The organism is Rhodococcus sp. DMU2021, assembly GCF_019641445.1.
GTDB lineage: Bacteria > Actinomycetota > Actinomycetes > Mycobacteriales > Mycobacteriaceae > Rhodococcus > Rhodococcus pyridinivorans.
The window spans coordinates 1-56,102 of sequence record NZ_JAIFKB010000015.1 but is presented as its reverse complement, the minus strand read 5'-3'; the positions used below and the strand labels follow the sequence as shown (position 1 = coordinate 56,102).

General features: G+C 68.6%; 56 protein-coding genes, 2 pseudogenes and 1 riboswitch (1 of these 59 running past the window's edge). Of the genes and pseudogenes, 27 read left to right on the top strand and 31 right to left on the bottom strand.

Annotation, left to right across the window (positions count from 1 at the left end; all coding sequences use genetic code 11):
- A protein-coding gene (locus K3M35_RS18980) for a glycosyltransferase (RefSeq protein ID WP_220666873.1) crosses the window boundary here: on the bottom strand, nucleotides 1-831 show its 5' portion. It extends 384 nt beyond the left edge of the window; only the first 831 of its 1,215 coding nucleotides appear in the window; its start codon is at nucleotides 829-831; the stop codon falls past the left edge of the window.
- 120 nt (nucleotides 832-951) lie between these two features.
- Between K3M35_RS18980 and K3M35_RS18975 the strand changes: the two genes are divergently transcribed.
- From K3M35_RS18975 to K3M35_RS18965, 3 genes are read left to right on the top strand one after another with little or no spacing between them, the layout of a single operon-like run.
- A complete protein-coding gene (locus tag K3M35_RS18975; protein ID WP_217579609.1) occupies nucleotides 952-2,427 on the top strand; it encodes a wax ester/triacylglycerol synthase domain-containing protein in 1,476 nt (491 codons plus the stop codon).
- A gap of 5 nt (nucleotides 2,428-2,432) precedes the next feature.
- On the top strand, nucleotides 2,433-3,287 hold the full coding sequence (locus K3M35_RS18970; protein WP_006550113.1) for a bifunctional methylenetetrahydrofolate dehydrogenase/methenyltetrahydrofolate cyclohydrolase: 855 nt from the start codon (nucleotides 2,433-2,435) through the stop codon (nucleotides 3,285-3,287).
- A 26-nt stretch (nucleotides 3,288-3,313) separates the two neighbouring features.
- A complete protein-coding gene (locus tag K3M35_RS18965) occupies nucleotides 3,314-3,598 on the top strand; it encodes a DUF3017 domain-containing protein (protein ID WP_024101562.1) in 285 nt (94 codons plus the stop codon).
- On the opposite strand, the gene K3M35_RS18960 is transcribed toward K3M35_RS18965, so the two are convergent.
- Nucleotides 3,595-4,722: a homoserine O-acetyltransferase gene (locus K3M35_RS18960; protein ID WP_024101561.1), complete on the bottom strand. Its 1,128-nt coding sequence runs from the start codon at nucleotides 4,720-4,722 to the stop codon at nucleotides 3,595-3,597. The two genes, K3M35_RS18965 and K3M35_RS18960, sit on opposite strands and share 4 nt — an antisense overlap.
- Nucleotides 4,723-4,856: 134 nt before the next feature.
- A riboswitch (SAM riboswitch) is annotated at nucleotides 4,857-4,968 on the bottom strand.
- Between the two features lie 270 nt (nucleotides 4,969-5,238).
- On the opposite strand from K3M35_RS18960, the gene K3M35_RS18955 reads away from it, so the two are divergent.
- Both K3M35_RS18955 and K3M35_RS18950 read left to right on the top strand, forming a co-directional pair.
- Nucleotides 5,239-6,456, top strand: a complete 1,218-nt coding sequence (locus tag K3M35_RS18955; protein WP_088897648.1) for an NADP-dependent isocitrate dehydrogenase — start codon at nucleotides 5,239-5,241, stop codon at nucleotides 6,454-6,456.
- 144 nt (nucleotides 6,457-6,600) lie between these two features.
- Complete coding sequence (locus K3M35_RS18950; RefSeq protein WP_006550118.1) at nucleotides 6,601-7,815, top strand: hypothetical protein; 1,215 nt, start codon at nucleotides 6,601-6,603, stop codon at nucleotides 7,813-7,815.
- A gap of 46 nt (nucleotides 7,816-7,861) precedes the next feature.
- Here the strand turns inward: K3M35_RS18950 and K3M35_RS26710 are convergent, their stop codons facing one another.
- Together K3M35_RS26710 and K3M35_RS26705 are read right to left on the bottom strand one after the other, a co-directional pair.
- Nucleotides 7,862-8,008, bottom strand: coding sequence for a hypothetical protein (locus tag K3M35_RS26710; protein WP_174556231.1), 147 nt, complete (start codon nucleotides 8,006-8,008; stop codon nucleotides 7,862-7,864).
- Nucleotides 8,009-8,121: 113 nt separating this feature from the next.
- A pseudogene (locus K3M35_RS26705) lies at nucleotides 8,122-8,223 on the bottom strand (IclR family transcriptional regulator); the annotation flags it as partial.
- A gap of 217 nt (nucleotides 8,224-8,440) precedes the next feature.
- Here K3M35_RS26705 and K3M35_RS18935 point away from each other — a divergent pair.
- The 4 genes from K3M35_RS18935 (at nucleotide 8,441) to K3M35_RS26700 (ending at nucleotide 11,704) form a co-directional block, all read left to right on the top strand.
- Nucleotides 8,441-9,244 (top strand): exodeoxyribonuclease III, encoded by an 804-nt coding sequence (locus K3M35_RS18935; protein WP_019288552.1) that lies wholly within the window; start codon nucleotides 8,441-8,443, stop codon nucleotides 9,242-9,244.
- A 75-nt stretch (nucleotides 9,245-9,319) separates the two neighbouring features.
- A complete protein-coding gene (gene trpS / locus K3M35_RS18930; protein WP_006550121.1) occupies nucleotides 9,320-10,360 on the top strand; it encodes a tryptophan--tRNA ligase in 1,041 nt (346 codons plus the stop codon).
- Between the two features lie 16 nt (nucleotides 10,361-10,376).
- The gene (locus tag K3M35_RS18925; RefSeq protein WP_006550122.1) at nucleotides 10,377-11,405 is read left to right on the top strand and encodes a YhjD/YihY/BrkB family envelope integrity protein; all 1,029 of its coding nucleotides are present in this window, start codon (nucleotides 10,377-10,379) and stop codon (nucleotides 11,403-11,405) included.
- Between the two features lie 68 nt (nucleotides 11,406-11,473).
- Entirely contained in the window at nucleotides 11,474-11,704 is a 231-nt protein-coding gene (locus K3M35_RS26700; RefSeq protein WP_230811348.1) for a LapA family protein, read from the top strand.
- Nucleotides 11,705-11,818: 114 nt separating this feature from the next.
- On the opposite strand, the gene K3M35_RS18915 is transcribed toward K3M35_RS26700, so the two are convergent.
- From K3M35_RS18915 to sdhC, 4 genes are read right to left on the bottom strand one after another with little or no spacing between them, the layout of a single operon-like run.
- On the bottom strand, nucleotides 11,819-12,595 hold the full coding sequence (locus K3M35_RS18915; RefSeq protein WP_006550125.1) for a succinate dehydrogenase iron-sulfur subunit: 777 nt from the start codon (nucleotides 12,593-12,595) through the stop codon (nucleotides 11,819-11,821).
- Nucleotides 12,595-14,346 (bottom strand): succinate dehydrogenase flavoprotein subunit, encoded by a 1,752-nt coding sequence (gene sdhA / locus K3M35_RS18910; protein WP_006550126.1) that lies wholly within the window; start codon nucleotides 14,344-14,346, stop codon nucleotides 12,595-12,597. The genes K3M35_RS18915 and sdhA overlap by 1 nt, the downstream gene beginning before the upstream one ends.
- Nucleotides 14,347-14,361: 15 nt before the next feature.
- Nucleotides 14,362-14,802 (bottom strand): succinate dehydrogenase hydrophobic membrane anchor subunit, encoded by a 441-nt coding sequence (locus tag K3M35_RS18905; protein WP_006550127.1) that lies wholly within the window; start codon nucleotides 14,800-14,802, stop codon nucleotides 14,362-14,364.
- Between the two features lies 1 nt (nucleotide 14,803).
- On the bottom strand, nucleotides 14,804-15,211 hold the full coding sequence (sdhC, locus tag K3M35_RS18900; RefSeq protein WP_071935442.1) for a succinate dehydrogenase, cytochrome b556 subunit: 408 nt from the start codon (nucleotides 15,209-15,211) through the stop codon (nucleotides 14,804-14,806).
- Between the two features lie 253 nt (nucleotides 15,212-15,464).
- On the opposite strand from sdhC, the gene K3M35_RS18895 reads away from it, so the two are divergent.
- From K3M35_RS18895 to K3M35_RS18885, 3 genes are read left to right on the top strand one after another with little or no spacing between them, the layout of a single operon-like run.
- Nucleotides 15,465-15,884, top strand: a complete 420-nt coding sequence (locus tag K3M35_RS18895; RefSeq protein WP_006550129.1) for a cytidine deaminase — start codon at nucleotides 15,465-15,467, stop codon at nucleotides 15,882-15,884.
- Nucleotides 15,877-17,160: a thymidine phosphorylase gene (locus K3M35_RS18890; protein ID WP_220666872.1), complete on the top strand. Its 1,284-nt coding sequence runs from the start codon at nucleotides 15,877-15,879 to the stop codon at nucleotides 17,158-17,160. Before K3M35_RS18895 ends, K3M35_RS18890 begins: the two co-directional genes overlap by 8 nt.
- Before the next feature lie 56 nt (nucleotides 17,161-17,216).
- Entirely contained in the window at nucleotides 17,217-18,302 is a 1,086-nt protein-coding gene (locus K3M35_RS18885) for an adenosine deaminase (RefSeq protein WP_006550131.1), read from the top strand.
- Nucleotides 18,303-18,419: 117 nt separating this feature from the next.
- Here K3M35_RS18885 and K3M35_RS18880 read toward each other — a convergent pair whose 3' ends face one another.
- The 5 genes from K3M35_RS18880 to K3M35_RS18860 are packed head-to-tail and all read right to left on the bottom strand — an operon-like array spanning nucleotide 18,420 to nucleotide 21,786.
- Complete coding sequence (locus K3M35_RS18880; RefSeq protein ID WP_033097070.1) at nucleotides 18,420-19,658, bottom strand: hypothetical protein; 1,239 nt, start codon at nucleotides 19,656-19,658, stop codon at nucleotides 18,420-18,422.
- 60 nt (nucleotides 19,659-19,718) lie between these two features.
- The gene (locus tag K3M35_RS18875; RefSeq protein WP_006550133.1) at nucleotides 19,719-20,087 is read right to left on the bottom strand and encodes a YbaB/EbfC family nucleoid-associated protein; all 369 of its coding nucleotides are present in this window, start codon (nucleotides 20,085-20,087) and stop codon (nucleotides 19,719-19,721) included.
- Nucleotides 20,084-20,398: a hypothetical protein gene (locus K3M35_RS18870; RefSeq protein ID WP_006550134.1), complete on the bottom strand. Its 315-nt coding sequence runs from the start codon at nucleotides 20,396-20,398 to the stop codon at nucleotides 20,084-20,086. Before K3M35_RS18870 ends, K3M35_RS18875 begins: the two co-directional genes overlap by 4 nt.
- 60 nt (nucleotides 20,399-20,458) lie before the next feature.
- Entirely contained in the window at nucleotides 20,459-21,454 is a 996-nt protein-coding gene (locus K3M35_RS18865; RefSeq protein WP_033097071.1) for a C40 family peptidase, read from the bottom strand.
- Nucleotides 21,451-21,786, bottom strand: coding sequence for a type VII secretion target (locus K3M35_RS18860; RefSeq protein WP_006550137.1), 336 nt, complete (start codon nucleotides 21,784-21,786; stop codon nucleotides 21,451-21,453). The genes K3M35_RS18865 and K3M35_RS18860 overlap by 4 nt, the downstream gene beginning before the upstream one ends.
- Nucleotides 21,787-21,898: 112 nt before the next feature.
- Between K3M35_RS18860 and upp the strand changes: the two genes are divergently transcribed.
- On the top strand, nucleotides 21,899-22,522 hold the full coding sequence (gene upp, locus K3M35_RS18855) for a uracil phosphoribosyltransferase (protein WP_006550138.1): 624 nt from the start codon (nucleotides 21,899-21,901) through the stop codon (nucleotides 22,520-22,522).
- A 165-nt stretch (nucleotides 22,523-22,687) separates the two neighbouring features.
- Nucleotides 22,688-23,389 (top strand): MspA family porin, encoded by a 702-nt coding sequence (locus K3M35_RS18850; RefSeq protein ID WP_051121491.1) that lies wholly within the window; start codon nucleotides 22,688-22,690, stop codon nucleotides 23,387-23,389.
- A gap of 54 nt (nucleotides 23,390-23,443) precedes the next feature.
- Here the strand turns inward: K3M35_RS18850 and K3M35_RS18845 are convergent, their stop codons facing one another.
- A complete protein-coding gene (locus tag K3M35_RS18845) occupies nucleotides 23,444-24,943 on the bottom strand; it encodes a phospho-sugar mutase (RefSeq protein WP_052227243.1) in 1,500 nt (499 codons plus the stop codon).
- Nucleotides 24,940-25,752, bottom strand: a complete 813-nt coding sequence (locus tag K3M35_RS18840) for a purine-nucleoside phosphorylase (protein WP_006550143.1) — start codon at nucleotides 25,750-25,752, stop codon at nucleotides 24,940-24,942. The genes K3M35_RS18845 and K3M35_RS18840 overlap by 4 nt, the downstream gene beginning before the upstream one ends.
- 66 nt (nucleotides 25,753-25,818) lie before the next feature.
- Between K3M35_RS18840 and K3M35_RS18835 the strand changes: the two genes are divergently transcribed.
- From K3M35_RS18835 to K3M35_RS18810, 6 genes are all read left to right on the top strand, one after another.
- Entirely contained in the window at nucleotides 25,819-26,517 is a 699-nt protein-coding gene (locus K3M35_RS18835; protein ID WP_220666871.1) for an enoyl-CoA hydratase/isomerase family protein, read from the top strand.
- 78 nt (nucleotides 26,518-26,595) lie between these two features.
- The gene (locus K3M35_RS18830; protein WP_006550146.1) at nucleotides 26,596-27,756 is read left to right on the top strand and encodes a M20 family metallopeptidase; all 1,161 of its coding nucleotides are present in this window, start codon (nucleotides 26,596-26,598) and stop codon (nucleotides 27,754-27,756) included.
- Nucleotides 27,753-28,910, top strand: coding sequence for a M20 family metallopeptidase (locus K3M35_RS18825; protein WP_006550147.1), 1,158 nt, complete (start codon nucleotides 27,753-27,755; stop codon nucleotides 28,908-28,910). The genes K3M35_RS18830 and K3M35_RS18825 overlap by 4 nt, the downstream gene beginning before the upstream one ends.
- A 71-nt stretch (nucleotides 28,911-28,981) precedes the next feature.
- Nucleotides 28,982-30,025, top strand: a complete 1,044-nt coding sequence (locus K3M35_RS18820) for an iron ABC transporter substrate-binding protein (RefSeq protein WP_033097072.1) — start codon at nucleotides 28,982-28,984, stop codon at nucleotides 30,023-30,025.
- 107 nt (nucleotides 30,026-30,132) lie between these two features.
- Nucleotides 30,133-31,587, top strand: a complete 1,455-nt coding sequence (locus K3M35_RS18815; RefSeq protein ID WP_197481797.1) for an iron ABC transporter permease — start codon at nucleotides 30,133-30,135, stop codon at nucleotides 31,585-31,587.
- Nucleotides 31,584-32,630: an ABC transporter ATP-binding protein gene (locus K3M35_RS18810; protein WP_006550150.1), complete on the top strand. Its 1,047-nt coding sequence runs from the start codon at nucleotides 31,584-31,586 to the stop codon at nucleotides 32,628-32,630. Before K3M35_RS18815 ends, K3M35_RS18810 begins: the two co-directional genes overlap by 4 nt.
- 12 nt (nucleotides 32,631-32,642) lie before the next feature.
- Here K3M35_RS18810 and K3M35_RS18805 read toward each other — a convergent pair whose 3' ends face one another.
- Nucleotides 32,643-33,113, bottom strand: a complete 471-nt coding sequence (locus K3M35_RS18805; protein ID WP_006550151.1) for a gamma-glutamylcyclotransferase — start codon at nucleotides 33,111-33,113, stop codon at nucleotides 32,643-32,645.
- Nucleotides 33,114-33,324: 211 nt separating this feature from the next.
- Between K3M35_RS18805 and K3M35_RS18800 the strand changes: the two genes are divergently transcribed.
- Nucleotides 33,325-34,722, top strand: coding sequence for an NAD(P)H-quinone dehydrogenase (locus K3M35_RS18800; protein WP_024101543.1), 1,398 nt, complete (start codon nucleotides 33,325-33,327; stop codon nucleotides 34,720-34,722).
- Between the two features lie 39 nt (nucleotides 34,723-34,761).
- On the opposite strand, the gene glpK is transcribed toward K3M35_RS18800, so the two are convergent.
- Complete coding sequence (gene glpK, locus K3M35_RS18795) at nucleotides 34,762-36,276, bottom strand: glycerol kinase GlpK (RefSeq protein ID WP_220666870.1); 1,515 nt, start codon at nucleotides 36,274-36,276, stop codon at nucleotides 34,762-34,764.
- A gap of 116 nt (nucleotides 36,277-36,392) precedes the next feature.
- Between glpK and glpD the strand changes: the two genes are divergently transcribed.
- Nucleotides 36,393-38,123: a glycerol-3-phosphate dehydrogenase gene (gene glpD, locus K3M35_RS18790; protein ID WP_019288535.1), complete on the top strand. Its 1,731-nt coding sequence runs from the start codon at nucleotides 36,393-36,395 to the stop codon at nucleotides 38,121-38,123.
- Nucleotides 38,124-38,203: 80 nt separating this feature from the next.
- Here glpD and K3M35_RS18785 read toward each other — a convergent pair whose 3' ends face one another.
- A complete protein-coding gene (locus K3M35_RS18785; RefSeq protein WP_006550155.1) occupies nucleotides 38,204-38,725 on the bottom strand; it encodes a hypothetical protein in 522 nt (173 codons plus the stop codon).
- Between the two features lie 103 nt (nucleotides 38,726-38,828).
- Between K3M35_RS18785 and K3M35_RS18780 the strand changes: the two are divergent.
- Nucleotides 38,829-39,371: pseudogene (locus tag K3M35_RS18780) on the top strand (TetR/AcrR family transcriptional regulator); the annotation flags it as partial.
- Here K3M35_RS18780 and K3M35_RS18775 read toward each other — a convergent pair.
- The 4 genes from K3M35_RS18775 to K3M35_RS18760 all read right to left on the bottom strand — a co-directional run bounded on the left by K3M35_RS18775 (nucleotide 39,341) and on the right by K3M35_RS18760 (nucleotide 46,748).
- On the bottom strand, nucleotides 39,341-40,141 hold the full coding sequence (locus K3M35_RS18775) for a DNA-formamidopyrimidine glycosylase family protein (protein WP_220666869.1): 801 nt from the start codon (nucleotides 40,139-40,141) through the stop codon (nucleotides 39,341-39,343). The pseudogene K3M35_RS18780 and the gene K3M35_RS18775 overlap by 31 nt on opposite strands.
- A gap of 1 nt (nucleotide 40,142) precedes the next feature.
- Nucleotides 40,143-44,705, bottom strand: coding sequence for an ATP-dependent helicase (locus K3M35_RS18770; protein ID WP_220666868.1), 4,563 nt, complete (start codon nucleotides 44,703-44,705; stop codon nucleotides 40,143-40,145).
- Nucleotides 44,706-44,779: 74 nt separating this feature from the next.
- Nucleotides 44,780-45,340: a hypothetical protein gene (locus K3M35_RS18765; RefSeq protein WP_006550159.1), complete on the bottom strand. Its 561-nt coding sequence runs from the start codon at nucleotides 45,338-45,340 to the stop codon at nucleotides 44,780-44,782.
- Between the two features lie 37 nt (nucleotides 45,341-45,377).
- The gene (locus K3M35_RS18760) at nucleotides 45,378-46,748 is read right to left on the bottom strand and encodes an FAD-binding oxidoreductase (RefSeq protein WP_006550161.1); all 1,371 of its coding nucleotides are present in this window, start codon (nucleotides 46,746-46,748) and stop codon (nucleotides 45,378-45,380) included.
- A gap of 100 nt (nucleotides 46,749-46,848) precedes the next feature.
- Here K3M35_RS18760 and K3M35_RS18755 point away from each other — a divergent pair, with 100 nt between their 5' ends.
- The gene (locus K3M35_RS18755) at nucleotides 46,849-47,106 is read left to right on the top strand and encodes a Rho termination factor N-terminal domain-containing protein (RefSeq protein ID WP_006550162.1); all 258 of its coding nucleotides are present in this window, start codon (nucleotides 46,849-46,851) and stop codon (nucleotides 47,104-47,106) included.
- A gap of 45 nt (nucleotides 47,107-47,151) precedes the next feature.
- Here K3M35_RS18755 and K3M35_RS18750 read toward each other — a convergent pair whose 3' ends face one another.
- A complete protein-coding gene (locus K3M35_RS18750) occupies nucleotides 47,152-48,672 on the bottom strand; it encodes an aldehyde dehydrogenase family protein (RefSeq protein WP_220666867.1) in 1,521 nt (506 codons plus the stop codon).
- Nucleotides 48,673-48,708: 36 nt separating this feature from the next.
- Between K3M35_RS18750 and K3M35_RS18745 the strand changes: the two genes are divergently transcribed.
- The 3 genes from K3M35_RS18745 to K3M35_RS18735 all read left to right on the top strand — a co-directional run bounded on the left by K3M35_RS18745 (nucleotide 48,709) and on the right by K3M35_RS18735 (nucleotide 51,454).
- Nucleotides 48,709-49,173 carry an Lrp/AsnC family transcriptional regulator gene (locus K3M35_RS18745; protein ID WP_064060920.1) on the top strand — a complete coding sequence of 155 codons (465 nt, stop codon included), beginning with the start codon at nucleotides 48,709-48,711 and terminating at the stop codon, nucleotides 49,171-49,173.
- Between the two features lie 67 nt (nucleotides 49,174-49,240).
- Nucleotides 49,241-50,575 carry an L-lysine 6-transaminase gene (lat, locus tag K3M35_RS18740; RefSeq protein WP_121208959.1) on the top strand — a complete coding sequence of 445 codons (1,335 nt, stop codon included), beginning with the start codon at nucleotides 49,241-49,243 and terminating at the stop codon, nucleotides 50,573-50,575.
- Nucleotides 50,576-50,623: 48 nt separating this feature from the next.
- Nucleotides 50,624-51,454, top strand: a complete 831-nt coding sequence (locus K3M35_RS18735; protein ID WP_121208960.1) for a tyrosine-protein phosphatase — start codon at nucleotides 50,624-50,626, stop codon at nucleotides 51,452-51,454.
- 3 nt (nucleotides 51,455-51,457) lie between these two features.
- Here the strand turns inward: K3M35_RS18735 and K3M35_RS18730 are convergent, their stop codons facing one another.
- From K3M35_RS18730 to K3M35_RS18695, 8 genes are all read right to left on the bottom strand, one after another.
- Nucleotides 51,458-52,393 carry a hypothetical protein gene (locus K3M35_RS18730; protein WP_121208961.1) on the bottom strand — a complete coding sequence of 312 codons (936 nt, stop codon included), beginning with the start codon at nucleotides 52,391-52,393 and terminating at the stop codon, nucleotides 51,458-51,460.
- Nucleotides 52,380-53,525 (bottom strand): hypothetical protein, encoded by a 1,146-nt coding sequence (locus K3M35_RS18725; protein ID WP_308257091.1) that lies wholly within the window; start codon nucleotides 53,523-53,525, stop codon nucleotides 52,380-52,382. The genes K3M35_RS18730 and K3M35_RS18725 overlap by 14 nt, the downstream gene beginning before the upstream one ends.
- 2 nt (nucleotides 53,526-53,527) lie before the next feature.
- Entirely contained in the window at nucleotides 53,528-53,809 is a 282-nt protein-coding gene (locus K3M35_RS18720) for a hypothetical protein (protein WP_064060878.1), read from the bottom strand.
- Nucleotides 53,806-54,123 carry an SAV_915 family protein gene (locus tag K3M35_RS18715; protein WP_121208962.1) on the bottom strand — a complete coding sequence of 106 codons (318 nt, stop codon included), beginning with the start codon at nucleotides 54,121-54,123 and terminating at the stop codon, nucleotides 53,806-53,808. The genes K3M35_RS18720 and K3M35_RS18715 overlap by 4 nt, the downstream gene beginning before the upstream one ends.
- 97 nt (nucleotides 54,124-54,220) lie before the next feature.
- Entirely contained in the window at nucleotides 54,221-54,583 is a 363-nt protein-coding gene (locus tag K3M35_RS18710; protein ID WP_094980226.1) for a VanZ family protein, read from the bottom strand.
- A gap of 12 nt (nucleotides 54,584-54,595) precedes the next feature.
- Entirely contained in the window at nucleotides 54,596-55,024 is a 429-nt protein-coding gene (locus K3M35_RS18705; protein WP_094981040.1) for a DUF1707 domain-containing protein, read from the bottom strand.
- Nucleotides 55,025-55,143: 119 nt separating this feature from the next.
- Complete coding sequence (locus K3M35_RS18700; protein WP_006550174.1) at nucleotides 55,144-55,521, bottom strand: DUF1707 domain-containing protein; 378 nt, start codon at nucleotides 55,519-55,521, stop codon at nucleotides 55,144-55,146.
- 128 nt (nucleotides 55,522-55,649) lie between these two features.
- The coding region (locus K3M35_RS18695; protein ID WP_220666865.1) for a biotin/lipoyl-containing protein at nucleotides 55,650-56,102 on the bottom strand (453 nt) is incomplete at its 5' end.

Sequence of the window (56,102 nt, the reverse complement as noted above, 5' to 3'; positions counted from 1 at the left end):
GGTGGCCGGGTCGATGTCCCGGCCGACGGTGACGAGCACGCGCGCAGGTAGTCGGTGCAGCCCCCGGAGGAGACGGACGATGAGATCACCGGACTCGGTGTTGAAGACGGTACCCAGCGTGACGTACACGCGGTGGGGCTTCTCGCCGCTACGAAGCCAGTCGATCGCAGGGTGTTCGCGGGATGCGAGCGACGGGCCCGGCCCTGTCGAGACGGCTGTGGGAGGCAACGGGACATCAGGATCACGGAACGACGGTGGGAACGGTGAGATGACCAAATCCTGTGTCAGGAAAGAGCACTCGTGATCGGAAGGGAGGTCGTGGGCGGCCCGTAGTCGTCCCAGTGGCTCACGGATGCGGTCGATCCGGGTGAGTGCTCCGGACGCGATGACGGCGACCACCACGCGGGGAACGGCGGCGTGCTCGGCCGCCGTCATCGCACCGAAGTCCATCTCGTCGCAGATCACCAGATCCGGATGCCAGCGGTCGATGACATCGCGGACCAGGTCGAATCGTCGCGATGCGAGCACATCGGCGAAGTGGGTGCCGATCACCGAGTACTCGTGGTCGAGATCCGGAGGAGCGAGCGTGCCTATGGACCGGCCGGAAGCGGATGTCGTGTCTCCCTCGGGGAAGTACGCGTCGAAACCTTGGGTGCCGGCGAGGACGTCCGCGTCCCCACACACGCCGATGCGATGGCCGGCTCCGCGCAGGACGTCGGCGATCGGGAGCATCGGTGCGAGATGGCCGAGGCCGCCTGCGAACGCGAACAGGACGCGACGCGCGGCCCGGCCTCGTGTGCTGCCGGTCGTCGATCCGACTCGGTGTGCCATGGCCGAATTACACCGCGTGAGGCTCGTGTTCGCGAATCGCCGATCGGGTGTGGCCCCGAGCGGTACCTGGTTCAATCGACAGGGCATCAGCAGCGGGCGACCCGGGAGAGAACCATCACGATGACACGCCGACGCGGAATCCGACTGGCCGCGCGGGACGCACTCCACGTCTTCGTGGAGGACACGGACCCCGAGGCTCCGCCGTCGACCATGGTGAGTGTCTACGTGTTCGACGCCCGAGCGGGCGACGCTCCCATCCGCACCCGTGAGGACGCCGTCACCTGGATCGGACAGCGCCTGCACCGCACACCGGCGCTCACCCGCCGTCTGCACCGGGTGCCGGCGAACCTCGACTTTCCGTACTGGGTCGAGACCGGCGTCGATCCGGACCGTCACGTCCGGTACGAGACGATCGGCCCGACCTCACGCAGCGAGGTGCATCGGCTGCTCGCCTCGATGAAGGAACGCCGTCTCGATCTGTCCGCACCCCCGTGGGAAGTGCACGTCCTGGCCGACATCCGTGGTGTCGACGACCTCCCCGACGGCGCCACCATCGTCGCGTTGCTCCTGCACCACTCGGTGACCGACGGGCTCGGAGCCGTCGAGATCGCTCGTGCACTGCTCGACGATCCGGCTGCCGCCCCTTCGACGGGAGGACGCGTCGTCGCCGTGCCGGGACCGGTCCGCGCGGCGGTCTCGCTGCCCTTCCGGTACGCGAGGATGCTCCCGGCTCTGGTCGCAGCACGTCGCGCTCGACGAGCACTGGGTGGTCTCACCGCATCGGGGGAGATCACCGCCCCCCGGCCGCAGCGTCCCCGCACCCGCTTCGACACCGACGCCGGCAGCGCCTGGCAGCTCGGCGTCGTCCGTATGCCGTTGCCGGAGGTGCGTGCCGTCGCGCGCGCCACGGATACCTCGGTGAACGACGTGATCCTGACGGTCGTCTCGGGCGGACTACGCGCCTACCTCGCGTCCTACGAGGAAATTCCCACCGATTCACCGGCGGCGATCGTTCCGGGATCCCTCCGAGACGGAGCGGGAGCGGAGTCGGAGAACAAGGTCACGCTCATGTATGTCGACCTGCACCTCGATCGGGCTGATCCGCGCGAGCGACTCCGCCGAGTCCACGAGTCGGCTGCTCTCGAGAAACAGCGCATCCGGCGTCCGGAGTCGGCTGCCTCCGTTGCGGCGGTGGATGCATCGCCCGCGTTCGACCTGGCGATGACGATCCGGAGAGCGCACCGCGGGCGGGTGGGGCCCACGGGAGACGTGGTGCCGCTGGCCAACACCACCGTGACGAATGTGCCGCGCGGGCCGGTCGAGGGCCTCCGATTCGGTGGCAGTCCCGCCGTCGAGGCGATCGGTACTCCGATGCTCAACCGGAACTACGGTCTCGTCCACTCCGTGACCTCGCTCGGCGAGGTTCTCACCTTGTCCTTTCTGGCCTCGGACTCTTGCATTCCCGACCCCGAGCAGTACGAGCGGCACCTCGCCGAAGCCTTCGCGGAACTATCCCGGGACTGCCTGCCTCCCGGCGCGCGGACGGTTTCCGGTACCGGCCGCGATTCGACGCCGGACGGGCGCCTGGAAGAATGAACGACGTGACTGCGACGATCCTGGACGGCAAAGCAACCCGCGACGAAATCTTCGAGGACCTGAAGGTCCGCGTGGATGCGCTGAAGGCCAAGGGCGTCACGCCCGGTCTCGGCACGATCCTCGTCGGCGACGATCCGGGATCCGCGGCCTATGTGCGCGGTAAGCACAACGACTGCGCGAAGGTCGGCATCACGTCGATCCGCAAGGATCTGCCCGCCGACATCACCCAGGAACAGCTGTTCGAGGCGATCGACGAGCTCAACGCCGACCCTGCCTGCACCGGCTACATAGTCCAGCTCCCGCTGCCGAAGCATCTCGACGAGAACGCGGCGCTCGAGCGCATGGATCCGGGCAAGGACGCCGACGGATTGCACCCGGTCAACCTCGGCCGGCTCGTGCTCGGCAAGGAGGCTCCGCTGCCCTGCACGCCGCGCGGCATCATCCACCTGCTGCGCCGCTACGACGTGGAGATCGCCGGCGCGCACGTGGTGGTGGTCGGTCGTGGCGTCACCGTCGGCCGCCCGATCGGTCTGCTGCTGACCCGCCGTTCGGAGAACGCGACGGTCACCCTCTGCCACACCGGCACTCGTGATCTCGCTGCAGAGGTGCGTCGCGCCGACATCATCGTCGCCGCCGCAGGTGTTCCCGGGCTGGTGACGGCGGACATGGTCAAGCCCGGAGCCGCTGTGCTGGACGTGGGTGTCTCCCGCACCGAGGACGGACTGCGCGGCGACGTCGCCGCGGACGTGCGCGAGGTCGCGGGCTTCGTGTCCCCGAACCCCGGTGGCGTCGGACCGCTCACCCGCGCCTTCCTGCTGACCAACGTCGTGGAGCGGGCCGAGCTGCTCGCGACCCGATAAGCGGGTCGACGACCCCGGGAGACGAGATGGCTCGGGCTATGCGATTCACGCGTCTGAACCTGCCGCTGCTCGCGGTCACCCTGGTGATCGCGGCAGCGGTGATCTTGGTGATCGCCGATCGGTGGCGACGCGGAGCGTTCGTCTTCGGCGGCGCCACCATCCTCGCCGGCCTGTTCCGCTGGGCTCTCGACGAGGACAAGGTCGGTGTCCTCGCGGTACGCGGCAAGGCGTTCGACGTCGCCTCGATGATGGTCGTCGGCGGAATCGTGGTGGCGCTCGCCGCGTCGATCGACCCGCTGGGAACCGACTAGCCCTCGGCGAGCTTCATCAGTTCGACGAGGAGCTTCGCGACCTCGTCGGCCTCGGTGAGGAATCCGTCGTGTCCGTCGCGGGAGACGAGCACACGCAGGTCGCCCGATCCCGGGAGCAGATCGGCGATCTCCTGCTGCAGGCGCAGCGGGTACAGGCGGTCGGAGTCGACGCCGGCGACGATCGTCGGGACCGGGGTGGACGCGAGTGCGGCCTCGACGCCGCCGCGTCCGCGCCCGACGTCGTGCCGGTTCATCACGTCGGACAACACCACGTAGGTACCGGGATCGAAACGCGCGACGAGCTTGCGCGCCTGGTGCTCGAGATAGCTCTGCACGGCGTACCGGCCGCCGCGCCACGGGTCCTCGTCGTCCTGGGGTAGATTCCCGAAGCGCGTGTCGAGTTCGAGTTCGGTCCGGTAGGTGAGGTGCGCGATGGTCCGGGCGATGGCGAGTCCGGCTTCGGGACGCCGCCCCGTGCCGTAGTAGTCGCCGCCCTGCCAGTCGGGGTCGGCCGTGATGGCAGCCATCTGCGCGGTCTGGGTGCCGATCTGGTCGGCGGTCGCGCGGGCACCGGTGGCGAGGACGAGCGACGCTCGCACCCGCTCCGGGTACGCGATGATCCACTCGAGGGTGCGCATGCCACCCATCGATCCGCCGGTCACGGCGGCGAGGACGTCGATGCCGAGCCTGTCGAGCAGCGCCACCTCGGCCGCCACCTGGTCGCGCACGGTGATCAGCGGGAAGCGGGATCCCCAGGCCTTGCCGTCGGGTGCGGTGCTGCCGGGGCCGGTGGTGCCGCGGCACCCGCCGAGAATGTTCGTCGAAACCACGCACCAGCGGTCGGTGTCGATCGGAGCACCGGGGCCGACCATGCCCGACCACCAGCCGGGGGACGGATGGTCCGGTCCGGCGGGGCCGGTGACGTGCGAGTCGCCGGTGAGGGCGTGTTCGACGAGCACCACGTTGTCGCGGGCGGGGGACAGTTCGCCCCACCTCTGCACGGCGACGGTGACGTTCGGCAGCGTCTCGCCGCTCTCGAGCGCGAGATCGCCGATGTCGATGGTGTCGAGGCGTCCGTCTGCCGGGGGCAGTTCGACGCGACGCCGCTCGGTGCCCGCCGTCAAGAGATGACCGCCTCGAGGCTCGCGGTGGGCTGGCAGCGCCGGCTGCGGATGTCGGTCATCGTGTCCTTCCGGCGGTGATGGGAGGTGTGATCGTGGCTTGGGTGCGACAGCACATCATCATCTCAGTCCTCCCGACAACAGGCTTGTCGGTGGGGTTCCACCGACCGTGTCATCACCCGGAGCACCCCACCCCGGTCGGAGGGTTGCCGGCCAGCAAGCCGGGGCTTGACGCTGGCACTCATGACTTTCCCGGCAGTCTAGCGACTCTCCGTTGCAGGGTCTTTATGCACCCTCTGAACATCCCTGACCAGCAGGAAAGTTACCGGTCGGTAGGGCGTGAGGGTGGAACGAGGCGCTTTGCGGTCGTCGGTAATAGCAGTACGCTTGTCATGTTTGGCCGCGGTTCAGGACGTGGACACGGCCATGCTCGCTGCTCGCGAGCCGACGGCGACCGCACCCACAAAGTGCGGTCGATTGGGGACCTACAGAAACGTCCTAGGAGGACACGAAACGCATATGTCCAAGATCAAGGTTGAAGGTAAGGTCGTCGAACTCGACGGCGACGAGATGACCCGCATCATCTGGCAGTTCATCAAGGACAAGCTGATCCACCCGTACCTGGACGTGGATCTCGAGTACTACGACCTCGGCGTGGAGAACCGCGACGCCACCGACGACCAGGTGACGGTCGATGCGGCGAACGCCATCAAGAAGCACAACGTCGGCGTCAAGTGCGCCACCATCACCCCCGACGAAGCGCGTGTCGAGGAGTTCGGCCTGAAGAAGATGTGGCGGTCGCCCAACGGCACCATCCGTAACATCCTCGGCGGCACCATCTTCCGCGCGCCCATCATCATCTCGAACGTGCCGCGTCTGGTTCCAGGCTGGACCAAGCCCGTCATCGTCGGCCGCCACGCGTTCGGCGACCAGTACCGCGCCACCGACTTCAAGGTCGACCGCCCGGGCACCGTCACCATCACCTTCACGCCCGAGGACGGCAGCGAGCCGATCCAGCACGAGGTCTGCCGGATCCCCGAGGACGGCGGCGTCGTCATGGGTATGTACAACTACAAGAAGTCCATCCAGGACTTCGCGCGCGCCTCGCTCTCGTACGGCCTGCAGCGCAACTACCCGGTCTACCTGTCGACCAAGAACACGATCCTGAAGGCCTACGACGGCATGTTCAAGGACGAGTTCCAGCGGATCTACGAGGAAGAGTTCAAGGCGGAGTTCGACGCCGCCGGTCTCACCTACGAGCACCGCCTCATCGACGACATGGTCGCATCGTCCCTCAAGTGGGAGGGCGGCTACGTCTGGGCCTGCAAGAACTACGACGGCGACGTCCAGTCCGACACCGTCGCGCAGGGCTACGGCTCGCTGGGGCTGATGACCTCCGTCCTGATGACCCCGGATGGCAAGACCGTCGAGGCGGAGGCCGCACACGGCACCGTCACCCGGCACTACCGTCAGCACCAGCAGGGCAAGCCGACGTCGACCAACCCGATCGCGTCGATCTTCGCCTGGACCCGTGGCCTCGAGCACCGCGGCAAGCTGGACAACACCCCCGAGGTCATCGAGTTCGCGCAGCAGCTCGAGGACGTCGTCATCAAGACCGTCGAAGCCGGTCAGATGACCAAGGACCTCGCCCTGCTCGTCGGCCCCGAGCAGGGCTGGCTGACCACCGAGGAGTTCCTCGCAGCACTCGACGAGAACCTGCAGAAGGCTCGCGCCTGATCTTCCGCTCCGTTCTCGACAGCACGTACACGGGACGCCCCAATCGGGCGTCCCGTGTCGTGTTCCCGAGCACTCCCGGCACCGGCTACCGTTTCGTGTACCACTGTCAGTCGCATCACCGTAGGGCTCGGGAGGAGGACGGCCGTGACCACCACTGCCACCGACTCCGAAGCCCGCGGCGGAGCGCACGCCCGCCGGTGGTTCTGGACCCGGGTATGGATGCTGATGTTCGGCTCGGCGCTGGCCTACCTGCCCGTCGCGCTCGCGCCGAATCTGATCCACGCGATCGCCCGCCGCACCGACGAACTGGCCTACGACCGGTCCACGCCGGTGCGCAGCGGCGTGCTCACCACCCTCACGATGGGTGAGGCCGCCGCCGTCCTCGGGGTGCTCGCCGCCCTCGTCATCGCGCTCAATCTCATCGCGTGGTCGCTCGGACCGGTCATCGCCGCCGAGGGTTCGTCCCGATCGACCGAGGCGTTGCGCCTCGAGCACCTCGAACTGTGCGGGTCGGTGTTCGGTGTCGGAGCGACGATGACCTTCGTCGCAGCGCTGCTCGACGGTCTCCCGCACTCCGTGGATCTGGCGGCGCTGCTGCTGTTCCCGGCGGTCTTCGTGATCGTGGTACTCAGCCAGGACCTGTTCCTCGCGACCCAACGCGGCGTCGGTGCCCGCCGTCGTCTGCGCCGGGAGGCGTCGCTGCTGCGCCGACGTGAACTGCTCGCCACGGCGGCGAGGCTGCGACCGGGCGACCCGCGGGTCGCCGGCCACCCCTTCGCGGCGCTCGCCGTCGAACTCGCGGTCCTGGCCGTCGTCACGGTGGTGACGGGGCTCCTCATGATCGTGGTGTTCGACGACGAGTCGGGCTCCGGGCCCTTCCTGGATTCCTCGGACATGGTCTTCGTGGTGGTCACGTCCGCGATCACGATGTTCACGGCCGTCGTCCTCGTGCTGTGGACGGTCCGCTGCTGGTTGCTCCGCCGATACGTCGGCGCGGTCCTGGCCGCGGCGTTGGGTGGCACCCTCTACGTCGTGGTCGGTGCGGGAATCGTGTGGGCGGCACTCGACGAGGACGCCGTCGCCGAGGCGATCGCCTCCGCCGCCGTCCTGTACGCCTGGATAGTCCTGCCGGCCGCCGTCCTGCTCCTCGGCACCGTCGGGGTGGGCCGTCGGGGTCGCTTCCCGGGTGTCACCGCCGCCCTGCGCGCCGCGGTGCTGCGCGAGCGGTACCGGGTGCGGCGCGCCGAGCTCGACGGTGGTCGAAGGAACGGTCGAGCGGAGGGTTCCGTCCCGCCGCTCCGTCATCTGATCGTGCGGGCGCGCACCGTCGCCCGTGTCGCTCCGGCGGACCGGACATGACGACGGGGACGTCCTCCTCGGAGGACGGCCCCGTCGATCCACTCGTCTACCGGTGCGCGCCCACCGGATCGCGGTGCGTTGCGCGCTGCCGCTCCGTCTGCTCGGTCAGCAGGTGGCCGAACAGACCCCCGGCGCGCAGCCATTCCCACTCGAGGGGAGTGTCGATCCGGGAGAGCGCCGTGCCCTCCCACACGATCTCGCCTGCACGGCGGACCCGGACGGTGATCTCGGTGGTCGATCCGAGAGCGGCCAGTCCACCACCGTCGACTTGGGGAGCCCGGTGATCCCGACGAGTTCGCGCAGCGTCCGGATCGGGTGCTCGGCGTCGAATGCGTTGAACAGATCGAACGCGCGGGCGACGCTCCGCACGCCGCCGTCGGCTCCGGCGACCGTCGATGCCTGTGTCATGCGAGTCACTCCAGGCCCACAGAACAGTCCGAACAATCCGCAGAATGGAACACATGAGTGTTTCCCCAGGAATACTCTCGGGACGTTCCGCTGAATGAGAGAAGGTGGTGAATGTGTTCCGTCTTGTGGAACTCGCGGTCGTGGGGTGAGCCACTCTCACGGCAGGCTCCTGCCACGGTGGAGCAGTGGCATCGCCGGCATCGGCTACGGTGACCCGGTGCCTCTCGTGATCACCACCGTGAACGTCAACGGCGTGCGTGCAGCCGCAGCCAAGGGTCTCGTCGACTGGCTCGCCTCGTCGGCCGCCGACATCGTGTGCCTGCAGGAGGTGCGGGCCACCGAGAAGCAGTTCCACGCCGCGATCGCCCCGGCGCTGGAGGCCGGATGGCACTGTGTCGGCGCAGAGTCCTCGGCCAAGGGCCGCGCCGGGGTGGCGATCCTCTCGCGTGTCCCGGCGGACGCCGTCCGCGTCGGATTCGACGTCGACGAGTTCGCCTCGGCCGGCCGCTACATCGAGGCCGACTTCGGCGACGTGACGGTGGGAAGCCTCTACCTGCCGACCGGTGAAGCACAGACGCCGAAGCAGGACGAGAAGGAACACTTCATGAAGAGCTTCGCGACCTACCTCGCCGAACGGTACGCCGCGGTGACGGCCGCAGGTCGCGACATGGTGGTGTGCGGCGACTGGAACATCGCCCCTACCGAGCGGGACATCAAGAACTGGAAGGGCAACGTCAAGAAGTCCGGCTTCCTGCCCGAGGAGCGCGCGTGGGTCGGCGACCTCCTCGAGACCGGCTGGCGCGACGTGGTGCGCGACCTCCACGGCGACGTCGCGGGCCCCTATTCGTGGTGGTCGTACCGCGGCAAGGCATTCGACACCGACGCAGGCTGGCGCATCGACTACCACCTCGTGACCCCGGGCCTGGCGGCCCGCGCGAGCGAGGCCCGCGTCGAACGCGCAGCGAGCTACGACCAGCGCTGGTCCGACCATGCACCGGTGACCGTGACCTTCGATCGCTGACCGCTTCTGCGGATCGGCGCAGAAGTGCCCACCTCGGTCGCAGCGCGGCGTGGCCTGCGTGGAATCATCGACGGCATGTCGAGCACTGCAGAACAGAACGCCACGAAGCCGAAGGCCCGCCCCCGTGTGCTGTCCGGCATCCAGCCCACCTCGGATTCGTTCCACCTCGGGAACTTCCTCGGGGCGCTGGCGCAGTGGGTTCCGGCGCAGGACGAGAACGACGCCTTCTACTTCATCCCCGATCTGCACGCGATCACCGTTCCGCACGAGCCGAAGCTGCTGCGCAAGCGAGTGCTCGTCTCCGTGGCGCAGTTGCTCGCGATCGGTATCGATCCGGAGAAGTCCGTGCTGTTCGTGCAGAGCCAGGTGCCCGAGCACGCCGAGCTCGCCTGGGTCCTGAGCTGCATCACCGGTTTCGGTGAGGCCAGCCGGATGACGCAGTTCAAGGACAAGTCGGCCAAGCAGGGCACCGAGCACGCCGGCGTCGGCCTGTTCACCTATCCGATCCTCATGGCCGCCGACATCCTGCTCTACCGCGCGAGCCACGTGCCGGTGGGGGAGGACCAGCGTCAGCACCTCGAACTCACGCGAGATCTCGCGCAGCGCTTCAACTCCCGCTTCGGCAAGACCTTCGTCGTCCCCGAGCCGACGATCGTGAAGGAGACCGCGAAGATCTACGATCTGCAGGATCCGACGTCGAAGATGAGCAAGTCGGCGACGACCGACGCGGGCCTGATCAATCTCCTCGACGATCCGAAGGTGTCGGCGAAGAAGATCCGCTCCGCGGTGACCGACAACGAGCGGGAGATCCGTTTCGACCGGGAGAACAAGCCCGGGGTGTCGAACCTGCTCACGATCCAGTCTGCGCTGTCGGGTCGCAGCGTCGACGAACTCGTCGCCGGCTACGAGGGCAAGGGTTACGGCGATCTGAAGGCCGACACCGCAGAGGTCCTCACCGAGTTCGTCACCCCGATCCGCACCAAGGTCGACGAGTACCTGGCCGACCCGGCCGAACTGAACCGCATTCTCGCGGGCGGCGCGGACCGCGCTCGCGAGGTCGCATCCCGCACCTTGGCGCAGGTCTATGACAAGGTGGGTTTCCTGCCGCGGACCTAGACGAAGGAGCACCCGGATGGCCGGCGAACCCGACGAGAAGCCGGGATTTCTCGAGCGTCAACGCGCGGCCCATCCCGTGCTCGACCGCATCCTCCGGGCCGGGGTTCGGTACCAGGAGAACAAGGGCGACTACTACGCGGCCGGTCTGACCTACTTCACGGTGCTGGCGATCGTCCCGATCATCATGGTCGTGTTCTCGCTGGCCGGTTTCGTGCTTGCCGGGCGACCCGAACTGCTCGACGAGATCCGGCAGGTCATCTCCGAGAACATTCCCGGTCAGCTCGGCGGCACCGTGCAGAGCCTGATCGACTCGGCGATCGAATCCCGCGGCGCGGTCGGCCTCATCGGCCTGCTCACCGCCTCGTATGCCGGTCTGGGCTGGATCACGAATCTTCGCGAAGCCCTCACCGCCATGTGGGAGCACCCGCGCGACAAGGGCAACTTCTTCGTAGTGAAGTTGCGCGACGGGGGCGCACTTCTCAGTCTCGGACTCGCGATGACCGTGTCGTTGGGGCTCTCGGCGCTGAGCAGCGGGCCGATCGCGCGCAGGATCGTCGAGCTGCTCAACATGGAGAATCTCGTCGGCATCGGCGTGGGTCTGCGAATTCTGGCTCTGGTGGCGGCCACTGCCGCCACCGGTCTGGTGTTCACCTGGGTGATCGCTCGCCTGCCCCGCGAACCCGTTCCGTTCCGCAGCGCGCTCGTCGCGGGTGCGATCGCCGGGATCGGTTTCGAACTGCTCAAGCAGACGGGTTCGATCTACCTCGAACGTGTGCTCAACGGCCCGGCGGGCGTCGCCTTCGGCCCGATCCTCGGCATCCTCGTGTTCGGTAACCTCACGGCCCGCCTGGTGCTCTTCTGCACCGCGTTCGCAGCGACGTCCCGAGCGAGCCTCGCACTCGCACACCATCCCGCGCCCACAGGGGCGGTCATCACGCCTCGCCTCGAGGTGCACGAGGGTCTCGACGCGCGCCGCGGCGCCGCAATCCTCGGTGCGGGCCTGGTCGGTGGACTCCTCGCCGGGCTGCGCTTCCGGAGGAAATGAGCGAACTCCCGGGGTGAAAACTCGGTTCGGGGGTGCCGATCGTGCCGCGGACGGGCGACGATGGAGGCGTGGCAAAACAGTCGCGATCCGCCGCGTCCCAACGCGCGTTCCGGGTGACTCCGCGCAGAGCGCTCGCGGCCGTCCTGGTCCTGCTCGCTGCGCTGTTCGTTCTCCAGAACCGCAACAGTACGAGCATCGACCTCTTCTGGATCTCGCTGCAGGCACCGCTGTGGCTGGTGCTCGTCATCATCTTCGCGGTCGGGTGGGTCGCGGGCTTCCTGTTCGCACGCGGACGCTGATCCGCATCGGTGCGACCACCGGCAACGGAGCACAGGGGAGTGGGCACAGGGGAGTGGGCACCGACGACAGCAGGCCCGTCCCCGAAGGGACGGACCTGCTGTCGTGCGAGGTGATCAGCGAGCGAACATGAGCGCGCGCTTGACCTCCTGGATCGCCTTTGTCACCTGGATGCCACGGGGGCACGCGTCGGTGCAGTTGAAGGTGGTGCGGCAGCGCCACACGCCTTCCTTGTCGTTGAGGATGTCCAGCCGCTCGGAGGCACCCTCGTCACGCGAATCGAAGATGAACCGGTGCGCGTTGACGATCGCGGCGGGGCCGAAGTAGCTGCCGTCGCTCCAGTACACCGGGCACGAGGTGGTGCAGCACGCGCACAGGATGCACTTGGTGGTGTCGTCGAACCGGGCACGGTCGGCCTGCGACTGGATACGCTCGCGGGTCGGCTCGTTGCCGGAGGCGATGAGGAACGGCTTCACGGCGCGGTAGGCGTCGAAGAAGGGTTCCATGTCGACGACGAGGTCCTTCTCGACCGGAAGGCCACGGATCGGCTCGATCGTGATCGTGACGTCCTTGCCGTTCTTGTCCAGCATGTCCTTCATGAGGATCTTGCAGGCGAGACGGTTGACGCCGTTGACACGCATCGCGTCCGAGCCGCACACGCCGTGGGCGCAGCTGCGACGGAAGGTGAGCGTGCCGTCGAGGTAACCCTTGACGTAGCCCAACAGGTTGAGCAGACGGTCGGACGGCAGCGCCGGCACCTGGAACGAATCCCAGTGCTGACCCTTGTCGTCCTCCGGGTTGAACCGGGCGATCTTGAGGGTGACCATCGTCGCGCCCTCGGGCACGGGTGGCAGTGTCGACGCGCCCGTGTCGGTCTTCTCGATGGTTGTCATCAGTACTTACGCTCCATGGGCTCGTACCGGGTCTGGACCACCGGCTTGTAGTCCAGGCGAATGTCGGAGATCAGTTCCTCGCCCACCTTGTACGCCATGGTGTGCTTGAGGAAGTTCTCGTCGTCGCGCTTCGGGTAGTCCTCGCGGGCGTGTCCGCCACGCGATTCCTTGCGGTTCAGCGCGCCGACGACGGTGACCTCGGCCATCTCGAGGAGGAAGCCGAGCTCCAGCGCCTCGAGCAGGTCGCTGTTGTAGCGCTTGCCCTTGTCGTGGACCGTGATCTCCTTGTAGCGCTTCTTCAGCTCGTGGATGTCGTTGAGCGCCTGCGTCAACGTCTCCTCGGTGCGGAACACCGACGCGTTGTTGTCCATCGTCTGCTGCAGCTCGGTGCGGATGTCGGCCACCCGCTCCTTGCCGCCCTGGTGCAGGATCAGATCGAGCCAGTCGTCGACGTACTTCGTCGGCTGCTCGGGCATCTCGACGTGCTTCGTGCTGTTGGCGTACTCCGCGGCGGCGATGCCGGCGCGACGACCGAAGACGTTGATGTCGAGCAGCGAGTTGGTGCCGAGACGGTTGGCGCCGTGGACGGACACGCACGCGCACTCGCCGGCCGCGTACAGGCCGGGCACGACGTTCTCGTTGTCGCGGAGGACCTCGCCGTCGACGTTGGTCGGGATACCGCCCATGACGTAGTGGCAGGTCGGGAACACGGGCACGAGCTCGGTGACGGGGTCGACACCGAGGTAGGTGCGGGAGAACTCGGTGATGTCGGGGAGCTTCTCCTCGAGGACGTCCTCGCCGAGGTGGGTCACGTCGATGTAGACGTAATCCTTGTTCGGTCCGGCGCCGCGACCCTCGAGCACCTCGAGCACCATCGAGCGGGCGACGATGTCGCGGGGCGCGAGGTCCTTGATGGTGGGGGCGTAGCGCTCCATGAACCGCTCGCCGTCGGCATTGCGGAGGATGCCGCCCTCGCCACGCACGGCCTCCGAGATGAGGATGCCGAGACCGGCCAGGCCCGTCGGGTGGAACTGGTGGAACTCCATGTCCTCGAGCGGCAGGCCCTTGCGGAAGATGATGCCGAGGCCGTCACCGGTGAGGGTGTGGGCGTTCGACGTCGTCTTGTACATACGGCCCGAGCCGCCCGTCGCGAAGACGATGGCCTTGGCGTGGAAGACGTGGATCTCGCCGGTCGCGAGCTCGTACGCGATGACACCCGTCGCGACGGGACCGTTCTCGGTCTCGGTGAGGGTGATGTCGAGTGCGTAGAACTCGTTGAAGAACTCGACGTCGTGCTTGACGCAGTTCTGGTACAGCGTCTGCAGAATCATGTGGCCGGTGCGGTCGGCGGCGTAGCACGCGCGACGGACCGGGGCCTTACCGTGGTCGCGGGTGTGACCACCGAAGCGACGCTGGTCGATCTTGCCCTCGGGCGTCCGGTTGAACGGAAGACCCATCTTCTCGAGGTCGAGAACGGCGTCGATGGCCTCCTTGGCCATGATCTCCGCAGCGTCCTGGTCGACCAGGTAGTCGCCACCCTTGACGGTGTCGAAGGTGTGCCACTCCCAGTTGTCCTCTTCGACGTTCGCGAGGGCGGCGCACATGCCACCCTGAGCGGCGCCGGTGTGGCTGCGGGTGGGGTAGAGCTTCGTGAGCACTGCGGTGCGCGCACGCGGGCCGGCTTCGATGGCCGCACGCATGCCGGCGCCGCCGGCGCCGACGATGACTACGTCGTAACGATGTTCCTGCATGAAGGTTCGGCTCCCCTAGCTCGCCGTGATGTTCGGGTCGAAGGTGAAGATCACGTAGGTGCCCAGGCCCATGATCAGGATCATCGACACGACGAGGATCGTGTTGAGCCAGAACCGGGTGGAGTCCTTACGTGCGTAGTCCGCGATGACGGTGCGCAGACCGTTACCGCCGTGGAGCTGTGCGAGCCACAGCATCGACAGGTCCCAGAACTGCCAGAACGGGCTGGACCAGCGGCCTGCGACGAACGCGAAGTTGATGCGGTGCACGCCGTCATCGAGCATCAGCATGATGAAGAGGTGACCGAGGACCAGGATGATCAGGGCCAGGCCGGACAGGCGCATGAACAACCAGGCGTAGAGCTCGAAGTTGTTCTTCGCGGCACGCCGCGGCGTGCGCGGGTTGTCGAGGCCTGCGGGCCGGTCGTATTCCTTACCCAGAGTCTTCGCTTCGGTCATGTCAGTGCCCCGCAAACGTGTTGAAGAGGATGCGAACGGCCGCGGGGATCATCACCACGAACCAGATCGCGAGGATCGTCCAGAGCATCACGCGCTGGTACTTCGGGCCCTTCGACCAGAAGTCCACGAGCATGACCCGCAGGCCGTTGAGTGCGTGGTACAGGACCATCGCGACCAGGCCGAGCTCCATGAGGCCGACGATCGGGTTCTTGTACGTATCGATCACCGCGTCGTAGGTCTCGGGGTTGACCCGGACGAGTGCGGTGTCGAGGACGTGGACGAAAAGGAAGAAGAATGTCGCCACGCCCGTGATCCGGTGCAATACCCAGGACCACATGCCGGGGTCTCCCCGGTAAAGCGACCGTGTGCGCCCCGCCTTTGCGGGGGCGGCTTCAGTCGTGCTGCTCATCGAGTGCTGTGCCTCCAACGTCAATGGTGGACGCGTCGAGCTGCTCCTACCTGTGGGGGATTCCGCAGTACGGGCCCGACGTGAACCTGAACCGACTTGGATCGACTCTAGACCCATCCCAAACTCGGGAACCAATCTCCTGCGCCATTCGTACAGGCCCCAAAAGCGAAGTTAGGTTTGCCTTTCCAACTGTGATCTGGCGCAGTGGGGGTCGCCTACCGTCGTCCACGCCACCGTGACAGGATGGGGAACCATGCCGGACATCGACTGGAAAATGTTGCGCGCCAAAGCACATGAGGTGATGGGTCGAGCCTACGCCCCCTACTCCGGGTTCCCGGTGGGGGCTGCCGGCCTCACCGTCGACGGTCGGATGGTCCTCGGGTGCAATGTGGAAAATGTCTCACACGGACTGGGGCTGTGTGCCGAATGTGTACTCGTCGGTAACTTGTTCGCCCAGGGTGGAGGGCGTCTGCGGGCCGTCGCCGTCTGCGACTCCCGAGGCCACGTCCTGACCCCGTGCGGCCGGTGTCGGCAGGTGCTCCTCGAACACGGCGGTCCCGATCTCGAGGTCGACGCCCAGGGTGGCCCGCGTCGCCTCTGCGAGCTCCTCCCCGACGCGTTCGGCCCCGACGATCTGGCGGCCGTGCGGGAGAACGAGGACCGCCGTGCCTGACATCGTCACCGTCATCCGCCGCAAGCGCGACGGACACGAGCTCTCCGGCGCCGAGATCGACTGGGTCATCGAGGCGTTCACCCACGGGATCGTCTCCGACGCCCAGATGTCGGCCCTGGCGATGGCAGTCTGGTTCCGCGGCATGAGTCGGGCCGAGACAGCACGCTGGACCACCGCCATGATCGACTCCGGTCGTCGTCTCGATTTCTCCGCTCTCGGCCTGCGCACCGTCGACAAACACTCGACAGGCGGTGTGGGGGACAAGATCACACTGCCGCTCGCACCGCTCGTCGCGGCCTGCGGCGTCGCGGTCCCGCAATTGTCGGGCCGCGGTCTCGGTCACACCGGCGGCACCCTGGACAAGCTCGAGGCGATCCCCGGCTGGAAGGCCGATCTGACCACCGCGGAGATCGCCGAGATCCTCAGCGACCCGGCCGTCGGTGCGGTCGTGTGCGCGGCGAGTGCCGATCTCGCCCCCGCCGACCGCAAGCTCTACGCGCTGCGCGACGTCACCGGGACCGTCGAGTCGATCCCGCTCATCGCCAGCTCGATCATGAGCAAGAAGATCGCCGAGGGCACCGGAGCCCTCGTCCTCGATGTGAAGGTCGGCAGCGGCGCCTTCATGAAGGAACTCGGCGAGGCCCGCGAGCTGGCGCGCACCATGGTCGAACTCGGCACCGACGAAGGGCTGCCCACGACAGCCCTGCTCACCCGCATGGACAGCCCGCTCGGGCGCACGGCGGGCAACGCGCTCGAGGTCCGGGAAGCCGTCGAGGTGCTCGCCGGCGGCGGACCCGACGACGTCGTCGAGCTGACCCTGGCCCTGGCCCGCGAGATGCTCGCCGCCGCCGGTGTCGACGATGTCGATCCCGCCGACCGACTGCGCGACGGCACCGCAATGGACCGGTGGAACGCGATGATCGCCGCCCAGGGCGGCGACCCCGCGGCGCCGTTGCCGGTCGCGACCCACACCGAGACCTTCCACGCCGACGCGGACGGGGTGGTCTCCGAACTCGACGCGTACAAGGTCGGTATCGCCGCCTGGCGGCTCGGAGCCGGTCGCGAACGGCAGGGTCAGGACGTGCAGCCCGGGGCCGGTATCGAACTGCACGCGGTCCTCGGTGATCGCGTCCGCGCGGGGCAGCCGATCGCGACGCTGCACACCGACACTCCGGGACGTATCCCCGACGCGCTCGCCGTCCTCCGCGGCGGTGTCCGAATCTCCGACACGGCCCCCGTTCGGCAGCCGCTCGTGATCGAACGGATCCGGGCGTAGGGACTCGGTGGCCGGAGACCGAGCGGAACCGGCCGCCGCCGACTACCGTCCCGATCATGAACGGCCGTCTGACTCCCGAACTCGTTCGCACCGCACCCAAAGTGGTCCTACACGATCACCTGGACGGCGGACTCCGTCCCCGGACGGTCCTCGAACTCGCGGACGCGTGCGGGTGGTCGTTGCCCGCGGACACCGAAGCGGATCTCGCCCGCTGGTTCCGCGAATCCGCCGACAGTGGGTCGCTCGAGCGCTATCTCGAGACCTTCGAGCACACCGTCGCCGTGATGCAGACGGCAGAAGGACTCGAACGCGTCGCACGCGAGTGCGTCCTCGACCTCGCCGACGACGGCGTGGTGTACGCCGAGGTGCGGTTCGCGCCCGAGCAGCACCTGGAGAAGGGACTGTCTCTGGACGAGGTCGTCGAGCGCGTCCTCGAAGGCTTCCGAGCCGGGGAATCGGAGGTGGCCGCCGGTGGTCGTCGCATCCGGGTGCGCTGCCTGCTCACTGCGATGCGGCACGCTGCACGCTCGTTGGAGATCGCCGAACTCGCCGTGCGCTTCCGGGACCGCGGCGTGGCGGGATTCGACATCGCCGGCGCCGAAGCGGGCAACCCGCCCAGCCGTCATCTCGACGCCTTCGAGTACACCCGCGCGGCCAACGCGCACTTCACGATCCACGCCGGTGAGGCGTTCGGGCTCCCGTCCATCCACGAAGCGGTCGCCTTCTGCGGCACCGACAGACTCGGCCACGGTGTGCGCATCGTCGACGACATCGAAGTGCACGACGACGGAACCGCCACTCTGGGCCGGCTCGCGAACTACATCCGCGACAAGCGCATCCCCCTCGAACTGTGCCCGTCGTCGAACGTGCAGACCGGCGCGGTGCGCACGCTCGCCGAGCATCCCTTCGACCTGCTGGCCCGCCTGCGCTTCCGCGTCACCGTCAACACCGACAACCGGTTGATGAGCGACACCACGATGACGCAGGAGATGGTGCGGCTCGTCGAGACCTTCGACTACAGCTGGGTCGACCTCGAACGGTTCACGATCAACGCGATGAAGTCGGCCTTCCTCCCGTTCGACCAGCGACTGGAACTGATCGACGACGTCATCAAGCCTGGATACGCCGTCCTCGTCGGGTAGAGACCGCGACCCGCAGATACCTCTATGGGTGCGCGGGGCGGGAAATGGTCATCGGAGCGCGTTACAACGCGCTCTTGTGACCACTTCGCGCGCCGGAGTGCCCAAGTGGAGCTGCCGTCAGTGCCGACGCAGTCGCGCTTCGAACTCGCGCTCGAGCTCGCGCCAGGCGAGGGATTCGGTGTCGAACGGCGGCTTGGGTGCCGTGCGTCCCGAGTCGGGTTCGATCACGTGGTTGACGAACCAGCCGAGTTCCGTGGACGCGGCGAGCGCGGCCTCCGTCGAGTCGTCGTCCGCGAAGTTCGCTGCGTCGACGAACAACTCGACCGCGAGTTCGAGCTGGTCGGGGTCGACGGCCGCAACACCCTGAGCGATGTCGTCGGCGATCCCGGTGAGCACATAGACGTTGTCGTCGGTGACCGTCACGTCGAGCGATCCGTCGACGGCGGCGAGCTGGATCTCCGTGTACGGCTCGAGCGTCGCGAGGTCGTGGTCGTGGTTGTCGGCGAGGTGGCGGGCCAGCGCGCGCTCGGACGGGAAGACGTCGATCGTGCCGTCGTGGCCGAGGAAGACGGCGTCGTCGTTCACGTAGCACCGCAGCGAGTACCAGGTGCCGTCGGTCGTGATGATCCGGATGGGATCGATGCCGACCCGGGCCCAGAACTCGTAGCCGTCGTCCTCGTCATCGGTGTCGATGAACTCGTACTCGTCGTCGGCGTCGACGTCCTCGACCGTGTCGTCGGCCTCGACCTCGTTCTCGTCGACCGCGACGAGCTCGGATTCGATCTCGGCGACCACGGCAGCATCGACGTCGGGAGTGGAGATCACGGCGTCGAGCGCGTCGATCACGCCGTCCCAATCCTGCACGACCGCGGTCCCGACGCGATTCCACAGGTCGAGGCCCTCACGCGTGCGGAAGGCCGAGACACCGTGCTGCAACAGGAGGTCGATCTCCTCGCGTTCGAAGAACTTCGTCACGACGTCGAGATCGCAGACGTCGCCGAGGATGCTCACGATGTCGAAGGTGTCCTGCAGCTCGGACACCGACACGGGATCCGGATCGTCGGCCACGAGTTCGGGGACGCCGACGAGGTCGTAGGTGTGCGGTTCGTCGGGTTCGAACTCCGAGGCCGCAAGCTTGGACACGATCGGCCACGCCTCGTGCTCGACGAGGTCGTTGTCGGCACCCGAACGCACGAACGCGACGAGCTCGGGGACCGACGGGAAGGCGTACAGATCGTCGCCGTGGCCGAGGAATGCCTCCCACTCGTCGTCGCCTTCGCGCCAGCGCGGCGCCCAGAGCGTCACGAGGTTGCCGTCGGTGAGACCGAGCTCGATCGGGACGATGTCTCCAGCCATGGCGCGAAGCCTAGCCATGTCGGCGCCGAGAATATAGCCGGGGGCGGCTCGCTATCGGTTTCATCGCGTTACCGGACGGTCGCCGACGGTGACCGGGTGGTGACCGACGGCGACCGGACCGGCGTCGCTCGCGTCGAGGGCCGCGCGGAGCTCGTCCATCGCGGAGACGCGCGCGGCAGCGGCCTGCCGTGCGGCGTCGTGCACGGTCGCGAGAATCACCGCGGCCAGTTCGCGGGGGTCGGTGCCGCCGATCGGCTCGGCCAGCTCGAGTCCTTCGAGCGCTCCCGAACCGTCCACACGGGCGGTCACGCGTCCGTCGGGACTGCTCGCGGTGCCCCGGACCGCGCCGAGCCTCTCCACCGTGCGTTCGAGCGCATCGAGCCGGACGTGGGCTCGGTCGACGATCGCCTCCACCATCGGTTCGCTCATCGAACGAGACTTCCACGACGATCGGTCGGTCCGTCCGCCAGGTCGGCGCGGGACGGCAGCCGCATCCGGTCGAGGATCTCGCGGGGGACACCTTCGGCGGCGAGGCGTTCGCCGCGGACCACCGCGGCCTCGAGAGCGGCCTGCCGGTTCAAGGCGAGGATCTGATCGGCCAGTTGCCGTGCTCCGTAACGTAACTCGCGGGGGTCGATGCGAAGGTCCACGGGTAGTCCACCGTCCGTCGTGCGCACCGAGATCGTCCCGGCCCGGTTGTGGGCGGTGGCCGTGATCGGTTCCGTCGTCGTGCTGTCCATATCGGGTTGGACGCAGCGCGAGCCCGGCCGGTTCCCGCCCGGTGCGGAGATTCTCCGGAATCAGCCGGCGGTCGGGCGGTAGACACCGTGGAAGGCCATTCCACCGTTGCTGGTGCGCATCGGCGTCACGGAGACGGGGTCGCCCGCCTCGACCATGAGGCCGTTGCCCACCACCATCGCCACGTGCCCGTCCCACACGACGAGGTCTCCGGGCAGGGCGGCCGCAGGATCCACCCGTGTGCCGACGTCCTGTTCCTGGGCCAACCGCGGCAGTTCGACCCCGGCCTGCGCGTAGGCGTACTGCGTCAGTCCGCTGCAGTCGAGGCCGGAGCCGGGACTCGTGCCGCCCCACACGTACGGGGTGCCCTGCTGGGCGAGGGCGTGACGCACCGCTGCCGCAGCGGTCTCGTTCGGTGCCAGGCTGACGCTGCCGTCCGGAAGCCGCACCTCCACGCCCGTCGAGAGCCCTCCACCGAAGGTGTGGAGCGAACGTGGCTCGTCGCCGGCCGGGTCGGGGCCGGGATGGTGACCGGAGTCGATCGGGGGAGCGGAGGGCTCGGGTGGAAGGAGTGCGGACGCCCGATCGGTCAGCTCCGCGAGCGTTCCGGTCACCTGTGTCAGCACGTCCAGCCCGGCGACGAGGTGGTCGATCGCCACTGCGAGGAGCGCGAGCTGCCCCTGTGGAAGCGACGTCGCGGGTGCGGCCTGCTCGGCGAAGGTGACGAACGAGTCGACGAGACGAGTGATCTCGGCCGCACCGGTGACCACCGTGACGGTCGCCTCGAGCGCGATCCCGGCCAGTGCCGACCCACGATCGGCCGCCGCGAGGACGTCGGCGAGGACCTGCTCGGCACTCGCGATCGCCTGCGAGGCGGCCGGGCCACCCCAGGCCCAGGCGAGCTCGGCGACAGCGTCGCGCCCGGTCGCATGTACCTCCTCGGCCCACTGCGCACCGATGCGCACCATCTCACCCGGATCGACGCCGGGTGGCAGCGCGGTGCCGAACGCGTCGAGCAGGCCGGTCAGCGGAGCGACGAGCAGATCCCCTCCGATCACAGTGACTCCACGACGGAGTCGAGTCGTGCGGCGGTGTCGTCGGTGGTGTGCTCGTAGGCGGCCGCGGAGGCCTTCGCGGCGTCTCCCATTCCGCCGAGCAGGTCGCCGAGCCGGCCGAGATCGCGCACGTGCGCGGAGTGGGTCGCGGTGAGAGCGGCGAGCACGGGTGCCCCGATCGGACCCAGTGCGGCGCTCAGCGTCGAGGGGTCGCCGTGCCGTGTCCGTTCGGCGGCCTCGTGCAGGCGCGCGGCGAGTTCGACGGCGTCGTCGCCGAACCTCCCGACGGCACTCGTGTCGATCCGTATCGCGTCCCTACCGGAGTTCTCGGTCACCTCGTCGCCTCTCGCGTCGTTGATGTGGGATTCGGCACCTTCGGAGGGTTCCGTCCCTGCCTGGTTCGACGCACCCGACTGCCGATCGGTTCCGTCGTTCTATCCTTCGGACATGGATTCGCTCGTCGTCGACCATCCGCTCGCTGCTTCGCTCCTGACCATCCTTCGCGACGAACGCAGCGACAACGCTGCCTTCCGGCACGCGTTGAGGCGGCTCACCCAGATGCTCGTCTACGAGGCGGTGCGCGATGCGCACACCGAGACGTTCGACGTCAAGACGCCGGTCGCGGTGACGACGGGGGTACGGTTGCAGCAGCCTCCGCTGCTCGTCCCGGTTCTTCGCGCCGGCCTCGGCATGGTCGAACAGGCCCACGCCCTGATTCCCCAGGCGCAGGTCGGTTTCGTCGGTCTCGCTCGTGACGAGAAGACCTTCGAGCCGGTGCCCTATCTGGAGTCGTTGCCGGAGGACCTGTCGGGTCTTCCCGTCTTCGTGCTCGACCCGATGCTCGCGACCGGGGGGTCGATGGTGCACACCCTCGACATCCTCGCCCAGCGCGGTGCCACGGATATCACCGCGATCTGTGTGGTCGCGGCGCCGCAGGGCGTCGAGGCCCTTGCTGCCTCGGGTCATCCGGTCCGGTTGGTCACGGCGTCGGTCGATGAAGGTCTCAACGAGAACAAGTACATCGTGCCGGGTCTCGGCGATGCGGGGGACAGGCAGTTCGGGCCGCGATAAACCGCGCGTCGTGTGTTACTCGTGTGACTGACGGTACGGATGTGACACCCGACCGCAGTCATCTCGTTATCGAAAAAAAACCCGCAGGTCTCGATTTCTTCTTACGCTCGGTGTGCTCCGTGTGAAGTCCACTGCGTAGGTACAGCCAGAGATGGGGTCGGCGGAATGGCAAGAATCTTCTCCCGCAATCTGATTCGTGGAAGTGTCAGAGCGGCTTCGGTGGGCGCGGTCGCCGTCCTCGCCGCAGTGACGAGTCACGGCACGGCTGCGGCCGCTGTCGACAACTCGCGCATCCTCCCGTTGGACGGAGGGCACGCGGTCGAAGTGATCCAGGCCGACACCTCGACACAGTCGGTGCCGCCGCTCGACAGCTCACCGCTGAGTGTCGAGTTCTTCCACGACGAGATTGCTACCGTTCGGATCACCGGTCCGAACGCGGCGAACTTCGTCGGGACGGCGGTGGAGGTCGGTTTCCAGGTCGGCTACCCGGTCGCGCTGCCGGGGGCGACGGTCACCGTCATCACTCCGAGCCTGTCCTGGGGTGTGGACAACGGTGCGGCCATCGGCCTCTCGCTCGACAACGAAGGTGGTGCCTCGCTCGATCTCGGCCTGGAGGCGGGTGGTTCGCTCAGCGGCGACATCATCCCGTCCCAGGAGATCGAGATCCCGCTCGAGCCGGGCGGCATCACGTCCGTCCCGATCGTCGAGGGCTTCGAGTTCGACGGCAGCTCGACGACCATCCGGATCGCCGGCGTGCACGGCTCGGTCTCGGGAGCCATCGGGCCGGTGATGATCCGTCCGTACCTGAAGGCTGTCACCGCCGACCGGAACACCGTCGTCACTTACGGTGTGCCGCAGCAGGTTTGATTGCAGCAGCAGGTCTGATCGAATCGGGTCCTGGCCCGGCCGGATCCGGCCGGGTCAGGGGTTCTCGTCACCGAGCGAGGCCGCCCATCCGCGCAGGGCGTCGAGTATCGCTTCCGCCGCCGGGCGGTCCCGCTCCGTGACCACCTCCAGGTAGACCTTGAGCTTCGGTTCGGTGCCCGAGGGGCGCACCACCACGCGCACCCTCGGCCCGCCCGCGACGTCCTCGCGACTCTCGAAGACGAGAGCGTCGGTGTGCATCGGTCCCGGGCTCTCGGCGAGATCGGTCGCGGTCACCTCCAGACCCGCGAGGGTCGTCGGCGGCTCCGCACGCAGTCGCGTCATCACGGTGCCGATGCGCTGCAGGTCGTCGACGCGGATCGACACCTGATCGCCGACGTGGACACCGAGTTCGCGATGCAGGTCGTCGAGTGCGTCGAGCAGTGTCCGGCCGGCCTGCTTCAAATCGGCCGCGTAGTCGGCGACCATTACGGCGGTCGCGATGCCGTCCTTGTCGCGCACAGCGTCCGGATCGACGCAGTGCCCGATCGCCTCCTCGTACGCGTAGACGAGGCCGTCACCGGCGCGGGCGAGCCACTTGAAACCCGTGAGCGTCTGCGCATATCGCGCGCCGCGTGCGGTCGCGAGTCGCCCCAGCATGGTCGACGAGACAATGGTGGTCGCGACCAGTGAGCCGGGCGGTGACGACGCGAGGATCCGGTCGCCGAGCAGGACCCCGGTCTCGTCGCCGCGCAGCATCGTCCATCCCCGCGGGCCCGGGACGCCGACGGCGCAACGATCGGCATCGGGATCGAGCGCCAGGGCGATGTCGGCGTCGACCTCGGCCGCCAGCGCGAGCAGAGCCTCTGTTGCGCCCGGTTCCTCGGGGTTGGGGAAGGCGACGGTGGGAAACGCCGGGTCGGGTGCGAACTGGGACGCCACGACGTGGATGTCGTCGAATCCCGCGGAACGCAGGGCCGCGACTGCCGTCTCGCCGCCGACACCGTGCAGTGCCGTCAGGGCGATGCGCATGCCTCGGTGCGGTGAGCGGGGGAGCGACGCGACCCGGGCGAGATAGCGGTCGACGAGGTCGTCACCCGACGGCGCGACCGGCATCCGGGGCACGTCCGCGGCGGAACCGACGGCGTCGATCGCCGTTTCGATCTCCCGATCGGCGGGTGCGGCCAGTTGCGCTCCGTCGGCGAGATAGACCTTGTACCCGTTGTCGGCGGCGGGATTGTGCGATGCCGTGATCTGCACGCCCGCAACGGCGCCCAGCGCCCGTACCGCGAAGGCGGTCACCGGGGTGGGGAGCGGCTCTCCGAAGGCGACGACCTCGAAGCCGGCCGCGGCGAGAACCTCTGCCGCGGCGGTGTGGAATTCCGCTGAGCCCGTACGGGCGTCGCGGCCGACGACGACGGTACCGTCGCCCTGCCCGTTCGCCTCGAGCCATGCCGCGAGTCCGGCGGTGGTGCGGACGACGACGGGTACGTTCATGCAGTCCGGTCCGTCGCCGACCGGGCCGCGCAACCCCGCGGTGCCGAATCGCAGCGTCACAGCCGGGCCGCCAGATCGCGCAGAAGATCGCCCATCCGGGTCGCGGCCGCACGACCCGCGGCCAGTACCTCGGTGTGGTCGAGGGGAGCGCCGGTGATGCCGGCCGCGGCGTTGGTCACCAGCGAGACCGCGAGCACGCGCGCTCCGGCCGCGCGCGCCGCGATGGTCTCGTGGACCGTGGACATGCCGACGAGGTCGGCGCCGAGGGTGCGCAGCATCCGGATCTCCGCCGGGGTCTCGTAGTGCGGCCCGGGCAGACCGGCGTAGACCCCTTCGCGCAGCGACGGATCGATCTCGCAGGCGAGTGCACGAAGATCCGGCGAGTAGGCGTCGACGAGGTCGACGAACTGGGCACCCACCAGCGGCGAGCGACCGGTGAGATTGAGGTGGTCCGAGATGAGAACCGGTTGTCCCACGGAGAACTCGGGATCGATGCCGCCCGCCGCATTGGTGAGGACGACGGTGCGGGCACCCGCTGCGACTGCCGTGCGCACGGGATGGACGACGCGGGCGAGGTCGTGCCCCTCGTAGGCGTGGATGCGGCCGGCGAGGACGAGGACGGCGTTGTCACCGGCGCGCACGGAGTGGATGTTACCGGCATGCCCTGCCGCCGTCGGCGGTGCGAAGCCGGGCAGCTCGCTCATCGGGATCGTGGCGACGGGGATGCCGAAACTCTCGACTGCGGCCCGCCAGCCGGACCCGAGGACGACGGCGACGGAGTGTTCGGCGACCCCCGTCCGTTCGGCGAGAGCGGCGGCTGCGGCGTCGGCGGCCGCGGTGGGGTCGAAGACGTGATCGGGTTCTCCCATGGCATCGGACCCTAATCGCTCACAGCTTGTTACTCGTGGGTAAGTAGGCGCGGTATGCTGACGCGCATGCCTTACCTCGAACGTGACGGCGACGTCTTCGTCCTGCATCTCGGTGACCGTGACGCGGAGGTCTCCGAGAACCGGTTCCACCCCGATCGTCTCGCCGCGATCCACTCCCTCCTCGGCGAGGTGGAAGCGCACGACGGACCCGCCGCCCTCGTGACCGCGGCGACCGGAAAGTTCTGGAGCAACGGACTCGACATCGACTGGGTCGGCGCGAACCTGCCGGATCTGCCGGGCTATCTGGACTCCGTCCACGCCCTCTATGTGCGGCTGCTCACCTTCCCGGCGGCGACGGTCGCGGCCGTGCAGGGGCACGCCTTCGGTGCCGGCGCGATGCTCGCGCTCGTGCACGACTTCCGGGTGATGCGCGGCGACCGCGGCTACTGGTGTCTGCCCGAGGTGCAGCTGAACATGCCGTTCACCGTCGGGATGTCCGCGCTGATCCGTTCCCGCCTGCCGATCCAGACGGCGGTCGAGGCCATCACCACCGGCCGTCGCTACGGCGGTGAGGACGCCGTGGCCGCGGGCATCGCCGAGCAGGCCGTCACCGGTGACGCCGTGCTCTCAACGGCGGTCGAGCGCGCAGCGGCGCTCACCGCCACCCGCGGGCCGAATCTGTCGGGCATCAAGCGCGGTCTGCACGCGCCGCTGATCTCGGCACTGGAGATCCGGACCGACGCGTCGAACTTCCGGTTCGGCTGATCGCCCCGCCGCGAAGTCGACGAACCGGTCGTACGCGCCGATCGATCGGGACGCGGTGAGCATGACAGACTGGACCCCGTGACGACCGACTACGCCACGGCGATCGAGGCTGCTTCCGACACCCTCGTCGGCCTGTCGCATTCCATCCACGCCGAACCGGAACTCGCGTTCGAGGAACACCGGAGCGCCGCGAAGATCGTCGAGGTGCTGCGCGACCACGATTTCGAGGTCACCACCGGCATCGCCGACCTGCCCACCGCCTTCGATGCGCGGTTCGGCAGCGGCGAACTCGTCCTCGCGTTCTGCGCCGAGTACGACGCACTGCCGGGCATCGGGCACGCGTGCGGCCACAACATCATCGCGGCGTCGGCCGTGGGCGCCGGGATCGGTCTCGCTGCGCTCGCCGACGAACTCGACGTGACCGTCCGCGTCGTCGGAACCCCCGCGGAGGAAACCGGCGGCGGCAAGGTCCTCATGCTCGAACGCGGCGTCTTCGACGGCGTCGGTGCGGCGATGATGGTGCATCCCGGCCCGTTCGACATCACCGGGGCGACGTCGCTCGCCCTCGCCGACATCGCCGTCGAGTACGACGGCCGCGAGGCGCACGCCTCCGCGGCCCCCGAATACGGGCTCAACGCTGCCGACGCTGCGACCGTCGCCCAGGTCGCGGTCGGACTGCTGCGGCAGCACCTGCATCCCGGGCAACAGATCCACGGCATCGTCGCGCAGGGCGGGACGGCACCGAACATCGTGCCCAGCCACACCGAACTGCTGTACTACCTGCGGGCCGGGACGAGCGAACTCCTCGACGACCTCGTCGACCGCGCACGCAACTGCTTCGCCGCCGGGGCGCTGGCCACCGGATGCAACCACCGGATCCGGACGGTCTCGCCGACCTATACCGAACTCACTCCCGATCCGTGGCTGGTGCAGGCATATCGTGAGGAGATCATCGATCTCGGGCGCCGACCGCTGCCCGTCGAGGAGGAAGGAGCGCGCCCCCTGGGCAGTACCGACATGGGAAACGTGACGAACGTGGTGCCGGGAATCCATCCGGTCATCGGACTCGACTCCGGTGGCGCGGTGACACATCAGGCTGCATTCGCGGCCGCGTGTGTCACCGAGTCCGCCGATCGGGCAGTACTCGACGGAGCGCGTGCGCTCGCAGCGACCGCCGTACGCGCGGCGACCGATCCGGTCCACCGGGCACGGCTCCTCGAACAGGCCGGCCGTCGATGAACCCCTACGTCGAGAAGTGGTTGGACCGCCACACCGAGGACCTCTCGCTCTGGCGCCGTCACATCCATGCGAATCCCGAACTCGCCCGGCAGGAGTACGCCACCACCGAGTTCGTCGCGAAGCACCTGCGCGCGGCCGGACTGGAGCCGAAGGTCCTGCCTCGCGGCACCGGCCTGATCTGCGATCTCGGTCCGACCGGCGGACCGCGCATCGCCCTGCGTGCAGACATGGACGCCCTGCCGATGCAGGAGGCCACCGGCCTGCCGTTCGAATCCACCGTCCCCGGTGTCTCGCACGTGTGTGGGCACGACGCCCACACCACCGTCGTGCTCGGTGCAGGTCTGGCGCTGGCCTCGATGCCCGAATTGCCGATCGGTGTCCGGCTGGTCTTCCAGCCCGCGGAGGAGGTCATGCCGGGCGGGGCGCTCGACGTCGTCGCGGCGGGCGGACTCGACGGGGTCGCGCGAATCTTCGCCTTGCACTGCGACCCGCGTCTCGAGGCGGGCAAGGTCGGTATGCGGGTCGGGGCGATCACCTCGGCGGCCGACACTGTCGAACTCGTCCTCGACTCACCCGGTGGGCACACCTCCCGGCCGCACTTGACCGGCGATCTCGTCTACGGCCTCGGTGCCGTCATCACGGGTCTTCCCGGCATGCTCAGCCGTCGCATCGATCCGCGCACCGGCACCGTCATGGTGTGGGGTGCGGTCAGCGCCGGCAAGGCACCGAACGCGATCCCGCGCACCGGCATGCTCGCGGGCACCGTCCGCACCGGCGACCACGACACCTGGCAGCTGCTCGAACCGATGGTCCGCGAGATCGTGCACGGTCTGCTCGCGCCCACCGGTGTCAGCTACGAACTGAACTATCGCCGCGGCGTGCCGCCGGTGGTCAACGACGAGGTGTCGGCGCGCATGTTCGAGGACGCGATCCGCGCGACCGGCCCCGACGCCCTCGCGGACACCCCACAATCCGGTGGGGGAGAAGACTTCTCGTGGTATCTCGAACACGTCCCCGGCGCCATGGGGCGGCTCGGGGTATGGCCGGGGGTCGGGCCCGAACTCGACATCCACCAGCCCACCTTCGATCTCGACGAGCGGGCGCTGGCCGTGGGTGTGCGGGTGATGACGAATCTGGTTCTCGGCGCTGCGTGACGCAGTCCGAAGTAAGCTCAGGCTTACCTGAACGGTAGGATGTGTGAGCTCACCCATACCAGGAGGAATCAATGTCCCTTCGACACCGGATCGGCGCAGGGCTGACGGCAGCCACGCTCGTCGCCGTTCTCGCCGCGTGCAGCGACAGCGGCTCGGTCGACACCACCCCGGACGCTTCGAACGGGGAGGCGCTCACGCTCTATTCCGGGCGTAGCGAGAACCTGGTGGGCCCGCTCGTCGAACAACTCGAAGGCACTCTCGGTTTCCCGATCGACGTCGTCTACGGCGGCACGCCGGAGATCACGGGCAAGCTCGTCGAAGAAGGTGCCGCATCGCCCGCCGATGTGGTCTTCAGCCAGGATGCCGGCGCGCTCGGTCTGCTCGACCGTTCGGGTCTGCTCGAGCAGCTGCCCGCGAGTGTGACGAATCAGGTGCCCGAGAACTACCGCGCGGAGGACGGCACCTGGGTCGCCACCTCTGCACGGGCTCGCGTCCTGGTCTACAACGACGACAAGGTGCAGCCGCAGGACCTGCCGAGCGGGATCGACGGGCTCCTCGACCCGAAGTGGAAGGGCCAGGTGGGCTTCGCGCCGACCAATGCGTCGTTCCAGTCGTTCGTGACCGGACTCCGTGTCTCCCGGGGCGAGGACGGTGCCCGCGAATGGCTCGAGGCGTTCAAGGCCAACGAACCGGTCGCCTTCGAAGGCAACGGACCTCTCATGGAGGGCGTCGACACCGGCCAGGTGACCCTCGGCCTCACCAATCACTACTACTGGTACGGGCTCGCGGACGAGAAGGGCGCCGACAACCTTGCCGTGCAGCTCCACTTCTTCGACGCGGGCGATCCCGGTGCCCTGGTGAACATCGCCGGCGCCGCGGTGCTCGCCACTACCGACCAGCGCGAGCAGGCCGAGCAGTTCGTGGCAGCGTTGCTCTCGCCCGAGTCGCAGACCTATTTCGCCGACGAGACCGCGGAGTATCCGGTCGTCGAGGGGACCGAAACCCAGACCGACCTGCGCCCGCTCTCCGAGATCGGGACCTCCGACATCGAACTGGCCGAACTGGCGTCCCTGGCCGAAACACAGGCGCTCCTGCAGGAACTGGAATTCATCTGATCACCCTCGCGACGCCGCGCGTCGGTACCCGACGCGGCCGGCCGATCCTGGCCACGGCCGCGCTGGGTGTTGCCGTGTTCGCGCTCGCACCCGTCGCGCACCTGGTGATGCGCGCGTTCGCGGACGGACCCGAACGGGTCGTCTCGCTCGTGTTCCGTCCACGCACTCTCGAACTGGTGTGGCGCAGCGGCGCGCTCGCCGTGACGGTCACGGTGGCATGCCTGATCCTGGGGCTCGCCGCCGCATGGTTGACGACCCGCACGGATCTCCCCGGCCGTCGCTGGTTCGCGTTGGCCCTGAGTCTGCCCTTGGCGATCCCCTCGTACGTGTCGGGCTTCGTCTGGATCGCGCAGTTCCCCGCGCTCGAAGGTTTCGTCGGTGCTGCCCTCGTCCTGACCTGCGCGTCCTTTCCTTACGTCTATCTGCCTGTGGCGGCGGCACTCGCCTCGGCCGACCCGGGGCTCGAGGAAGTGGCCCGCACTCTCGGCCGGTCCCGGCTGACCGCCATCCTCACCGTCACCTTGCGGCAGGTTTGGCCGACCGCGGCGGCGGGCGGACTGCTCGTCGCGCTCTACACGCTCAGCGATTTCGGCGCCGTCGCATTGATGCGCTACGAAGCGTTCACCCTGGCGATCTACGGAAGTTACCGGGGACTTCTCGATCGCACGCCCGCCGCTGTCTTCGGCCTCGTGCTGGTCGCGATCGCCGTGGTGCTGACCGTCGCCGAACGGAGCGCGCGCCGCGGCGCCACCGCGCGGATCGGATCCGGTACCGCGCGCACGGCCGAACCCGTGATGCTCGGCTCACGGCGATGGCCGGCGATCGGCTTCCTCGCCGCTCTGCTCGTCGTGAGCGTGGGAGTTCCGGTCGCGGGCCTGGCCCGCTGGTTGTGGAGGTCACAGCAGATCGCGGTCGACTGGTCCGGTATCTGGACCGCCACCACCTACACTCTGTGGGTGTCCGCGCTCGGTGCGTTGCTGACCACGGTGCTCGCACTTCCGGTGGGCATCTACGCCGCACGGTCGCACTCCCGATTGTCGCGCTTCACCGAGAGCGCCGCCTACATCGGCTTCGCGCTGCCCGGCATCACCGTCGGTCTGGCGCTCGTGTTCTTCGGCATCCGACTGCTCCCGCAGTGGTACCAGCAGACCCCGATGCTGGTGATCGCCTACGCGGTCCTGTTCCTCCCTCTCGCGGTGGGGTCGATCCATGCGGCGGTCGCCGCGATCCCCCGGGGTCTCGAAGATGCGTCCGCAACTCTCGGTTCCGGACGATTGCTCACCGGACTGCGGGTGACGATCCCGATCGCCGCACCCGGCGTGGTCGCCGGTGCGGCATTGGCATTCCTGACCATCGCCAAGGAACTGCCTGCGACGCTGCTGCTCGTCCCCATCGGGCACGACACGCTCGCGACTGGGATGTGGCGACATACCGAAACCCTCGCGTACGGCTCGGCAGCACCCTATGCGGTGATCCTCGTCCTCATCGCGGCACTGCCGTCGCTCGTGCTGGGACGTCTGTTGCGCGGCCGGGTCGACGCGGAAAGTGGAGGCGAAGAGTGACCGGTCTGACCATCGAGAATGTATCCGCGCGATACGGCGCCGCCGAAGTCGTCACCGATGTGACCCTCGACGTGCCGCGCGGCGATCTGCTCGCCGTCCTCGGACCGTCGGGTGGCGGCAAGACCACGCTGTTGCGAGTGGCGGCTGGGCTGCATCCCGCAGCGTCGGGACGGATCTCCGTAGACGACGTGACCGTGACCGACGTGCCACCCGAACGTCGCGGGGTGGGCCTCGTGCCGCAGGAAGGCGCGTTGTTCCCGCATCTGAACGTGGCGCGCAACATCGGCTACGGTCTGGGGCGAGCGAACCGGCCGTGGCGCGGAGGTGCGCGGGAGGAACATCGACGCCGGGTCGAGGAGCTACTGGATCTCGTCGGTCTTCCGCGAGTCGGGCACCGTAAGCCGAGCGCGCTCTCGGGCGGGCAACAGCAGCGGATCGCTCTGGCTCGTGCACTGGCACCGCGACCGTCCGTGGTCCTGCTCGACGAGCCGTTCAGCGCGCTCGACGCCGGTCTACGCGCGAGTCTGCGCGCGGATGTCCGTACGCTGCTGCGCGAACAGTCGGTCGCGGCGGTGCTCGTGACCCACGACCAGACGGAGGCCTTGGCCATGGCCGACAGGCTGGCGGTGATGCTCGACGGCCGGATCGCCCAGGTGGGCTCGCCCGAGGAGGTCTACGGGAGGCCGGCATCCGTCGCGGTGGGCGAGTTCGTGGGGGAGGCGATCGTACTCGAGGCCGAGGCGTTCGGCGACTGCGCGCAGACCCCGCTCGGGAAGGTTCAGCTCGTCTCACCCGGACACGGCGTGGGCCGCGTCCTGCTGCGACCGGAACAGATCGAAGTCGGGGCAGCGCCGACGAAGTGCCCTGCTGCCGGATCGTTCACTGTGCGCGACACGGCATTCGGCGGCGCACACAGCGAAGTGCGGGTCGAGGGGATGGGAATCGCCGTCCGTGCCCTGTGCACCACCCTGCACGGTCTGCAGGCGGGCGACCCGGTGACGGTGAGCGTCCGGCGACCGGTGCCCTTCTATCCCGGAGGGTAGGAAGGCCGGCGTCTAGAAGCCGTCGGGACGCCCCGGACCCACATTGCGACTGTTGCGGGTACGCAGATCCCGAACGTATTCGGCGGGGGCCCCGGCGATCTCGGCCGCGTCGGCCATCACGCCCAGATAGCGTGCCGACGGCAGGCCGCCCTCGTATCCGTCGACGACGTACAGCCACGCGAGGACCGGACCGTCGGCCGTGTCGACGCGCACGCGAATCTTGCGGTGGAAACCGAGTTCGGCTCCCTCCCAGCGGTCGAGGCTGCGTTCGTCGTCCTCCGGCACGTCGTAGAGCACGACGAACACCTTCGCGTCCGAATCCTCGACGACCGTCGCGAGGGCGCCCTCCCAGCCGATGTCGGCGCCGGCGAAGGTCAGTCGCCAACCGTGCAACCACCCGGTTCCCGCCATCGGCGAATGCGGGCAGCGCGTCAGCATCTGCTCCGGATGCATGTTGGACCCGTAGGCGGCGTAGATCGGCACGAGGATAAGGCTAACCCGTCGTCCACCGGAGTCGTCGGAGGGGCGGCGCAGGGACGGACGAGGAGTTATCGGGGGCCGTTGCGTGCCGGGTCCACCGGTCCCTGTGCGCGAGGTGGGGGCATTGGCATAGCGTTGAGACCACGTGTGTGCCCACCAGGCGCTCACGTGCAGCCCGACCCGGCACCCTTCGGAATCGATACAGAGGAGAACAATGACCCGGATCGTCATCATCGGCGGCGGCCCCGCAGGATACGAGGCGGCGCTGGTGGCATCCCAGTACGGCGCGACGGTGTCACTGATCGATTCGGACGGGATCGGTGGCGCCTGCGTGCTCTTCGACTGCGTCCCCTCCAAGACCTTCATCGCCTCGACCGGCGTGCGCACCGACATGCGCCGCGCCGCCGACCTGGGCATCGAACTCGACCGTGCCGAGGTGTCGTTGCCGCAGGTGCACGGCCGTGTGAAGAGCCTCGCCCGCGCGCAGTCCTCCGACATCCGCACCAAGCTCGAGGCCGCCGGGGTGAAGTTGTTCTCCGGTTACGGCGAACTCGTCGACGCGCAGCCCGGCATGGCCGCCCATCAGGTGCGCGCCAAGCTGCTGACGGGCGAGGAAAAGGTGCTCGACGCCGACGTCGTGCTGATCGCCACCGGCGCGAGCCCGCGTGTCCTGCCGGGCGCGGAGCCGGACGGTGAGCGGATCCTCACCTGGCGTCAGCTCTACGACCTCGAGAAGCTTCCCGAGCACCTCGTCGTCGTCGGTTCGGGTGTCACCGGCGCCGAGTTCGTCTCCGCTTACACCGAGGTCGGCGTGCAGGTCACCGTCGTGTCGAGCCGCGACCGGATCCTGCCGCACGAGGACGAGGACGCGGCTCTCGTGCTCGAGGACGTCCTCACCGAGCGCGGTGTGACCCTCGTCAAGCACGCCCGCGCCGACCGGGTCGAACGCACCGAGGACGGCGTCCGCGTGCTCCTCGCCGACGGCCGCATCGTCGAGGGCAGCCATGTGCTGATGACCGTCGGCTCGGTGCCCAACACCCGGGATCTCGGTCTCGACAAGGTCGGGCTCGAACTCGACCGGGGCGGTTACCTTCCCGTCGACCGCGTCTCCCGTACCGCCGTCCCCGGCATCTACGCCGCGGGCGACTGCACCGGACTGCTGCCGCTCGCGTCGGTCGCGGCCATGCAGGGCCGCATCGCGATCTACCACGCGCTCGGCGAAGGCGTGAGCCCCATCAAGCTGAAAACCGTTGCGGCCGCAGTGTTCACGCGTCCCGAGATCGCCGCCGTCGGTGTCAGTCAGGCGACGATCGACAAGGGCGAGGTGCCCGCCCGCACAGTCATGCTCCCGCTCAACACCAACCCGCGCGCCAAGATGTCCGGCCTGCGGCGCGGTTTCGTGAAGATCTTCTGCCGCCCCGCGACCGGTGTGGTCATCGGCGGTGTGGTCGTCGCCCCGACCGCGTCCGAGCTCATCCTTCCCATAGCGTTGGCGGTGCAGAACAACCTGTCGGTCAACGACCTCGCGCAGACCTTCTCGGTCTACCCGTCGCTGAGCGGATCGGTCACCGAGGCCGCCCGCCAGCTGATGCGCCACGACGATCTGGACTAGGCACCGGACGGGGCGGGATTCGCGGCGATCCCGCCCTGCTCAGGCCCAGTCGTAGGTGCGTTCGACCGCCTTGTTCCATTCGCCGAACAGGCGCTCGCGTTCGTCGACCGGCATCGCCGGCTCCCACGTGCGGTCCGCGGTCCAGTTGCGGCGGATGTCCTCCTCGTCCTCCCAGAAGCCGACGGCGAGACCGGCCGCGTAGGCGGCGCCGAGTGCGGTGGTCTCGGAAACGGTGGGTCGTACCACCGGCACACCGAGGATGTCCGACTGGAATTGCATGAGCAGATCGTTGGCGACCATGCCGCCGTCGACCTTGAGGGTGCGCAGGTCGACCCCGGAGTCGGCGTTCATCGCCTCGATGACCTCCCGCGTCTGGTAGGCCGTCGCCTCGAGCGCCGCCCGCGCGAGGTGGCCCTTCTCGACGAAGCGCGTCAGGCCGGCGATGACGCCGCGGGCGTCGGGTCGCCAGCGCGGCGCGAACAATCCCGAGAAGGCCGGCACGAAATACGCCCCGCCGTTGTCAGGGACGCTCGTGGCGAGCGCTTCGATCTCGTCGGCGGACCGGATCAACCCGAGATTGTCGCGCAGCCACTGCACGAGCGAACCGGTCACGGCCACCGAACCTTCGAGGGCGTAGACCGCGGGGGCGTCACCTATGCGATAACAGACGGTGGTGATCAAGCCGTGCTCGCTGCGCACCGGGGTCGTGCCGGTGTTGAGCAGCAGGAAGTTGCCGGTGCCGTAGGTGTTCTTCGCCTCGCCGGGGGACAGGCAGCCCTGGCCGAAGGTCGCGGCCTGCTGGTCGCCGAGGATGCCGGCGACCGGGACCCCGGCGAGCGGTCCGCGCTCGCGGGCGTGCCCGTACACCTCCGACGAACTGCGGATCTCCGGCAGCATCGACTCCGGGATGCCGAGTTCGGCACAGATCGCCGGATCCCACTGCTGTGTCCCGAGATTCATCAGCAGCGTCCGGGAGGCGTTGGTCACATCGGTGATGTGCAGTCCGGGTGGCTGACCCTCCTCGCCGACACCACCGGTGAGATTCCACAGGATCCAGCTGTCGATGGTGCCGAACGCGAGGTCGCCGGCCTCGGCGCGCTCTCGGGCACCGTCGACGTTGTCGAGGATCCACCGCACCTTCGGTCCGGCGAAATAGGTCGACAGCGGTAGTCCGGTGATCTCGCGGTAGCGGTCGGGCCCGGCGTCGCCGGCAAGCTCCTCGACGAGCCTGTCGGTGCGGGTGTCCTGCCAGACGATCGCGTTGTACACCGGTTTTCCGGTGGTGCGGTCCCACACCACCGTGGTCTCGCGCTGGTTCGTCAGGCCGATCGCCGCGACGTCGTTGCGTCGCAGATCCGCTTTGGCGAGTGCTGCGGCGCCCACCTCACGGGTGTTGAGCCACAGCTCTTCCGGGTCGTGTTCGATCCATCCCGACCGCGGGAAGAACTGGCGGTGTTCCTTCTGCGCGAGCGAGACGATGCGCCCGTCGTGGTCGAAGATGATGCACCGGCTGGACGTGGTGCCCTGGTCGATCGCCGCGATGAACTGGTTCACAGGTGATCCTCGGGTGAAGGGGACGGCTCGGTTCGGCAACGCTTCCGCTGCGCGCTGCGGGTCCGAAGCTACTACCCTTGATCGGGATACGTCGACGACTCACGGGAGCAGGTGCGGTGACCAACCAATCGGGTGTGCAACTCCTCGGACCGCAACAGCGCGCCGACGCCTGGCGTCGTCTCGCCACCGAACAGTTCGACGTCGTCGTCATCGGCGGTGGTGTCGTCGGGGCGGGAGCAGCGCTCGACGCCGCAACCCGGGGCCTGCGAGTCGCTCTCGTCGAGGCCCGCGACTTCGCGTCCGGCACGTCGAGCCGGTCGTCGAAGATGTTCCACGGCGGCCTGCGCTATCTCGAACAGCTCGAATTCGGTCTGGTGCGAGAAGCCTTGCGCGAGCGCGAACTCGCATTGACGACCCTGGCCCCGCACCTGGTCAGGCCGTTGAAGTTCCTCTTCCCGCTCACCCATCGGGTGTGGGAGCGGCCCTACGTCGCGGCGGGTATCTTCCTCTACGACCGTCTCGGCGGCGCGAAGTCCGTTCCGGCGCAGAAGCACCTGACCCGCTCGGGCGCCCTGCGGATGGTTCCCGGTCTCAAGCGCAATTCGCTCGTCGGCGGAATCCGCTACTACGACACGGTCGTCGACGACGCCCGGCACACCATGACCGTCGCGCGGACGGCCGCGCACTACGGTGCGGTGGTGCGTACGTCGACGCAGGTCGTCGGTTTCCTGCGCGAGGCCGACCGCGTGTCGGGTGTGCGGGTGCGCGACAGCGAGGACGGTTCGGTCACCGAGGTGCGGGCGCACGCGGTGATCAACGCAACCGGTGTGTGGACCGACGAGATCCAGTCGTTGTCGCGGCAGCGCGGCCGATTCCGGGTCCGCGCGTCGAAGGGCGTGCACATCGTCGTGCCCCGCGACCGGATCGTCAGCGATTCGGCGATCATCCTGCGTACCGAGAAGTCGGTGCTGTTCGTCATCCCGTGGGGCAACCACTGGATCATCGGCACCACCGACACCGACTGGAATCTCGACCTGGCGCACCCGGCAGCGACGAAGGCCGACATCGACTACATCCTCGACCACGTCAACCGCGTACTCGTCGTCCCGCTCACCCACGACGACATCGACGGTGTCTACGCTGGTCTGCGCCCGCTGCTGGCGGGGGAGAGCGACGAGACGTCCAAGCTCTCGCGTGAACACGCCGTCGCGCGGGTGGCGCCGGGGCTCGTGGCGATCGCCGGTGGCAAGTACACGACCTACCGCGTCATGGCCGAGGACGCCGTCGATCTCGCGGCCGAGGACATCCCGGCCCGGATCGCGTCGTCGATCACCGAGAAGGTGCCCCTCGTCGGGGCCGACGGGTACTTCGCGCTGGTCAACCAGACCATGCATCTCGCCGAGCAGTACGGTCTGCATCCCTACCGCGTCAAGCATCTGCTCGACCGCTACGGCTCCCTCGTCGAGGACGTGCTGAGCCTCGCGAAGGGCCGGCCCGAGTTGCTCGAACCGCTGACCGATGCCCCCCAGTACCTGCAGGTCGAGATGGTCTACGGCGCTGCGGCCGAAGGAGCCCTACATCTCGAGGACCTCCTGGCGCGCCGGACCCGGATCTCGATCGAATACCCGCACCGCGGGCTGCACTGTGCGGAGCAGACGGCCCGGCTGGTCGCTCCGGTCCTCGGCTGGGACGACGCGACGATCGACCGGGAGGTCGCGACCTACCGGGCGCGCGTCGAGGCGGAGATCGAGTCGCAGAACCGACCCGACGACGAATCCGCGGACGCGCTCCGGGCAGCGGCCCCGGAGGCCCGGCCGGAGATCCTCGAACCGGTGCCCATCACGTAGCCGCGGGCGGTTCGTGACGGGTGTCGGTGCGTGAGCACCGCCTTCTCGGCGGTCGGTGCGTGACACCGCCTTCGCGGCGGTCAGTGCGTGAGCACGACCTTCACGACGACCACGACCGTCGCGATCAGAGCCACCCCCACCGCGGCCGCCACGGTCCGGTGGGTCGGGCTGCGATTCTGTAACCGGCGCACGACGAATACGGTCGAGCCGATACGGATCAGCACGGCGACCTCGGCGAGGATGTGGGCCGTCCGGGGCTCGAGCCAGCCGACCCAGGCCGTGGCGAGCACGAGACAGGGCAATACCGCCGACGACAGGATGGGAACGGAGTCGCGGAGTTCCTCGATGCGTTCGCTGCGCGTGAGTTGAGCACCCGAACGAACGGACTGAGCGACCGACTCCGCGAAGACATGGGCGATGAACGTCGAGAGTGCGGTGCCGATCACGATCGCGATCCCGATGTACTCGGGCGAGGTCGTGATGGGGACGAGCGCGGCCAGCACCAGGATGTTGCCGTAGACGTAGGCGCTGATGCGGGAGGCCGCCGACTCCGGGGACAGAGGGCGGCGCCGTCCGGACGACAGGTACGAGGGCGTGGACACCTCGCTAGCGTGACACAGAACGCCCTCGTCGACGCCGCTACCGGAAGGGTGCGTCAGGGTGAAACAGAAGTGGGACGGTGGCGATCCGTCACCTTCGGGCTGAGCGCCCGACGGCGCGGCAGCGAACGTCAGGGCCGTGTGCCGGGCCGCCGAACTCACCGAACGGTACTTCTACGAGAGCTTCACCGACCGCGACACCTTCGTCCGCGAGGTCTACGCCCACGTCGCCGACCGCGCCCGCGACGCGCTGACCGAGGCGGTACTGTCCGCCCCCACCCTCGGCCGGGCCGAGGCCGCGGTGCGGGCGTTCGTCGAGCTCATGGTCGACGACCCCGCGAAGGGACGCGTGCTCCTCCTCGCCCCGCTGCGCGAACCCACAATCAGTCGGCGCGGTATCGAACTCGCCCCGGCCTTCGTCGCGCTGGTCCGCGACCAACTACCCCCGGGTGGCGACGAGGGACAGCGCCACATGGTGGCCGTCGGTGCCGTCGGCGCCCTCACCAGCCTGTTCATGAGGTACCTCGAAGGCGACCTCGCCGTGTCGCGAGACACCCTCGTCCGGCACTGCGTCGCGCTCGTCGAGGACGCCGGCAGGGCGGCGTGTCTACAGGGCGATCAGGGCGGGGATCCTTCCGGGCGCGGCTGACATCGCGGGCACCGGTAGACCACCCGCTCGGGATCGGTCGCGGTGCCGATCTCGCCGAACCGGATCGGGGTATGGCAGCGTCTGCACGGCTTCCCGCGACGCCCGTAGACCCACAGATTGCGGCCCGGACGACGGTCGCCGGTGGTGATACGGGTCGTCCGGTCGCGGTTCGCGACCAGCAACCGATGCGTGAGGTCGACCCACGCAGCGGGATCCCCGGCCTGCACGACCGGGGTCCACGGATCGACGCCCCGCAGGAAGCACAATTCGGAGCGGTACACGTTCCCGACGCCGGCCATGATGCGCTGATCGAGCAGGGCCACCCCGATCGGACGGTCCGGGTCGCGCACGAGATTCGCCGCCGCACGCTCGGGATCCCAATCGGGACCGAGCAGATCCGGCCCGAGATGGCCCACGGCGTCATCCTCCCGGTCACGGGCGAGCACCTCGACGATGCCGAGTTCGAAACCCACCGCCTGCACGTCCTCGGTGCCGAGCACGATGCGCGCCTTGTATCCGGGCTTGCGCCACCGTGTTCCGCGCGGATAGACGTGCCATTCGCCTTCCATCTTCAGGTGCGAATGGATCGAGACGTCGGCGACGCGGACGAGTAGGTGCTTGCCCCTCGAGACCACTTCGTCGACCGTGCACCCGGTGAAATCGGCCGTGGCGAAACGCGGAACGCGGAAGTCCGTCTCTGTGAGCACCTTTCCCTCCAGTGCCGTTCGGAGGCGGTGCGCGGCGCGGAACACGGTGTCTCCCTCGGGCACGTCAGAACCTCAGCCGGTAGCCGCGCGGGGTCGCCGAGAATCCCGCTTCGGCAAGATATCCGGCGAACTCGTGCCCATGGATCGTCTCACCGTCGATCTTCTCGACGACGATCTTGTCGACACCACCGCGTTTGACGCTCGCAGCGAGCGACGCGCATGCGCTGCGCAACCGGCCCGGATCGTCGTCGAAGGTGAGCAGCGTGCGTCCGCCGCGTTCGACGAACAGCACGAGCGCCCCGTCGACGAGCACCACGAGTCCACCGGCCTTGCGGCCCGGCCGGTGCCGCGGCGCGTCGTCGTCGGCCGACGACTTCGGCCACGGCAGTGCCGCACCGTACGGGTTGGCCGGATCGCACGCCGCGAGGGTGACGGCCGCGGTCTCCGAGTGCCGGCCCTCGATCGAATCCGAGAACGACCGGAGACGGTCGACGACCGACGGTGTCGAGAACTGCGCTCCGCCCAGCGAATCGACGAAGTAACCGCGGCGGCACCGGCCCGTCTCCTCGAACCGGCTGAGCACCTTGTACATCGTCGCGAATCCGCCGGGCACACCCTCGCCGACGACGACACCGCGGGTGACCACGCCGTACCGCTCGAGCAGCAGTTCGGCGGTGGTGTGTGCGCGGACCGTCGCGTCGGTCTCGCGTTCGGGCAGCATCGACCAGCGCCCGCTCACGGTCGGTGGCCCGGTGCGGCTCGGCAGCGTGGGCCGGGCCCGGTACATCCGGGCGCGCGGCGCCCGGCGCGGGGTGCGGTGGGCGGGCTTGGCACGGGAGGTGTCGCCGATCAGGGCGCGCAGCGGGGCGAGGGTGTCGCCCGCGATATGCCCGCTCCACACCAGCTCCCACAGGGCGTCGGCGACCGTCGTGTCGCTCGCCGTGGTGTGGAGGACGGTGACGGCGTCGACGAGTTGCCGGAAGAAGTACGCGCCGCCGCCCGAGAGCGACTCGAGGATCGCCCGGTGCACCGGCCCCAGCTCGATGTCGTCGACCGGAGCGAGGCTCGCCGGGGCCAGATCGGCCGGATGCAGTGCCACCCAGCCGTCCTTCCCGGAGATGGACCCGGCACCCGACCACAGGACCTCACCGGTCGTGGTGAGTTCGTCGAGCATCGTCGGGGTGTAGTCGCGCACGCGGGGAGCGAGGATCAGCGGTTCGAGGGCGCTCGCGGGCACCGGTACCCCGGCGAGTTGTTCGACGACGGTGAGGACACCGTCGATGCCGTAGAGCGCACTCGTGCCCGGGCCGGTGCCGAGGTGGTGCCAGTCGGGCAGGAATCGTCCGAGGGTCGTGGTGCTGACGGGTTCGACGTCCTGCCGGGCGGCGGCGAGCGACCGGCGCCGCAGCCTTCGGAGCACCTCCGTGTCGCACCATTCCGATCCGCTCGCACCCGGGCGGAATTCGCCTGCCGTGACGCGCTTCTCGGACGCGAGCCGGCCGAGGACGGATTCGACGACCGCCGTGCCCAGTCCGAACCGGGCGGCGGCCTGCGCGGTGGTGAACGGGCCGTGGGTGCGGGCGTGCCGGGCGATCAGATCGCCGAGCGGGTCGGGGACCGGTTCGACGAACACCGTCGGGACCCCGATCGGCAGGGGCACGCCCAGCGCGTCGCGCAGGCGTGAGGCGTCCTCGACCGCCGCCCATCGGTGCTCACCCGCGTACGAGACACGCAACGCGCGGCGTTGCGCTTCGAGATCCTCGATCCAGGACGTCGGGTCGTCGGTGGTGCGCTCGCGCAGCTCGGCCTCGGTGAGCGGACCGAGCAGACGCAGCAGATCGGCGACGCCCTCGGCGTCGCGTGCCCGTCGCTGCGGGGTCAGGCGTTGCAGTTCGTGCTCGGCCTCGGTGATGACGTCGGCGTCGAGCAGTTCGCGCAGCTCGACCCGGCCGAGAAGTTCGGCGAGCAGCGTCGAGTCGAGCGACAGTGCCGCGGCCCGACGTTCGGCGAGCGGGCTGTCGCCCTCGTACAGGAACTCACCCACATAGGAGAACAGCAGCGACGTCGCGAACGGTGAGGCCGTGGGAGTCTCGACCTCCACCAGCCGGATCTTGCGCTGGGCGATGCTGCCGAGCAGGTCGCGCAGAGCAGGCAGGTCGTAGACGTCCTGCAGGCACTCGCGCACCGTCTCGAGCAGGATCGGGAAGTCGGGAAAGCGGCGAGCGACGTCGAGCAGTTGCGCCGATCGTTGGCGCTGCTGCCACAGCGGGGCGCGCTTGCCCGGGTTGCGGCGGGGCAGGAGCAGGGCCCGCGCCGCGCACTCCCGGAAGCGGGACGCGAACAACGCGGAGCCGCCGACCTGTTCGGTGACGATGTCGTCGATCTCCTCGGTGTCGAAGACGAAGATCTCCGAGCCGGGCGGGGCGTCGTCGGTGTCGGGCAGTCGGACGATGATGCCGTCGTCGGACGGGGTGGGGTGCGATTCGATGCCGTAGCGTTCGAGCAGCCGCGCGCCCACCGCGAGCGCCCACGGCGCGTGCACTCGCAACCCGAACGGCGAGTGCAGCACCAGCCGCCAGTCGCCGAGTTCGTCGCGGAACCGTTCGACGACGAGTGTTCGGTCGGTGGGCAGGTGACCGGTGGCGGTGCGCTGCTCGTCGAGCAGACGGATGAGATTTCCGGTGGCGTAGTCGTCGAGACCACCTTTGCGGCAGCGGGTCTCGGCGTCCTCCGGCGAGGCGTGGCCCATCTCGCGCAGGAATGCGCCGAGCGCGGCACCGAGTTCGGCGGGTCGACCCTGACTGTCGCCGTGCCAGAAGGGCAACCGGCCGGGCCGGCCGTAGGCGGGGGAGACCAGCACCCGGTCGAAGGTGATCTCCTCGATCCGCCAGCTGGTGGCACCGAGCGCGAAGACGTCACCCACTCGCGACTCGTAGACCATCTCCTCGTCGAGTTCGCCCACCCGCGTGTTCTTTTCGCCGACCATGTACACGGTGAACAGGCCGCGGTCGGGGATCGTGCCGCCGGAGGTGACGGCGAGCCGTTGGGCGCCGGGCCTGCCGATGAGGGTGCCTGCCGTGCGGTCCCATACCACCCGGGGACGGAGCTCGGCGAACTCGTCGGACGGATAGCGGCCGGCGAGCAGGTCGAGGACGGATTCGTAGACGCCGCGGGAGAGCGTCGCGAACGATCCGCTGCGCCGCACCGTGTCGAACCAGTCGTCGACGTCGACGGGTTCGAGGGCCGTGGCCGCGACCGTCTGCTGGGCGAGCACGTCCAGTGGATTCGCCGGGACCTGCAGCGCCTCGATGTGTCCCTCGACCATCCGCTCGACGGTCACCGCGCAGTGCACGAGATCGGTGCGGTGCTTGGGGAACAGCACGCCGCGTGAGGTCTCGCCCACCTGGTGCCCGGCGCGACCGACGCGCTGCAGACCGCTGGCCACCGAGGGCGGAGCCTCGACCTGGATCACGAGATCGACCGCACCCATGTCGATGCCGAGTTCGAGACTCGACGTCGCCACCACGCACCGCAACCGGCCCGACTTGAGATCGTCCTCGATCAGAGCGCGCTGGTCCTTGCTCACCGACCCGTGGTGGGCGCGAGCGAGCACGGGTGCAGCGCCGGCGGTGGTCTCGGTGGGCGATCCGAGCTGCGAAGGCGGTGCGCCCTCGCGGTCCACCTGCTCGCCGAGGCGTTCGGCCTGGATCTCGTTGAGCCGGGCGGTGAGACGTTCGGACAGTCGCCGGGAATTGGCGAACACGATCGTCGACCGGTGCTCGGTGATGAGATCGACGATCTGCTCCTCGACGTGCGGCCAGATCGACCCGGCCTGCGGTGTGGGTGAGAACGATTCCTCGTCGGGCTCGGAAACCCCGAGTTCGGTCATGTCCTCGACCGGTACGCGCACCGCGAGATCCCACGTCTTCGCCGAGGGCGGCGCGACGATCCGGATGGGGGCGGAACCGGCGAGGAACCGGCCGACCTCCTCGTGCGGTCGCACGGTGGCCGACAACCCGATGCGTTGGGCCGGCGCGCGCAGGAGCTGGTCGAGACGCTCGAGCGACAGCGCGAGATGCGCCCCGCGTTTCGTCCCCGCCACCGCGTGGACCTCGTCGACGATCACCGTCTCGACACCGACGAGGTTCTCCCGCGCGGACGAGGTGAGCATGAGGAAGAGCGACTCGGGCGTCGTGATGAGGATGTCCGGTGGCGTGCGCGCCATGGCGCGACGATCGGCCTGGGAGGTGTCGCCGGAACGCACACCGACGGTGATGTCGGGTGGCGTCAGACCGAGCCGTTTCGCGGTCTGGGTGATGCCGACGAGCGGAGACCGCAGGTTGCGCTCGACGTCGACGGCGAGGGCCTTGAGCGGCGAGACGTACAGCACGCGGGTGCGGTGCTCGCGCGCGGCGTGCTCGTCGGCCGGGGTGGACGAGAGCCGGTCGAGCGACCACAGGAACGCCGACAGGGTCTTGCCCGAGCCGGTGGGGGCGACGACGAGCGTGTGGGCTCCCGAGGAGATCGAATCCCACGCGCCGAGCTGGGCCGGGGTCGGGGACTCGAACGCCCCGGCGAACCACGCCCGGGTCGGCGCGGAGAAACGATCGAGGATGTCGGTCACCATCCCATCGTCTACCCGCCGACCGACACACTCAGTCGCCGCACGTGAACCCAGTCAGTCGCCGCACGTGAACCCGCTCAGTCGTCGTACGCGAACCGGGCGATCTGCCGGCAGTGATCGTCGGCCCAGGAGTTGCGGCCGCCGCGCATCAGTTCCGTCACGAGCGCCCGCGCCGGGGCCCGCCACGGCAGCGCCTCGAACTGCTCCCGCGCGGCGGGTTCGTCGCTCCACACCACGGACACCACGGAGCCCTCGTCGATGAAGGAGAGGCCGGGGGAGTCCGCCGCGAGCTGCTCGCGGGTCGAACCCGACGCCTTCTCCAGCTCGGCCCCCGACACACGGACGTAGCCGGCGAGGCTCCGCTGCCCGTCGGAGAGGTCGAGGAACATCCCTGCGACCGCCATGTTGCCGGCGTGCACCGACACCAGCGGCTTCCGCGGGTCGTCCGGCTCGCCGGCGGGAAGACACACGACGGACCAGTACTCGCATTCGCTCATGCGGGCGTTGGGCACGATCGACGACACGACGTCGCGGAGCCAGGCCGTGACGGAGCCGAACTCGGGATACTGTTCGAGCTCGCGGTACTTGGTCTCGCGCAGCGGCAGGGCGGTCGTTGACGGGGGCACACGGGTGTTCACGCGACGATTATGACCGCAGCCGATGTGGTGTGGGTCATCAGATCACCACGCCGGGATTCAGGATCGCGTTCGGGTCGAGCGCGGCTTTGATCCGCTCGGTCAACGCCATCACGTCCGGTCCCACCTGATCGGGTAGCCAGGCCTTCTTGAGCCGGCCGACACCGTGTTCACCGGTGATGGTGCCGCCGAGTTCGATCGCGAGATCCATGATCTTCCCGAAGACCGTCTGCGCCCGCGCCGTCATGTCCTCGTCGGCGGGGTCGTAGACGATCAGCGGGTGGGTGTTGCCGTCCCCGGCGTGGGCGATCACGGCGACGGTGACGTCGTGTCGGGTTGCGAGATCGGCGATTCTGCTCACCAGTTCCGGCAGTGCGGGGATCGGCACCCCGACGTCCTCGAGCAACAGGCTGCCGGTGCGCTCGACGGCCGGGATCGCCATGCGGCGGGCGACGGTGAACGCCTCACCCTCCTCTGGGTCGTCGGTCGCGAAGACGTCGTCGGCGCCGGCCTCGCGGCAGGCCCGCACCATGATCTCGATCTCCTCCGCGGCCGCGTTGCCGGGTGCGTCGGAGCGTGCGATGAGCATGGCTTCGGCGGTGCGGTCGAGTCCCATGCGCAGCATGTCCTCCACCGCCCCGATCGACGCCCTGTCCATGAATTCGAGCATCGCCGGTCGCAGGACCGCGGTGATCGCGACGACCGCGTCGGCGGCGGCCTGCACGGTGGCGAAGGTCGCGACCATCGTGGACGCCGGTGGCGGCGGTGGGACGAGGCGCAAGGTCACCTCGGTGATGACCCCGAGAGTGCCCTCGCTGCCGACGAACAGCTTCGTCAGCGACAGGCCCGCGACGTCCTTGACCCGCGGACCGCCGAGCCGCACCGCGGTACCGTCGGCGAGGACCACCTCGAGTCCGAGCACGTAGTCGGTCGTCACCCCGTACTTCACGCAACACAGCCCACCGGCATTGGTGGCCGCGTTGCCGCCGATCGTGCAGATCTCGAACGACGACGGATCCGGTGGATACCAGAGTCCGTGTTCGGCCGCGGCCTGCTTCACCTCGACGTTGAGCAGACCGGGCTGGACGACGGCGGTGCGGGTCGCGGTGTCGACGGTGATCGCCCGCATCTTCTCGGTGCTGAGCACGATCCCGTCGGCGAGCCCGCCGGACCCGCCGGACAGACTCGTGCCGGCACCGCGGGGCACTACCGGCACCCGGTGGGCGTTCGCCCACCGCAGTGTCGCCTGCACGTCCGCGGTGGATGTGGCCCGTACGAGCGCGAGGGGAACCGCGGCGTCCGGGTCCTGCGCCCGGTCCTGCCGGTAGCCGGCGAGGATGTCGGGATCGATGATCAGTGCGCCGGCGGGCAGCTGCCCGCGGAGTTCGTCGAGCAGGTTCCCTGGATACACGCCCCAGGTCTACCACAGGATGTGTCACAGGCCACAGATCCTCTGATTGGGTGAAGTGTCGTCGGGTACCCCTTCCGCAGGACACGGAAAGGAGAAGACGATGCCGAATCCGTCGATCAAGAACGAGAAGATGTACGAGGACCTGCGCGAGGACGGTGCCTCCAAGGAGAAGGCGGCCCGGATCTCCAACGCGGCTGCGAACGAGGGTAAGTCGCAGGTCGGGAAGAAGGGTGGCAAGTCCGGCTCCTACGACGACTGGACGGTCGACGACCTGAAGAAGCGTGCGAAGGAACTGGGCATGACCGGTTACTCCGACATGAAGAAGGACGAACTGATCGACGCACTGCGCAACCACTAGCCGCCCGCGAACGTCGTCGTTCAGGCGTACGAACGTCGTTCGGGATCAGCCGAACTCGACACCCTGGGCGAGCGGCAGCTCCGTCGAGTAGTTGACGGTGTTAGTCGCCCGCCGCATGTACGCCTTCCACGCATCCGATCCGGATTCGCGCCCGCCGCCGGTGTGCTTCTCCCCGCCGAAGGCGCCGCCGATCTCGGCCCCCGAGGTGCCGATATTGACATTCGCGATGCCGCAGTCGGATCGGGCGAGGAACAATTCGGCCTCGCGCTGGTCGAGCGTGAATATCGCCGACGACAGGCCCTGTGGAACACCGTTGTGCAAGGCGATCGCCTCGTCGAGGTCGTCGTAGTCGAGGACGTACAGGATCGGGGCGAAGGTCTCCTCGCGCACCACCTCGGTCTGCGCCGGCATCCGGACCAGTGCGGGGGAGACGTACACGCCACCACCGGTGACCTCCACCCGTTCGCCGCCGACGACGAGCGTGCCCCCGTCGGTCTGCGCGCGGTCGAGCGCCGCGGTCATCGCCTCGTAGGACCGTTCGGAGATGAGCGGACCCACGAGGACACCCTCGTCCAGCGGATTCCCCACCCGCAGACGCGAGTACGCCTTCGCGATGCGCTCGACGAACTCGTCGGCGATCGATCGGTGCACGATCAGCCGGCGCAGGCTGGTGCAGCGCTGGCCCGCCGTGCCGGCTGCGGCGAACACGACGCCCCGGACGGCGAGGTCCTGATCGGCGGACGGAGCGACGATCGCCGCGTTGTTGCCGCCGAGTTCGAGCAGGCAGCGACCGAACCTCGCCGCGACCCGCGGCCCGACGATCCGCCCCATCCGGGTGGAGCCGGTCGCACTCACCAGGGCGACACGGGGATCGTCGACGAGCGCCTCACCCACCCTGTGGTCGCCGAGGAGCAGGTGATGGAGACCGCCGGGGGCGCCGACGTCGGCGGCGGCGCGGCGCAGCAGCGCGTCGCAGGCGAGGGCGGTGAGCGGGGTGGTCTCCGACGGTTTCCACACCACCGGGTCGCCGCACACCAGCGCGATCGCGGTGTTCCACGACCACACCGCCACGGGAAAGTTGAACGCGGAGATCACGCCCACCACGCCGAGCGGATGCCAGATCTCCATGAGCCGGTGCCCGGGCCGCTCGGACGGCATCGTCCGCCCGTAGAGCTGTCGCGACAGACCGACGGCGAACTCACAGACGTCGATCATCTCCTGCACCTCGCCCGCGGCCTCCGACGGGATCTTCCCCGCCTCCAGGGTGACGAGCTCGGCGAGATGCCGCTTGTGCTCGACGAGCAGTTCGCCGAGCCGTCGCACCACGCGGCCGCGCACCGGGGCGGGGACGTGGCGCCACTGCTCGAAGGCCCGTGCCGCCGCGGTGATCGTCGCATCGACCTCGGTGGCCGAGTGGACGGGTACGTGCCCGAGCACGCTGCCGTCGATCGGGCTGGTCACCGCGAGTGTCACGCCGGCGGGCAGGGCGCTGTCGGGCACGGCGTCGGCGCCGCACTGCCTCAGCGCGGTCGCCGCGCGGTCGGCGAGATCGGTGGTCGCATTCATCGGTGAGCTCCTTTGCTGCTCGGATACCCTGCGCTGGTGCCCGAATCCTCGAGAAACGACTCGTCGAAGGAGTCGCTGGACGACATCGATCGGATGTTGCTGCGCGAACTGGTCGCCGACGGTCGCGCGACACTCGCGGCGCTCGCCGAGAAGGCAGGGCTGTCCGTCTCGGCCGTGCAGTCGCGGGTGCGCCGGCTCGAAGCGCGCAGCGTGATCCGCGGATACAGTGCGCGCGTCGATCCCGAAGCGCTCGGGCTGATGCTGTCGGCGTTCGTGGCGATCACCCCTCTCGATCCGTCGCAACCCGACGACGCGCCGGCCCGCCTCCGGCACATCTCCGCGATCGAATCGTGTCATTCGGTGGCAGGCGACGAAAGCTACATCCTCCTCGTGCGTGTCGAGTCTCCTCGCGCTCTCGAGCGGTTGCTGCAGGAGATCCGGGCGACCGCCAATGTCGCCACCCGCAGCACCGTCGTTCTGCAAACATTTTACGAACGATAGGCCTCTGCGCCGTAAATGTTGCTGTGATACCGGGTTTGTCCCGTTGAGTCTCGCGTACGGTGGGGTCATGAGCACTGCATTCCGAAACCCGGACGGTGCCGAGAATCTCGCCCCCGACCGGGTACACAGCATCCTCGGCCGGCACATGCTCGCCGACGGTTTCGACCTCGTCCTCGATCTCGACCGCTCCCGGGGAGTCCGCCTCGTCGACGCCCGGGACGGAACGACCTATCTCGACATGTTCGGGTTTTTCGCGTCGTCCACGCTCGGGATGAACCATCCCGCGCTGACCGATCCGGAGGCAGCGCACGAACTCGCCGCCGTCGCGGCGAACAAGCCCAGCAACTCCGACATCTACACCGTGCCCATGGCACGCTTCGTCGAGACCTTCGTGCGCGTCCTCGGCGACCCAGCGCTCCCGCACCTGTTCTTCGTCGACGGCGGCGGGCTCGCTGTGGAGAACGCGCTCAAGGTGGCGTTCGACTGGAAGAGCCGCCTCAACGAGTCCCGCGGTCTGTCCGCCCACCCGGGCGGTTCGGTGCTGCACCTGACCGGGGCCTTCCACGGCCGCACCGGGTACACCCTGTCGCTGACCAACACCGATCCGGTCAAGACCGATCGGTTCCCCAAGTTCGACTGGCCGCGGATCGACGCGCCCTATCTTGTCGAGGGCCGTGATGTCGCCGCGGCCGAGGAGAAGGCCCTCGAACAGGCCCGACGAGCCTTCGCCGAACGCGCCCACGACATCGCATGCTTCATCGCCGAACCGATCCAGGGGGAAGGCGGCGACCACCACTTCCGTCCCGAGTTCTTCCGGTCGATCGCACAGCTGTGCCGGGAGAACGACGCCCTGCTGATCTTCGACGAGGTGCAGACCGGCGCCGGCACGACCGGCACCGCATGGGCCTACCAGCAGCTCGGCGTCACCCCCGACATCGTCGCCTTCGGCAAGAAGACTCAGGTGTGCGGGATCATGGCCGGCGAACGTATCGACGAGGTGCCCGACAACGTGTTCGCCGTGAGTTCGCGGATCAACTCGACGTGGGGCGGCAACCTCACCGACATGGTGCGGGCCCGCCGCATCCTCGAGGTCGTCGAGCACGACCGGCTGATCGACCGTGCACGGTTGAGTGGGGCGCACCTGCTGTCGGGGTTGCAGCAGCTCGCAGCGCGACGACCGGTCGTCACCGAGCCGCGCGGACGCGGACTGATGTGCGCCGTCGACCTCCCGACTCCGGAGATCCGCGACGAGGTGCTGCGACGGCTGTACCGCGACGAGCACGTCCTCGTGATCGGGACGGGCACGCGCGGCATCCGCTTCCGGCCGCCGCTGATCGTCACCACCCACGAGCTCGACGAGGTCCTCGACGCGCTCGACAGGGTGACCTCGCAGTACGAATGACGGGGCGGGTCCCCCTGTTCGGGGCCGCACGGCGGTAGCTTGTCGGATATGGCCGATGCACTGGACGAGACCGTGACCGGCGGCGAGTCCTTCGCGATTCCGTCGCTCGCCAACCTGAGGGACATCGGCGGTTGCCGTAGTTCGTTCAGCGGCGTGGTCCGCACCGGGGTGGTCTTCCGCTCCACCGACCTCAGCCGCCTGACCGACACCGACCTCGAGACCCTCGATGCCCTGAGTATTGCGACGGTCTTCGACCTGCGCACGCTCGAGGAGCAGCAGGCCCGTCCCGATCGCGTCCCCGACGGCGCCCGGCACCTCGGCCTCGACGTCCTCGCTGATCGTGAAGGCGGATCGATCGCGGCGGCGCTGCCGCAACTCGTGTCGAATCCGGAGTTGGTGTCGCAGATACTCGGGGACGGTCGCGCCACCGACTACCTACGTCAGAGCTACCGCGATTTCGTCACTCTTCCGAGCGCAGTGGCGTCGTACCGGACCCTGGCCGACACCGTCGCGCACGGCGACGTTCCGGGGCTCGTGCACTGCAGTGCCGGCAAGGACCGCACCGGGTGGGCGGCGGCGTCGCTGCTCCTGTTCGCCGGCGCCGACCAGGAGGCCGTCTTCGCCGACTACCTGCGCACGAACGACGAACTGCTCCCGCATTTCGACGACTTCTTCGCCCGGTTCGCATCGCTCGGCGGCGATCCGGAACTGATCACACCCCTGCTCGGTGTGCGTCGCGAGTACCTCGAGGTGGCGATCGAGGAGGCGCTGTCGCGCTACGGAACCATCGAGCAGTACTTCGCCGCCGGACTCGGTCTCGACGACGACACCCTGCAGGCCCTGCGGACCCGGCTCGTCGATCCGGACGCGACCGCCTGACCGTCACCTCGGCGCCGGCGTGCTCAGGGTCGGCACGGGGACCGGACCGTAGCGTCGCCACCGCGGTCCGGGTGCGTAGGAGCGCAGCTCGTCGACTCGGCGTGCGACAGCGTCGGGATCGGCGAGTTCGGCGCGAGCGTCGGGGTCGCGGAGATAGTGGTCGAGCACGGCGTCGAGGAGTTCGGGAGCGATCTCGAACCGGCGCCGGTCGATGCGGGCAGTATGACCGGGGTGGCGTCGGGGTGAGGGACGTAGGTCGCTGTCCTTGCGGTCGTCGATGATCCGCCACGGCAACGGAACTCGTGCGCTCGTCACGGCGCCCCACTGCGGCAGGGCGACCAGCACGACGTACAGGGGATCGGGTTGAACGCCGGATGCCGTGGCGTTCCAGGGTATCCAGGTGTCGGTGGCGTGATCGCTGAAGCGGATTCCGTCCACGGAGAGTGCGATCCGGCCGGGGCGCAGCGTCCGCCGGGCGACGAAGAAGTAGAAACCGACCTGCCACGAGCAGATGACGATCGTCATGATCACGTTCTCGCTCGTCCGGTCTCCGGCGTTCGGGGTCGTCCAGACGGCGGCGAGCAACATCAGCGTCAGCATCCCGATCTGAGCGGGAGCGGCCCAGAAGACCGAAGGTGACTGTCGCAGAACCAAGGCCGGGGAGTCGGTTTCGGTTTCCGCGACGATGTGCTCCGCTCGGGTGCGTGGGCTGTACATGAGGAAACCGATCACCGGATACACCAGAACCGTTGCCCCCAGAGCCAACAGGAAGGTCGTGCCGGTGGGTGCTTCGAGTGGCATTCCTGCTGTTGCCTGTTCGACGAAGACGCCGACGAGAAGTGCGGGGAACAACAGGCCGACGACGGCTGTGAACACGATGACGTACAGTGCCCGCGGATTTCCGTAGGTGCGGAGGTCGGAACCGTCAGAAAACTGCATCGAGAACTCCTCGTCCCAGTCGCGTCACTCCACCGACGGTCGCGTCGAGGAGATCCGCCGTAGCGTCTGCTGCACCTCCGAGTTCGTTCACCCCGGCCATGACCGTTCCCAAGGCGGAGCTCGTGCCCGACTCGTAGATGTGGTCGACCATGCCGGATGCGAAGATTCCGCCGGCGGTTCCCGCCAGCACACCGATCACAGTGCCGACAGCGGTGCCGGCAATGGGAACGACCGATCCGACTGCGGCTCCTACCGCGGCGCCGGTCGTCATCGATGCCATCAGACCCGCGCTGTTGGAGGCCACAGCCTGTTCGAGCGACTCGCCGCCGGCGAAATAGTCCAGCCCTACGCCGGCGACGAAACCGAGAGCGTTTGCGGCCCCTGCGACTCTGGCGGCAGTTCGGGACAGCGGTACCGCCTCGTCGAGGTGTCTGCCTGTGTCGGCGAGGTCTTGAAGCGGATGCTGAGCGATATCGAACAGACGTCGCAGTTCACCGTAGGGTGTGCCGTCCGGCAGTGCGAGAAATCGTTCCATCGACAGGAGTGCTGCGTTACGAAGACTCTCCCGAAGCTCGAGCAATGCCTTCACCCGACCACTCCGGTACAGGTCGGCGGAGTCGAACCCGGTGGTTGTCAGAAAAGTCGCGGACCACACGTGTCCGATCCAGGTGTTCACGGCAGTTGCGATTGCGACCGACCATCGAGCGTGCACCGCCTCGGCGGCGTCATTCGCCTCCTGATATGCCGAGGCCCTTCGGAAAGCGACTTCGTCGTCACCCGGGGGAGGATCACCGATCGTGTTGCCCACGACCGGCAGTCCCGCGGCCGCGGCGCGAGCCCGGATGCCGGCCATGTCGGACAGGGCACGCGACAGTTCGCCCGCCAGGCCCGCGAAGACATCGGCGGTCCTCGATGTCCGCTCGTGGAAATCGTCGACGGCGTGGACGTGTTCGCTCGACCTGTCGAGGTAGGTCTCGGAAGCGTCGCCCTCCCAGGCGTCGTCGGCGATGCGACGCGCCCGGGCTGCGGCGTCGGCGACGTTCCCGATCGTGGTGCCCAGCGTCGTGCGGATCCAGTCCTCGACCCGTCGGATATCGGTGGGGTTGCCGGCGATGAAGGTGTCGATCGGCACGGTCACTCCGACCAGGTCCGGACGAGCGCGGCGGCGGCCTCGTCGTCGGCTTCCCGGTACGTCTGCGCTGTGGTCGTCAGCAGGCCACCCGTTCCGCCGAGCACCTCGACCGTGCCGGCGAGGTCGGTGACGATCTGCGCCAGCATGCCGGTGAGTGGGCCGGTCGCAAGACCCGCGTCCACGCTCGTGGGGCAGGTATCGGCGAGATCCGCGGTGTCGGTGGCCGCACCCGTGTAGATGCCTGCGGCCCGATCGAGTTCGTCGGGATCGACGTACAGGCTCATCTCGCGTCTCCGTAGGCCGGGTGTCGACGTTCCGCTTCGGGTATCGGGACGTCGAGCAGCAGCGAATCCCACGGCTGTGCCTCCCGCAGTCGCGGGAGCACGTGCGTGGGCAGCACCAGCCACGGTTGCCCGGCGCCGCAGCAGGAGTGGAGACGGTCGAGCGCCGTGTAGGCGAGCAGCGCGATGCGGCCGTCGCTGAGATACCGATAGTCGACGGTGGCATCGGCCGGATCCGGGACCGCGTCCGCGCACGGTAGATAGAGATACGGCGGGAGCACCGTCGGTAGTGCGTCCGCGACCTGTTCCTGCGACATTCGTTCCCCCGTGAGCAGCCTGTCCGATCCCCCGTCGGACTGTCGGCGCGAAGGAGGCTACCAGCGGCAGGTTTTGTGACGAATCACGGTTTGATGCTTACGGTTTCGACCGTACGCGAGAACGTGAGCCGACGAGGGCCGCGACGGCGAGGCCGATCGCAACGCCGGCGAGATCGGCGCACCAGTCCCAGAACGAGCCGGAACGCCGGACAGCGACGGTGGCCTGGAGGATCTCTGTCAACACGCCGTAAAGGCCCAGCCACACCACCGTGACGACGGGGGAGATCCGTGCGTAGCGGGAGCAGAGCGCGAGCGCAAGGAACATCAGCGCGTGTGTGACCTTGTCGGCGTGCGGCGGGCCGCTCGGCACCGTGCTGCCGGGGGAGAGCAGCATCGCGGTGATGACGACGACCGCGAGGATCAGGGGCAGAGCACGATGCCGGAGGAGCGTGGACGGCACGGTTCAGGCGTTCTACTTCTCGTCCCGCCGGGCGTTGGCGCCGCTGTCGGTGCTGTGGCCGTGCCGGTCGCGACCGGCGAACAGGACGATGCCCACGGCGGGGATCAGCAGGAAGAACAACCACGTGTCGAAGGTGAAGAACAGCACGAGCGCGACCAGCGGCGTCAGGCCCATCACGACCTCGCGCCACCGCTCGGGATCCTTCTTCGGGATGATCACCGGAAGATCGTCCCGGGTCGTGGCCGAGCTATCGGTGAGGTGGGCGGGCAGGTCGGTGAACAGCACGTCGAGATCACCGCGCGTCCCGGCCGCCGACGCCATCGCGCTGCGTTCGTCGAACTCCGACAGCGTCAGCCGGCCGAGCGCGAAGTGCTCGCCGAGCAGGTCGAGAGCCTCACTGCGTTCTGCGTTGCCGATCCGGACGTCGGGGTGTTCGGGCATGCCGGCCACACTAACCTGTGCCGTCGGACCGGCAACAGCCACGGGCACCTCTCGAAGAGCTGTGATATCCGCTACAGGATCTCTGCAACAGCAGAAGGACGCGGCCGGGTACCGCGAGGTCAGGACGGCCCGCGGCCCTCGCCGAGGAGCCGGTAGGCCCGGCGACCCGCGACGAACAGCACACCGAAGGCGATGAGCAGCGCGATCGGGTGCCGGAAGACGACGATCACGAGCAGCGCGACCAGGATGAACGGAACCAACGTGAGCAGCTGTTCCGCCAGATCGCGTGGCCCGGTGGTGGCCATCGCGGCCGGCGCCGAGGGCAGGTCGGCGAACAAGGGGATCAGGTCGCCACGCACCGTGGCCTGCGTGGCGAGTGCGACCCGCTCGTCGAATTCCGCCAGGCTGAGACGGCCCGCGGCGAAGTGCTCGCCGAGCAGCGCTACGGCTTCTTCACGCTCGGCGGTGCCGATGCGGATGTCGGGGCGGTCGGCCATGACTCCAGGCTAGTGGTTTTTCGCGCGCATGAGCCGGTCACGGGGGCCCGATACGGCGAGGTCCCCCGCATCGTGAGCGATGCGGGGGACCGTCGGCCGTACTGCTCGAGCGTTGCTCGGGCGGGGTCCTACTTGATCTCGGTGAGCACGGTGCCCTGGGTGACCGCGGCACCCGGCTCGACCGCCAGGCCGGTGACGACGCCCGCCTTGTGGGCGTTGACCGGGTTCTCCATCTTCATGGCCTCGAGCACGGCGATGAGCTCGCCCTCGGCGACCTCCTGGCCCTCGGCAACCGCGACCTTGACGACGGTGCCCTGCATGGGTGCGGTCACCGCGTCGCCCGACGCCTTGCCGGCGCCGCCGCCACCGCGCTTGCGGGGCTTGGGCTTCTTGCGGATCACGCCGGCGCCGCCGCCATTACCGCCGAGCGAGAACTGCCCGGGCAGCGACACCTCGACGCGGCGTCCGCCGACCTCGACGACGACGTTCTGCCGCGGCAGGGCCTCGTCCTCGTCCTCGATCGGGGCACCACCGGTGTACGGCTCGATGGTGTTGTCCCACTCGTTCTCGATCCACTTGGT

Bases quoted from the DNA above. Each gene is read 5' to 3' on its own strand.
- K3M35_RS18975 (WP_217579609.1), top strand. From the start codon at position 952: ATGACACGCCGACGCGGAATCCGACTGGCCGCGCGGGACGCACTCCAC.
- K3M35_RS18965 (WP_024101562.1), top strand. From the start codon at position 3,314: ATGGCTCGGGCTATGCGATTCACGCGTCTGAACCTGCCGCTGCTCGCG.
- K3M35_RS18955 (WP_088897648.1), top strand. From the start codon at position 5,239: ATGTCCAAGATCAAGGTTGAAGGTAAGGTCGTCGAACTCGACGGCGAC.
- trpS (WP_006550121.1), top strand. From the start codon at position 9,320: ATGTCGAGCACTGCAGAACAGAACGCCACGAAGCCGAAGGCCCGCCCC.
- K3M35_RS18925 (WP_006550122.1), top strand. From the start codon at position 10,377: ATGGCCGGCGAACCCGACGAGAAGCCGGGATTTCTCGAGCGTCAACGC.
- K3M35_RS18915 (WP_006550125.1), bottom strand. From the start codon at position 12,595: ATGACAACCATCGAGAAGACCGACACGGGCGCGTCGACACTGCCACCC.
- sdhA (WP_006550126.1), bottom strand. From the start codon at position 14,346: ATGCAGGAACATCGTTACGACGTAGTCATCGTCGGCGCCGGCGGCGCC.
- K3M35_RS18905 (WP_006550127.1), bottom strand. From the start codon at position 14,802: ATGACCGAAGCGAAGACTCTGGGTAAGGAATACGACCGGCCCGCAGGC.
- sdhC (WP_071935442.1), bottom strand. From the start codon at position 15,211: ATGAGCAGCACGACTGAAGCCGCCCCCGCAAAGGCGGGGCGCACACGG.
- K3M35_RS18895 (WP_006550129.1), top strand. From the start codon at position 15,465: ATGCCGGACATCGACTGGAAAATGTTGCGCGCCAAAGCACATGAGGTG.
- K3M35_RS18885 (WP_006550131.1), top strand. From the start codon at position 17,217: ATGAACGGCCGTCTGACTCCCGAACTCGTTCGCACCGCACCCAAAGTG.
- K3M35_RS18880 (WP_033097070.1), bottom strand. From the start codon at position 19,658: ATGGCTGGAGACATCGTCCCGATCGAGCTCGGTCTCACCGACGGCAAC.
- K3M35_RS18875 (WP_006550133.1), bottom strand. From the start codon at position 20,087: ATGAGCGAACCGATGGTGGAGGCGATCGTCGACCGAGCCCACGTCCGG.
- K3M35_RS18870 (WP_006550134.1), bottom strand. From the start codon at position 20,398: ATGGACAGCACGACGACGGAACCGATCACGGCCACCGCCCACAACCGG.
- upp (WP_006550138.1), top strand. From the start codon at position 21,899: ATGGATTCGCTCGTCGTCGACCATCCGCTCGCTGCTTCGCTCCTGACC.
- K3M35_RS18850 (WP_051121491.1), top strand. From the start codon at position 22,688: ATGGCAAGAATCTTCTCCCGCAATCTGATTCGTGGAAGTGTCAGAGCG.
- K3M35_RS18840 (WP_006550143.1), bottom strand. From the start codon at position 25,752: ATGGGAGAACCCGATCACGTCTTCGACCCCACCGCGGCCGCCGACGCC.
- K3M35_RS18835 (WP_220666871.1), top strand. From the start codon at position 25,819: ATGCCTTACCTCGAACGTGACGGCGACGTCTTCGTCCTGCATCTCGGT.
- K3M35_RS18825 (WP_006550147.1), top strand. From the start codon at position 27,753: ATGAACCCCTACGTCGAGAAGTGGTTGGACCGCCACACCGAGGACCTC.
- K3M35_RS18820 (WP_033097072.1), top strand. From the start codon at position 28,982: ATGTCCCTTCGACACCGGATCGGCGCAGGGCTGACGGCAGCCACGCTC.
- K3M35_RS18815 (WP_197481797.1), top strand. From the start codon at position 30,133: ATGCGCGCGTTCGCGGACGGACCCGAACGGGTCGTCTCGCTCGTGTTC.
- K3M35_RS18800 (WP_024101543.1), top strand. From the start codon at position 33,325: ATGACCCGGATCGTCATCATCGGCGGCGGCCCCGCAGGATACGAGGCG.
- K3M35_RS18770 (WP_220666868.1), bottom strand. From the start codon at position 44,705: ATGGTGACCGACATCCTCGATCGTTTCTCCGCGCCGACCCGGGCGTGG.
- K3M35_RS18755 (WP_006550162.1), top strand. From the start codon at position 46,849: ATGCCGAATCCGTCGATCAAGAACGAGAAGATGTACGAGGACCTGCGC.
- K3M35_RS18750 (WP_220666867.1), bottom strand. From the start codon at position 48,672: ATGAATGCGACCACCGATCTCGCCGACCGCGCGGCGACCGCGCTGAGG.
- lat (WP_121208959.1), top strand. From the start codon at position 49,241: ATGAGCACTGCATTCCGAAACCCGGACGGTGCCGAGAATCTCGCCCCC.
- K3M35_RS18735 (WP_121208960.1), top strand. From the start codon at position 50,624: ATGGCCGATGCACTGGACGAGACCGTGACCGGCGGCGAGTCCTTCGCG.
- K3M35_RS18730 (WP_121208961.1), bottom strand. From the start codon at position 52,393: ATGCAGTTTTCTGACGGTTCCGACCTCCGCACCTACGGAAATCCGCGG.
- K3M35_RS18720 (WP_064060878.1), bottom strand. From the start codon at position 53,809: ATGAGCCTGTACGTCGATCCCGACGAACTCGATCGGGCCGCAGGCATC.
- K3M35_RS18715 (WP_121208962.1), bottom strand. From the start codon at position 54,123: ATGTCGCAGGAACAGGTCGCGGACGCACTACCGACGGTGCTCCCGCCG.
- K3M35_RS18705 (WP_094981040.1), bottom strand. From the start codon at position 55,024: ATGCCCGAACACCCCGACGTCCGGATCGGCAACGCAGAACGCAGTGAG.
- K3M35_RS18700 (WP_006550174.1), bottom strand. From the start codon at position 55,521: ATGGCCGACCGCCCCGACATCCGCATCGGCACCGCCGAGCGTGAAGAA.